The organism is Corynebacterium sp. HMSC065H09 (genome assembly GCF_001812845.1).
GTDB lineage: Bacteria > Actinomycetota > Actinomycetes > Mycobacteriales > Mycobacteriaceae > Corynebacterium > Corynebacterium jeikeium_D.
In genome coordinates, this window is record NZ_KV810585.1 from 253,096 (window position 1) to 310,766 (window position 57,671).

The 57,671-nt window shown below is 57.7% G+C and carries 52 protein-coding genes and 1 pseudogene (1 of these 53 running past the window's edge); 43 read left to right on the top strand and 10 right to left on the bottom strand.

All coding sequences use genetic code 11. From position 1 onward, the window contains the following. The 3 genes and pseudogenes from HMPREF2878_RS05040 to HMPREF2878_RS05050 all read left to right on the top strand — a co-directional run. Positions 1-352, top strand: a pseudogene (locus HMPREF2878_RS05040) (cobyrinate a,c-diamide synthase); the annotation flags it as partial. A gap of 10 nt (positions 353-362) precedes the next feature. Continuing rightward, positions 363-1,454, top strand: a complete 1,092-nt coding sequence (cobA, locus tag HMPREF2878_RS05045; protein ID WP_049170808.1) for a uroporphyrinogen-III C-methyltransferase — start codon at positions 363-365, stop codon at positions 1,452-1,454. Further along, positions 1,447-1,728, top strand: coding sequence for a hypothetical protein (locus HMPREF2878_RS05050; RefSeq protein WP_016422579.1), 282 nt, complete (start codon positions 1,447-1,449; stop codon positions 1,726-1,728). Before cobA ends, HMPREF2878_RS05050 begins: the two co-directional genes overlap by 8 nt. On the opposite strand, the gene HMPREF2878_RS05055 is transcribed toward HMPREF2878_RS05050, so the two are convergent. Next, positions 1,725-2,462: a YaaA family protein gene (locus tag HMPREF2878_RS05055; RefSeq protein ID WP_042389272.1), complete on the bottom strand. Its 738-nt coding sequence runs from the start codon at positions 2,460-2,462 to the stop codon at positions 1,725-1,727. The genes HMPREF2878_RS05050 and HMPREF2878_RS05055 overlap by 4 nt on opposite strands. Before the next feature lie 60 nt (positions 2,463-2,522). Here HMPREF2878_RS05055 and HMPREF2878_RS05060 point away from each other — a divergent pair, with 60 nt between their 5' ends. Beyond that, the gene (locus tag HMPREF2878_RS05060) at positions 2,523-4,295 is read left to right on the top strand and encodes a proline--tRNA ligase (protein WP_016422581.1); all 1,773 of its coding nucleotides are present in this window, start codon (positions 2,523-2,525) and stop codon (positions 4,293-4,295) included. Here the strand turns inward: HMPREF2878_RS05060 and HMPREF2878_RS05065 are convergent. Then, a complete protein-coding gene (locus HMPREF2878_RS05065) occupies positions 4,292-5,257 on the bottom strand; it encodes a DUF4439 domain-containing protein (protein WP_049189652.1) in 966 nt (321 codons plus the stop codon). The two genes, HMPREF2878_RS05060 and HMPREF2878_RS05065, sit on opposite strands and share 4 nt — an antisense overlap. A 101-nt stretch (positions 5,258-5,358) precedes the next feature. On the opposite strand from HMPREF2878_RS05065, the gene rimP reads away from it, so the two are divergent. The 9 genes from rimP to HMPREF2878_RS05110 all read left to right on the top strand — a co-directional run bounded on the left by rimP (position 5,359) and on the right by HMPREF2878_RS05110 (position 15,035). Then, positions 5,359-5,931, top strand: a complete 573-nt coding sequence (gene rimP, locus HMPREF2878_RS05070) for a ribosome maturation factor RimP (protein WP_016422583.1) — start codon at positions 5,359-5,361, stop codon at positions 5,929-5,931. Continuing rightward, a complete protein-coding gene (nusA, locus tag HMPREF2878_RS05075; RefSeq protein ID WP_016422584.1) occupies positions 5,928-6,914 on the top strand; it encodes a transcription termination factor NusA in 987 nt (328 codons plus the stop codon). Before rimP ends, nusA begins: the two co-directional genes overlap by 4 nt. Before the next feature lie 171 nt (positions 6,915-7,085). Further along, entirely contained in the window at positions 7,086-7,478 is a 393-nt protein-coding gene (locus tag HMPREF2878_RS05080) for a YlxR family protein (protein ID WP_016422585.1), read from the top strand. Positions 7,479-7,607: 129 nt separating this feature from the next. Further along, complete coding sequence (gene infB / locus HMPREF2878_RS05085; RefSeq protein WP_070652946.1) at positions 7,608-10,316, top strand: translation initiation factor IF-2; 2,709 nt, start codon at positions 7,608-7,610, stop codon at positions 10,314-10,316. 20 nt (positions 10,317-10,336) lie between these two features. After that, positions 10,337-11,065 (top strand): hypothetical protein, encoded by a 729-nt coding sequence (locus HMPREF2878_RS05090; protein WP_048733528.1) that lies wholly within the window; start codon positions 10,337-10,339, stop codon positions 11,063-11,065. 361 nt (positions 11,066-11,426) lie between these two features. Beyond that, a complete protein-coding gene (gene rbfA, locus HMPREF2878_RS05095) occupies positions 11,427-11,858 on the top strand; it encodes a 30S ribosome-binding factor RbfA (RefSeq protein WP_016422588.1) in 432 nt (143 codons plus the stop codon). 42 nt (positions 11,859-11,900) lie between these two features. Continuing rightward, complete coding sequence (locus HMPREF2878_RS05100; protein ID WP_049170820.1) at positions 11,901-12,962, top strand: DHH family phosphoesterase; 1,062 nt, start codon at positions 11,901-11,903, stop codon at positions 12,960-12,962. 4 nt (positions 12,963-12,966) lie between these two features. After that, on the top strand, positions 12,967-14,343 hold the full coding sequence (locus tag HMPREF2878_RS05105) for an MATE family efflux transporter (RefSeq protein ID WP_080969546.1): 1,377 nt from the start codon (positions 12,967-12,969) through the stop codon (positions 14,341-14,343). Then, positions 14,322-15,035, top strand: a complete 714-nt coding sequence (locus tag HMPREF2878_RS05110; protein ID WP_049170823.1) for a 4'-phosphopantetheinyl transferase family protein — start codon at positions 14,322-14,324, stop codon at positions 15,033-15,035. The genes HMPREF2878_RS05105 and HMPREF2878_RS05110 overlap by 22 nt, the downstream gene beginning before the upstream one ends. A 16-nt stretch (positions 15,036-15,051) precedes the next feature. On the opposite strand, the gene truB is transcribed toward HMPREF2878_RS05110, so the two are convergent. Further along, positions 15,052-16,038 (bottom strand): tRNA pseudouridine(55) synthase TruB, encoded by a 987-nt coding sequence (gene truB / locus HMPREF2878_RS05115; RefSeq protein ID WP_016422592.1) that lies wholly within the window; start codon positions 16,036-16,038, stop codon positions 15,052-15,054. Between the two features lie 64 nt (positions 16,039-16,102). On the opposite strand from truB, the gene HMPREF2878_RS05120 reads away from it, so the two are divergent. From HMPREF2878_RS05120 to galK, 7 genes are all read left to right on the top strand, one after another. After that, positions 16,103-17,098, top strand: a complete 996-nt coding sequence (locus tag HMPREF2878_RS05120; protein ID WP_070652947.1) for a bifunctional riboflavin kinase/FAD synthetase — start codon at positions 16,103-16,105, stop codon at positions 17,096-17,098. A 141-nt stretch (positions 17,099-17,239) separates the two neighbouring features. Further along, positions 17,240-17,509, top strand: coding sequence for a 30S ribosomal protein S15 (gene rpsO, locus HMPREF2878_RS05125; protein ID WP_016422594.1), 270 nt, complete (start codon positions 17,240-17,242; stop codon positions 17,507-17,509). A 507-nt stretch (positions 17,510-18,016) separates the two neighbouring features. Further along, a complete protein-coding gene (locus HMPREF2878_RS05130) occupies positions 18,017-20,284 on the top strand; it encodes a polyribonucleotide nucleotidyltransferase (protein ID WP_070652948.1) in 2,268 nt (755 codons plus the stop codon). 157 nt (positions 20,285-20,441) lie between these two features. Next, positions 20,442-21,398 carry an aldose 1-epimerase family protein gene (locus HMPREF2878_RS05135; protein WP_049170826.1) on the top strand — a complete coding sequence of 319 codons (957 nt, stop codon included), beginning with the start codon at positions 20,442-20,444 and terminating at the stop codon, positions 21,396-21,398. 278 nt (positions 21,399-21,676) lie between these two features. Beyond that, the gene (locus HMPREF2878_RS05140; protein WP_172954607.1) at positions 21,677-23,338 is read left to right on the top strand and encodes a sodium:solute symporter family protein; all 1,662 of its coding nucleotides are present in this window, start codon (positions 21,677-21,679) and stop codon (positions 23,336-23,338) included. A 16-nt stretch (positions 23,339-23,354) separates the two neighbouring features. Continuing rightward, entirely contained in the window at positions 23,355-23,636 is a 282-nt protein-coding gene (locus HMPREF2878_RS05145) for a hypothetical protein (protein ID WP_049170832.1), read from the top strand. A 9-nt stretch (positions 23,637-23,645) separates the two neighbouring features. Then, positions 23,646-26,057, top strand: a complete 2,412-nt coding sequence (gene galK, locus HMPREF2878_RS11620) for a galactokinase (protein ID WP_083280582.1) — start codon at positions 23,646-23,648, stop codon at positions 26,055-26,057. A 28-nt stretch (positions 26,058-26,085) separates the two neighbouring features. Here galK and HMPREF2878_RS05155 read toward each other — a convergent pair whose 3' ends face one another. Further along, positions 26,086-27,474 carry an MDR family MFS transporter gene (locus tag HMPREF2878_RS05155; protein ID WP_224433133.1) on the bottom strand — a complete coding sequence of 463 codons (1,389 nt, stop codon included), beginning with the start codon at positions 27,472-27,474 and terminating at the stop codon, positions 26,086-26,088. A gap of 264 nt (positions 27,475-27,738) precedes the next feature. Here HMPREF2878_RS05155 and dapB point away from each other — a divergent pair, with 264 nt between their 5' ends. From dapB to HMPREF2878_RS05210, 11 genes are all read left to right on the top strand, one after another. Beyond that, a complete protein-coding gene (gene dapB, locus HMPREF2878_RS05160; protein ID WP_049170836.1) occupies positions 27,739-28,491 on the top strand; it encodes a 4-hydroxy-tetrahydrodipicolinate reductase in 753 nt (250 codons plus the stop codon). Between the two features lie 20 nt (positions 28,492-28,511). Next, positions 28,512-29,264, top strand: coding sequence for an FAD-dependent thymidylate synthase (thyX, locus tag HMPREF2878_RS05165; protein WP_049170838.1), 753 nt, complete (start codon positions 28,512-28,514; stop codon positions 29,262-29,264). Between the two features lie 58 nt (positions 29,265-29,322). Continuing rightward, entirely contained in the window at positions 29,323-30,228 is a 906-nt protein-coding gene (dapA, locus tag HMPREF2878_RS05170; RefSeq protein ID WP_049170841.1) for a 4-hydroxy-tetrahydrodipicolinate synthase, read from the top strand. Continuing rightward, positions 30,228-32,309, top strand: a complete 2,082-nt coding sequence (locus HMPREF2878_RS05175) for a ribonuclease J (RefSeq protein WP_049170842.1) — start codon at positions 30,228-30,230, stop codon at positions 32,307-32,309. Before dapA ends, HMPREF2878_RS05175 begins: the two co-directional genes overlap by 1 nt. Positions 32,310-32,398: 89 nt before the next feature. Next, the gene (locus HMPREF2878_RS05180; protein ID WP_049170848.1) at positions 32,399-33,016 is read left to right on the top strand and encodes a TIGR03085 family metal-binding protein; all 618 of its coding nucleotides are present in this window, start codon (positions 32,399-32,401) and stop codon (positions 33,014-33,016) included. A gap of 105 nt (positions 33,017-33,121) precedes the next feature. Next, positions 33,122-36,418 (top strand): DNA translocase FtsK, encoded by a 3,297-nt coding sequence (locus tag HMPREF2878_RS05185; protein WP_049193034.1) that lies wholly within the window; start codon positions 33,122-33,124, stop codon positions 36,416-36,418. 236 nt (positions 36,419-36,654) lie between these two features. After that, the gene (locus HMPREF2878_RS05190) at positions 36,655-37,788 is read left to right on the top strand and encodes a TerC family protein (protein ID WP_016422604.1); all 1,134 of its coding nucleotides are present in this window, start codon (positions 36,655-36,657) and stop codon (positions 37,786-37,788) included. Positions 37,789-37,819: 31 nt separating this feature from the next. Then, a complete protein-coding gene (pgsA, locus tag HMPREF2878_RS05195) occupies positions 37,820-38,386 on the top strand; it encodes a CDP-diacylglycerol--glycerol-3-phosphate 3-phosphatidyltransferase (RefSeq protein WP_016422605.1) in 567 nt (188 codons plus the stop codon). 24 nt (positions 38,387-38,410) lie between these two features. Continuing rightward, positions 38,411-38,953 carry a CinA family protein gene (locus tag HMPREF2878_RS05200; RefSeq protein ID WP_016422606.1) on the top strand — a complete coding sequence of 181 codons (543 nt, stop codon included), beginning with the start codon at positions 38,411-38,413 and terminating at the stop codon, positions 38,951-38,953. Positions 38,954-39,004: 51 nt separating this feature from the next. Next, the gene (locus HMPREF2878_RS05205; RefSeq protein ID WP_016422607.1) at positions 39,005-39,439 is read left to right on the top strand and encodes a helix-turn-helix domain-containing protein; all 435 of its coding nucleotides are present in this window, start codon (positions 39,005-39,007) and stop codon (positions 39,437-39,439) included. A gap of 141 nt (positions 39,440-39,580) precedes the next feature. Then, positions 39,581-40,408, top strand: a complete 828-nt coding sequence (locus HMPREF2878_RS05210) for a PspA/IM30 family protein (RefSeq protein WP_005509356.1) — start codon at positions 39,581-39,583, stop codon at positions 40,406-40,408. A gap of 5 nt (positions 40,409-40,413) precedes the next feature. Here HMPREF2878_RS05210 and HMPREF2878_RS05215 read toward each other — a convergent pair whose 3' ends face one another. The 3 genes from HMPREF2878_RS05215 to HMPREF2878_RS05225 are packed head-to-tail and all read right to left on the bottom strand — an operon-like array spanning position 40,414 to position 42,384. Continuing rightward, a complete protein-coding gene (locus HMPREF2878_RS05215; RefSeq protein WP_049170855.1) occupies positions 40,414-41,034 on the bottom strand; it encodes an energy-coupling factor transporter transmembrane component T family protein in 621 nt (206 codons plus the stop codon). After that, positions 41,031-41,732 (bottom strand): energy-coupling factor ABC transporter ATP-binding protein, encoded by a 702-nt coding sequence (locus tag HMPREF2878_RS05220; protein WP_049170859.1) that lies wholly within the window; start codon positions 41,730-41,732, stop codon positions 41,031-41,033. Before HMPREF2878_RS05220 ends, HMPREF2878_RS05215 begins: the two co-directional genes overlap by 4 nt. 34 nt (positions 41,733-41,766) lie before the next feature. After that, positions 41,767-42,384, bottom strand: a complete 618-nt coding sequence (locus HMPREF2878_RS05225) for a biotin transporter BioY (protein WP_049170862.1) — start codon at positions 42,382-42,384, stop codon at positions 41,767-41,769. An 80-nt stretch (positions 42,385-42,464) separates the two neighbouring features. On the opposite strand from HMPREF2878_RS05225, the gene HMPREF2878_RS05230 reads away from it, so the two are divergent. From HMPREF2878_RS05230 to HMPREF2878_RS05250, 5 genes are all read left to right on the top strand, one after another. Next, on the top strand, positions 42,465-42,698 hold the full coding sequence (locus HMPREF2878_RS05230; RefSeq protein ID WP_005509697.1) for a DUF3046 domain-containing protein: 234 nt from the start codon (positions 42,465-42,467) through the stop codon (positions 42,696-42,698). A 316-nt stretch (positions 42,699-43,014) separates the two neighbouring features. Further along, positions 43,015-44,118 (top strand): recombinase RecA, encoded by a 1,104-nt coding sequence (gene recA, locus HMPREF2878_RS05235; RefSeq protein WP_049170952.1) that lies wholly within the window; start codon positions 43,015-43,017, stop codon positions 44,116-44,118. 43 nt (positions 44,119-44,161) lie between these two features. Further along, a complete protein-coding gene (locus HMPREF2878_RS05240; RefSeq protein WP_049193012.1) occupies positions 44,162-44,770 on the top strand; it encodes a regulatory protein RecX in 609 nt (202 codons plus the stop codon). Positions 44,771-44,876: 106 nt separating this feature from the next. Continuing rightward, positions 44,877-46,424 carry a tRNA (N6-isopentenyl adenosine(37)-C2)-methylthiotransferase MiaB gene (gene miaB / locus HMPREF2878_RS05245; protein ID WP_070652949.1) on the top strand — a complete coding sequence of 516 codons (1,548 nt, stop codon included), beginning with the start codon at positions 44,877-44,879 and terminating at the stop codon, positions 46,422-46,424. Then, positions 46,417-47,166: an Rv2732c family membrane protein gene (locus HMPREF2878_RS05250; RefSeq protein ID WP_224433130.1), complete on the top strand. Its 750-nt coding sequence runs from the start codon at positions 46,417-46,419 to the stop codon at positions 47,164-47,166. Before miaB ends, HMPREF2878_RS05250 begins: the two co-directional genes overlap by 8 nt. Before the next feature lie 164 nt (positions 47,167-47,330). Here the strand turns inward: HMPREF2878_RS05250 and HMPREF2878_RS05255 are convergent, their stop codons facing one another. Beyond that, the gene (locus HMPREF2878_RS05255; RefSeq protein WP_016422615.1) at positions 47,331-48,695 is read right to left on the bottom strand and encodes a DUF349 domain-containing protein; all 1,365 of its coding nucleotides are present in this window, start codon (positions 48,693-48,695) and stop codon (positions 47,331-47,333) included. Positions 48,696-48,856: 161 nt separating this feature from the next. Here HMPREF2878_RS05255 and HMPREF2878_RS05260 point away from each other — a divergent pair, with 161 nt between their 5' ends. From HMPREF2878_RS05260 to dapF, 3 genes are read left to right on the top strand one after another with little or no spacing between them, the layout of a single operon-like run. Continuing rightward, a complete protein-coding gene (locus tag HMPREF2878_RS05260) occupies positions 48,857-49,561 on the top strand; it encodes a class III extradiol ring-cleavage dioxygenase family protein (protein WP_070652950.1) in 705 nt (234 codons plus the stop codon). A gap of 43 nt (positions 49,562-49,604) precedes the next feature. Beyond that, positions 49,605-50,531 (top strand): tRNA (adenosine(37)-N6)-dimethylallyltransferase MiaA, encoded by a 927-nt coding sequence (miaA, locus tag HMPREF2878_RS05265; RefSeq protein WP_370550937.1) that lies wholly within the window; start codon positions 49,605-49,607, stop codon positions 50,529-50,531. A 31-nt stretch (positions 50,532-50,562) separates the two neighbouring features. Further along, positions 50,563-51,486 carry a diaminopimelate epimerase gene (gene dapF, locus HMPREF2878_RS05270; RefSeq protein ID WP_070652951.1) on the top strand — a complete coding sequence of 308 codons (924 nt, stop codon included), beginning with the start codon at positions 50,563-50,565 and terminating at the stop codon, positions 51,484-51,486. A 60-nt stretch (positions 51,487-51,546) separates the two neighbouring features. Here dapF and HMPREF2878_RS05275 read toward each other — a convergent pair whose 3' ends face one another. Continuing rightward, positions 51,547-52,326, bottom strand: a complete 780-nt coding sequence (locus tag HMPREF2878_RS05275) for a hypothetical protein (protein ID WP_049189638.1) — start codon at positions 52,324-52,326, stop codon at positions 51,547-51,549. Positions 52,327-52,606: 280 nt separating this feature from the next. Between HMPREF2878_RS05275 and HMPREF2878_RS05280 the strand changes: the two genes are divergently transcribed. Together HMPREF2878_RS05280 and feoB are read left to right on the top strand one after the other, a co-directional pair. Continuing rightward, positions 52,607-52,864: a FeoA family protein gene (locus HMPREF2878_RS05280; RefSeq protein WP_083310822.1), complete on the top strand. Its 258-nt coding sequence runs from the start codon at positions 52,607-52,609 to the stop codon at positions 52,862-52,864. A 44-nt stretch (positions 52,865-52,908) separates the two neighbouring features. Then, a complete protein-coding gene (gene feoB / locus HMPREF2878_RS05285; RefSeq protein ID WP_070652952.1) occupies positions 52,909-54,894 on the top strand; it encodes a ferrous iron transport protein B in 1,986 nt (661 codons plus the stop codon). A gap of 150 nt (positions 54,895-55,044) precedes the next feature. Here feoB and HMPREF2878_RS11625 read toward each other — a convergent pair whose 3' ends face one another. After that, positions 55,045-55,167 (bottom strand): hypothetical protein, encoded by a 123-nt coding sequence (locus HMPREF2878_RS11625; protein ID WP_308813173.1) that lies wholly within the window; start codon positions 55,165-55,167, stop codon positions 55,045-55,047. A gap of 222 nt (positions 55,168-55,389) precedes the next feature. On the opposite strand from HMPREF2878_RS11625, the gene hflX reads away from it, so the two are divergent. Continuing rightward, positions 55,390-56,997: a GTPase HflX gene (gene hflX / locus HMPREF2878_RS05290; protein ID WP_070652953.1), complete on the top strand. Its 1,608-nt coding sequence runs from the start codon at positions 55,390-55,392 to the stop codon at positions 56,995-56,997. A gap of 116 nt (positions 56,998-57,113) precedes the next feature. Continuing rightward, positions 57,114-57,671, top strand: the start of a protein-coding gene (locus HMPREF2878_RS05295; protein WP_224433128.1) for a uracil-xanthine permease family protein. Its footprint extends 786 nt past the window's final position; 558 of the gene's 1,344 nt are visible here — the first part of the coding sequence; the start codon lies at positions 57,114-57,116; its stop codon lies beyond the right edge, outside the window.

Genomic DNA, 57,671 nt, shown 5'->3' on the forward strand with positions numbered 1-57,671 from the left:
TGAAGATCTCGGTGGGCGCCGTATGTGTGGCATCATCCCGGGGCGAGCGCACATGGCACGGTTGAAGCTGGGGTACCGGGAGGCTGTGGCGCTGACTGATTCTGTGCTGTGCCCGGTAGGAACGCGCGTGCGCGGTCACGAGTTCCACAAGACAGCCCTAACCGATGACACCGCAAGTGTCGCTGCTGCGGCCGGGTGGCAACCAGCCTGGGGTTGGCGTGGATATCAAGGCGAAACAGTTCGCGACGGCTTCGTTTCCGAGTCTGGGCGGATTCATGCCGGTTACCTGCATGTTCATCCGGCGGGTGCGCCGGGGAACGTCAGTCGCTTTGTCGCTTCGTGCGCCGGGTAAAGTGTTAGCTATGAGTTTGCTTCTCAAAGACTACGGTGTGTTGGTGATTGGCGGTTCCACGGCTGCAGAGCGCGTGATTCCTCGGCTGTTGGACTCTGGCGCTGATGTCACTGTGTGTGAAGGTGGGGAAGTAACAACTGCGATTGAGGCCTGGGCTGCAGACGGCCGTATTACTTTGACCCGCACCGGTTTTACCGAGGCGATGAGCTGGGGCAAGGCTCTCATGGTCTGCTGTGACGAGGCGTTGTTGCGTGAGGTGACTCTAGAGGGACACCGCCGAGGTATTCTCGTCGACGATGAAACCGGGGCTTCCAGCCCGCTTACTCCTGTGGCGCTGACCGGCCGTCGCGCGTCGCGCGCTGGGGACCTCGCTGGTCAGGTCGCACTCGTAGGCGGTGGCCCGGGCGACCCCGGTCTGATTACCGTTGAGGGGCGTCGCTTGCTCCGGCTTGCCGACGTTGTCGTTGCAGACCACCTCGGTCCACTGTCGCTGCTCGGTGACTTGGAGCCGGATGTCGAGATTATTGATGCCGGCAAGCTTCCTTACGGCCGCGCCATGGCTCAGGAGCGCATCAATGAACTGCTAGTTCATCGTGCCCGTGAGGGCTACTTTGTGGTCCGGCTCAAGGGTGGCGATCCGTACATCTTCGGCCGCGGTTTTGAAGAGCTTCAGGAGCTGCAGAAGGCTGGGGTACCGGTTCGCGTTGTGCCGGGTATTACTTCAGCACTGGCGGTACCGGGGACGATTGGCATCCCAGTTACTATGCGTGGCGTCAACCATGAATTCACTGTTGTGTCCGGTCACGTCCCACCGGGGCACAGGAAATCGCTGGTCAATTGGGATGCGCTGGGCCGGATGCACGGCACTATTGCCATCATTATGGGAGTTAAGAACGGGCCAAAGATTGCCGAGGCTCTGATGAAGGCCGGCCGCAGCCCGAAGACTCCGGCTGCGGTCATCCAGGACGGCACGCTGCCGAATCAGAGGTCGCTACGCTGCACACTCGGCGAGCTTGGCGAGAAAATGGTCGAAGAGGCAATCAAGCCGCCCGCGGTTATCGTCATCGGTGAAGTCGCCGGTCTGGATGAGGGCGATGAGTAAGAACAACAAGTTGAGCAACAACAAGTCGAGGAAGCGTGAGCCAGAGCAGCAAAAGGCAGGGCTTGTTACCCGACTGCTTGCCGACGATCAGCTGCGTAGCGCCATCTGGATGGGCGCTGCGACCTTCCTGGTGTTCTACCTCGGAACCATGATCATCTTCCGACTCCTTCTCCTCGGCGGAGAAGGATCGCGATACGACAGCATTTTCATCGCTATTATCGCTCTGATTGCCGCCATTGTGGCAGGCCGAAAGCGCTACAACGACGACATTTAGTTTTCCGGGACGCGGAAGATGAGGGTGTCGTCGTCAAGCGAGACGTCGTATCCTGCGGCGCGTGCGATGTCGACGGCCTCTGTGGGGGAGGTCGGTGTCGTGTCGGAAAGGGCGATGGCGCGGGCAAATAGGCCCTTGTAGTGCTTGTTGAAGTGGCTGACGATTTTGCCCTCGGCGGTGAGCACGGTCATCGTTGTCGCGCTCTTGACTTTGCCCAAATTGGCGTAGGTGCCGGAACGAAGGTCGATGAGGAAGTCGACATCATTGAGAGCCTCGGTGATGGCGGTACCCCAACGGCGCTTCATTGTGGGAGCCGCGTCGGCAGGCTGATCCGCGAAGGGGAGCTTGACCGTACCAGAGAGACGGTAGTGGGGGATGAGGTCGTCCCCGCCAATGACACCGAAGAGCGCTGACCCGATGGCGAGTCGAGCACGGCCGGTTTCCGGCAAATCGCTGGGGGAGAGTGCGTCGTAGAGCACCCCGGTATAACGCTCGAGAGCCGGCATGGTCGGCGACTCTAGGAGCGCGGCATTAGCTGTGACTTCGTCAGCAAGCCGTGGCCCCAGCTTCAGTGTTTCCATCGCGGCTTCCCTGTTCGCACTTAGCGCCACGAGATCGGCTGCAATGCGCTCGCGGATGGGGTTGAGGGAGCCGAAGCTCAGCGAGGAAAAGTCTACTGCGGGATGGCTGCCACCAGTGGCTTTGGTTTCAGAGGGGGGTAGGACTACGAGCATGGGCACCATAGTAATGCCCCGCATGTTGCGAAGAATGATCGACGGGTAAAATCAGCATTCATGATTACGCGAATGTCCCAGCTGTTCCTGCGCACACTGCGCGAGGATCCAGCTGACGCCGAGGTCCCTAGCCACAAGCTGCTCGTCCGTGCCGGCTACATCCGGCGAACTGCCCCTGGTGTGTACTCCTGGCTGCCACTGGGCTTGAAGGTTCTGCGCAACGTAGAGAAGGTTGTGCGCGAGGAGATGGAAGGCATTGGCGCACAGGAGCTGGCATTCCCTGCACTGCTCCCGCGTGAACCGTACGAGGCGACGAATCGGTGGACCGAATACGGCCCCGAGCTGTTCCGTCTGAAGGATCGCAAGGGCGCGGACTACCTGCTGGGGCCGACGCACGAAGAGATGTTCGCGCTGGCTGTCAAGGATCTTTTCAGCTCCTACAAGGATTTCCCGACGACGCTGTTTCAGATTCAGACCAAGTACCGCGACGAGGCTCGCCCGCGCGCTGGTATTCTGCGTGGCCGCGAGTTCGTGATGAAGGACTCTTATTCCTTCGACATGGACGACGAGGGGCTGGAGAATTCTTATCAGCAGCACCGCGGTGCCTACCAGCGAATTTTTGACCGGCTGGGCATTAAGTACGAAATCTGCCACGCCACCTCCGGCGCTATGGGCGGTTCGGCCTCCGAGGAGTTCCTGGCTGTTAGCGAAAGTGGCGAAGACTCCTTCGTAGTCTCCACCGACGGTGAGTACGCCGCCAATGTGGAAGCCGTGAAGATTCCGGCAGTTGAACCGCAGCCGATTGAGGGACAACCGGAGGCGAAGGTTTACGAGTCTCCGAACTGCACCACAATCGCAGCACTTGTTGATTGGGCCAATGGTGCGGACCTCGGACGCGAGGTCACTGCTGCCGATACTTTGAAGTGCGTTCTCGTCGCCGTCGACCCGAAGAAGGTCGATAAGGAGGGCAACGCCCTGCCGGAACAGCTCACCGCAATCCTGGTTCCCGGTGACCGTGAGGTCGATGAAAAGCGTCTTGAAGTCGCATTTGAACCGGGTGAGGCGCGCTTGCTGGAGGACAAGGACTTCGCAGCCAATGACTTCCTGATCAAGGGCTACGTCGGCCCGCAGGGGCTCGCCGATCGCGGTGTGAAGGTCCTAGCTGACCCCCGCGTGGCGGAGGGCACAAATTGGATTACAGGAGCCAACGAGGAAGGCAAGCACATCGTCGATGTGGTCGCTGGTCGCGACTTCCAGATTGATGGTATTTGCGATGTCGCAGAGGTGCGTGACGGCGACCCGGCTCCGGAGGGGCATGGCACGCTAAAGATCGAGCGCGGAATCGAGATCGGTCACATTTTCCAGTTGGGCCGCAAGTACACCAACGCCTTTGAAATCGACATCCTCGATGTCAACGGTAAGCGTGCTCGTCCGACGATGGGGTCCTACGGCATTGGCGTGTCCCGCCTGGTCGCTGTCCTCGCGGAACAGCAGTTGGATGAAAAGGGCCTCAAGTGGCCAGTTGCCGCGGCACCGTACAAGGTTCACATCGCTGTGGCCGGCAAGAACGCCGAAGCAGCTGAGGCCGCTGAACAGCTGGCGGAAGACCTCAGCCAGCAGGGCATTGAGGTGCTTTTCGACGACCGTCCGAAGGTCAGCCCCGGTGTGAAGTTCAAGGACGCCGAGCTGCTGGGTATGCCGTTTGTGGTCATCTTTGGCCGTGGCTACGCGGACGGCAAGGTGGAGCTGCGTAACCGCCTGACCAACGAGACCGACGAGGTCGCCGCTGACGGCATTGCAGCTCACGTCGCGGAGCTGGTTCGCAAGGCTTAGAGCCCGGGCAACGGCTCCAAGTTGTTGCCACCTAGCGCTGCCGCTCCGGCGGCAGCCACGCCAGCTGCCTGCAGCGCGAACATACGCATCCGAGGGTTATTAGCAGCGAGCAATACGTCTTCCCACGCCTGGGCACAATAGCGCTCCAATGCAATCATGTAATCGACGGGTGCCGTATCTGGCGAAGGAGCGCCTTCCGGCATATAGCCAGGTGCGCTCTCCGGCACCTCAACGTCGGAATCCTCCAAAATTAGTCGGGCACGATCGCGCAAAATTCGGTGGCGCTCGCCACGGGCCAAAAGTGCAGTAGTGGTATCGCCTCCGACACGTGGTGCGGCTACGCCGACACCGTAAATCATCATGTATTCGGCTTGCAGTGCCTTAGTCATCTGTTCTTCGGCACCCGAGATTTCATCCCTGTCACTGGGAATCAATGGGACAAGCTCCTCCCACTCAGCGCCCGCAACACGCAGAGCGAGGACGATACCGCCATCGACAGCCGTGGCGAGGCGCGCAGTGTGCTCCTCCCGCAATGCAGTGCGTGAATCCAGGGCATTCGTCAGTACGGGATTGTTTCGCGAGTCCGTGAGCAGTAGCTTCGCGTCGGAACCGGTAACCAGGGATCCTGGGACTGCTACGTCCGAGCCACATTCATCGACAGGTTTACCGTCCTTGTGGGTGCCGCAGGCGCGTGTGATTTCCTTATCCAGTTCGGTAACCTGCGCGGAGCGCACCGCTGCGAGGTCAGGATTGGCGTCGCTAAGCGACTGTGCATCGCGCGCCGCCAGCGCATGGAGAACCTCAATGGCGTAATCGGGGCGCGGTGCCACCAGATGCGAGCACGCGGAAAGCGCAGGAAGTGATCCCACGGCGAGGGCAGCAGCGAGGAAGCCACGGCGCGAGAGAGTACGAGTGCGATGCGATGCGGAAGCAAAACTGGGGGAGGGAGGTTCAACAATCACCTCACTATGGTGCCACGGCGGGCGGCACTTTGTGTCAATGCGGTATGTGGAAAGCGCCCAGGTGCGCAATTCCTAGTACTTGACCTGTAGACTCTACGACTATGGCGATACCCGCACCCGAGAAAATTGAACAGTTTGTGAGCCCGGCGCTCGCACAAATCGGCCTGGATGTGGAAGATGTCAAGGTCGTTCGCGCCGGCGCAAAGTCACAGGTCATTGTGTTAGTTGACGCAGATGAGCGTCCTGACCTCGATGTTCTGGAACAGGCCACGTATGAAGTATCTTCGGCTCTGGATGCCGCGGAGGCACGTGGTGAAGCGGACTTCGGCGCTCAGGGCTACACCTTGGAAGTTTCCACTCCTGGTATTGACGCACCGCTGACCCAGCCTCGGCACTGGCGTCGTAACCGTGGTCGTATTGCGGAGATTTCGCTTGCCGACGGTTCCGCGATTGCAGCCCGCATTGGTGCGCTGTCGCCGGATGAAGAATCCATCATTCTCGTTACCTCTAAGGGGCCAAAGGGACGTTTGAAGGCTGTTGGCCAGCGTGTCCAATTAACCAATGTGGCCCGTGCAGTGGTACAAGTTGAATTCTCTAATCCGCCCGCAGCCGAGAAGGATTTTGCGGGACTAGACTATGACGATGCCTTGACCAGGCTGGAGGATAACAAGTGAAGATTGAACTAGCTGCCCTGCGAACCTTGGAAAAGGAAAAGGGTATTCCTGTCGACGAAATGCTGGGACTGGTCGCCCGAGCATTGCGTGAAAGCTACCGTAACACCACCGCACCGGCACAGTATGCGCGCGTCGAAATCGACCGTGAGACCGGTGACGTCATAGTCTTTGCCCAGGAGCGAGACGACGAGGGCAATCTCATCTCCGAATGGGACGACACTCCGGAGGACTTCGAGCGTACCGCTGCATTCGCTGTTCGTCAGACCATCCTTTCGCGTCTGCGGGATGCGGAGAGCGATAAGGTTCTCGACGAATACGCAGACCTGTCTAATCAGGTCATTTCCGGCGTGGTCCAGCGCGATGTCTATGCCAATGAAAAGGGCATTGTCGTCGTCCACATCGGTTCGGAGGCCAACGGCCGAGACGGTATTCTGATGCCGGCTGAGCAGCTGCCAGGTGAGGAACTCAAGCACGGTGACCGCATCAAGTGCTACGTCGTCGGTGTGAACAAGACACCGCGCGGTGTTGCGATTCACCTGTCACGCACGCATCCGGAGCTCATTCGTAAGCTCTTCGAACTTGAAGTTCCGGAAGTTGCCGATGGGGCAGTGGAATTGATTTCCATTGCGCGCGAGGCCGGTCACCGCACCAAGGTTGCTGTACGCCCCACGGTCAAGGGCCTCAACGCTAAGGGCGCCTGCATTGGGCCCCGCGGTCAGCGTGTGAACTCGATTATGAATGAGCTCAAGGGCGAGAAGATTGACATCATCGACTACGACGAGGATCCGGCGAAGTTCGTTGGTAACTCGCTGGCGCCCGCCAAGGTAGTTAGTGTCAAGATTCTGGACATGGACGAGCGCCGTGCACACGTTGTGGTGCCCGACTACCAGCTCTCTCTTGCTATCGGCAAGGAGGGACAGAATGCCCGTCTGGCGGCTCGTCTGACCGGCTGGCGAATCGATATCCACTCCGACGCGGAGTAGACACAACGTCAGCGTCCCAGCGGTTGCGAAAGTGGCGGGAAAGTGCCTAGGGGGTTGGCACTTTTCCGCCTTTTCGGGTTATGCTGGGAGGTGGCCAAACGACAAGGCGTGATTTTCCTATGCGAATTTTCGCGCTGAATTTCTTAGCAGGAAGGTGGGTGCGTCAGGAGTATGACGACTTCGCGGGTGCTAAACCCGAATTCGACAACTCATACGCCTGCACCCACACGTACCTGTATTGCAACTAAGCAGCGCCACAATTGCTCGGAGCTGCTACGCATTGTCGCCACCACCCGTTCAGATGGCTCAGTAGCCGTCGTTGCTGATCCGCATCGTCGGATGCAGGGGCGAGGTGCCTGGATCACCCCAACACTAAAGGCTTGGGAGATCGCCGACAAGCGCCGTGCATTTGGCCGCGCACTGAAGGTATCTACGCAGGTAGATGCGTTTCCGGTTAAACAGTTTATCGCCACGCACTACGAAGCGGCGGAGGGTTTCGCCCCCGCTGACGATGTGCGTGTCGCTAAGCAGGGAGGCAGGAAAAATGACAACAGAAAGACCTGAACACTGATGAGCACACGATGAAGCATCAGCGATGAACGGCAATAGATAAGAGGGAGCCCTGCAGGCGCTCTCGGTGCGCGGACAAATCCGCCATCGGGCGCTGCTCGGCCCCCACTAGTGAGGAGAGCAGTGTCCGGAAAGCTACGTGTCCATGAGCTCGCTAAGCAGCTCGGGGTCACCAGCAAAGAACTACTCGCCGAGCTGAAGGCTCAGGGCGAGTTTGTTAAGACCGCTTCTTCGACGGTGGAACCACCCGTCGTCAGGAAGATGAAGAAGGTCTACGAAGAGAAGAATGCTGGCGCAGGTGCTGACGCGTCTGCCCAGGCCCCAACTACCAAGGCTGCTGCTAAGTCGGGTGCCAAGCCAGCTGCAAAACCAGGCGCTAAGCCTGCTGCACCAGCGGCGGCAAAGCCGGGTGCCAAGCCAGCTGCACCGTCCCGTTCGCCGAAGCCGGGACAAGAAATGCCACGCCCGCCGAAGCCTGCTGGCCCGAAGCCAGGGCCGAAGCCAGGCGCACGCGCACCGCGTGTGGCGAACAACCCATTCTCGACCGGCGGATCCTCCCGTCCGGCACCGCGGCCGTCCAACATGCCGCGTCCGCAGGGTGGAAACGGCCGTCCGGGCCCGAAGCCGGGAGCACGCCAGGGTGGCCCTCGCCCGCAGGGTGGAAACGGCCGTCCGGGCCCGAAACCGGGAGCACGCCAGGGTGGCCCTCGCCCGCAGGGTGGACAGGGCCGCGGTAATAAGCCGAGCGGCAATCGTCCGACTCCGGCAATGATGCCTTCGCACCCGAACCCGGGGCAGATGCCTGCAAAGGCAAGCCGCGGTGGCGGTGGCGGTGGCTTCGGCGGCCGTGGTCGCGGCCCGGGTGGCCCGGGTGGCGGACCGCGCGGTGGTCGCGGCGGACGTCGCGGTGGAACTGCAGGTGCATTCGGGCGACCAGGAGGCGCCCCGCGTCGCGGACGTAAGTCGAAGCGTCAGAAGCGCAACGAGTACGAGGCAATGCAGGCACCATCCGTGGTAGGCGGCGTTAAGCTGCCCAACGGTAAGGGCACGACCATTCGCCTCGCACGTGGTGCATCCCTGTCTGACTTCGCTGAGAAGATTAACGCCGATGCAGCATCGCTGGTCCAGGCGTTGTTCAACCTCGGCGAAATGGTGACGGCAACTGCATCGGTCTCCGACGAGACCCTGCAGCTGCTCGGCGACGAGATGGATTACAAGGTCCAGGTCGTCTCGCCTGAGGATGAGGACCGCGAGCTCCTCGAGTCCTTCGACCTCCAGTTCGGTGAGGACGAGGGCGACGATGAGGACCTGGAGCAGCGCCCGCCAGTGGTAACTGTGATGGGTCACGTCGACCACGGTAAGACGCGCCTGTTGGACACGATTCGTAAGGCCAACGTCGGTGGCCACGAGTCCGGTGGTATTACCCAGCACATCGGTGCCTACCAGGTGCCGGTGGAGCTCGACGGTGAGAAGCGCAAGGTTACCTTCTTGGATACCCCGGGTCACGAGGCGTTTACCGCCATGCGTGCTCGTGGTGCCAAGTCGACCGATATCGCGATTCTGGTTGTTGCAGCTGATGACGGCGTCATGCCGCAGACGGTTGAGGCTATTAACCACGCCAAGGCCGCTGATGTGCCGATTGTCGTTGCAGTCAACAAGATTGATAAAGAAACTGCAGATCCGCAGAAAATTCGTGGTCAGCTGACTGAATACGGTCTCACTGACGAAGAGTGGGGCGGCGACACTATGTTCGTCGATATCTCCGCTAAGCAAGGTCTCAACATCGATCAGCTTCTCGAAGCAGTGCTGTTGACTGCCGATGCTTCGCTGGATCTGCGCGCCAATCCGGATATGGACGCTCAGGGTGTCGCCATTGAGGCTCACCTTGACCGTGGCCGTGGTCCGGTGGCAACCGTTATCGTTCAGCGCGGTACGTTGCGCGTCGGTGATTCCATCGTTGTCGGTGACGCATATGGTCGTGTTCGCCGCATGGTCGATGAGTACGGCAACGACGTCGATGAGGCCGGTCCTTCCTGTCCGGTTCAGGTGCTCGGCCTGACCTCCGTACCGGGTGCTGGTGACAACCTCCTGGTTGTTGACGAGGATCGTACGGCCCGCCAGATTGCAGACCGCCGCGACGCACGTCGTCGTAATGCGCTGCAAGCACGTCGTCGCAAGCGCGTCTCCCTGGAGAACCTGGACGAGATCCTGAAGGAGACCAACACCCTCAACCTGATCCTGAAGGGCGACAACGCCGGTACCGTCGAGGCACTGGAAGAAGCCCTGCTCAAGATCGAGGTCGACGACGAGGTCGCACTGAACATCATCGACCGTGGTGTCGGTGCTGTTACTCAGACCAACGTCACGCTGGCTGCTGCGTCTGACGCCGTCATCATCGGCTTCAACGTTCGCTCCGAGGGTAAGGCCACAGAGGTTGCCAACGCTGAGGGCGTTGACATCCGCTACTACACGGTGATTTACCGTGCTATCGAGGATGTTGAGGCTGCTCTGAAGGGCATGCTCAAGCCGGTCTACGAGGAGAAGGAGATTGGTCGTGCAGAGATTCGCGCCATCTTCAAGTCCTCCGCAGTTGGCCTCATCGCCGGCTGTATGGTCGAGTCCGGCAAGGTCCGCCGCAACGCGAAGGCTCGCCTGGTTCGTGACGGCAACGTCATTACGGATTCGGCGACTATCGAGTCGCTGAAGCGAGAGAAGGACGATGCTACCGAGGTCGCAGCCGGTTACGAGTGCGGTATGGTGCTGTCTTACCCGGACATCCAGGTGGACGACGTTATCGAGGTCTACGAGATGGTCGAGGTTCCGCGCACGTAGCAACGTAAGCTAAACACTGCGTGAACTTTGATAAGGCGCTCCCTTCGGGGAGCGCCTTTTTGCGTATCGTGTTCGTTATGGGCTTCAAAACTAATCTCTTTGCACTCTCAGATGAACTGCCGCGAACGAATATTTTGAATTATCCTCCTGCGAGCGCAGAGGAGACTCTTGCGCAATTGGACAAGATTTGGCCAGGGAAATTCGCCTTTGATTCCGAAGAAACCATTGAGGATGGTCATAATTGGTACTTCCACGCGGTAGCGTTTGGGCCAACGCTGCTTTTCGGGACCGACGACGTATACGACCTTATTGAGGACCCAGCGTTGGCGAACGATCCTCGCGAAAGTTGGTCACTGTGCATCAATAGTGTTGTCGATTTCTGCCACTATAAGACTCCTACCAGGGAATTAGAAGCAAGCTGCGAAGACTATGATTTTGACATGCAGCGGTTTTTCAGCTCTGGACGACTGTTGGATTTTGAGGTACCGTTCGCTAACGGTGAACACGTCGAGGTACTACATCCGACGGATGTGGCTGAATGGGAACAAACCCATGGCAGTGTGGCGCCCAAGGATAAAAATGGTGAGGTAAGTTACCTTTTCCATCCGCTGGAGCTAGGTAATGCTGCGGTTAAATGGATTTTCGGCATCGAGGGAGAAACACCATTGCAGGATAGTGTGATGGATTCACTGCCTGACTGCTCCCATGTTAATGGGTTACCGATGTACAACTTCGTGGAGCGCCGTTAAGAGCGTACGGGTAGGCTGCGTTTCAGCTGCGCAATTCCGTAGTAGCGACTCCCCATGCCGTCGATGACATCGATGGTGGTGGCAGTGTTGTCGTGATGATTAATGGGTTAATAACAAAGGGCGAGCGTGCGGCGAAGCAATTGACTGCACTCGGTAAACGGGTGCGGGCGAAGTCGCGAAACATGCGGTTCGAAGTTGAGTAGTGTTTTGCGTGTTAGTATTAGCAGTCCTTTGTATTGAACCGTTTTGCCGGATCCCAAATGGGTCTTTGTCAGCGAAGGGGCACTTCAGGCCCCACGCTAAATGGGGTCTAGCTACGAATCGTTACGCACAGGTAGAGATAGATAGGGAGTAGCCAAAAATGGCAGATCCAGCACGCGCGCGCAGGCTGTCCAAGCGTATTCAGGAGATTGTCGCCAGCGCAATTGAGCGTGAGATTAAGGACCGGCGGCTGGAGTTTGTGACTATCACCGACTGCCGCGTCACCGGCGATTTGCACGACGCCACAGTTTTCTACACTGTGCGCGGACGTACGCTCGACGAGGAACCGGACTACGAGTCGGCAGCAGCAGCGCTGGAAAAGGCGAAGGGGCAGCTACGTTCCCTGGTCGGTCGTGGCACCGGTGTGCGCTACACACCGACGCTGGCTTTTGAGGTTGACACGGTGCCGGAGATTTCCGCGCACCTTGAGGAGCTGCTCGATAAGACTCGCGCGCGCGACGCGGAATTGGCTGAGCAGGCTAGAAACGCAAAGCCCGCAGGCGATGCCAACCCATACCGCGACGAGGAGTAAAACTCTCCACCGGCCACATCTATCGATGAAAGGGGCACCCACGTGACCACTTCTCCGCAGGCTCAGGAGCAGGCAGCTCACCAGCTTTCCCAGGCGATTAATCGCCGCATGTCCAAGCCGATTCAGCAGATGCAGGATATGCTTGCCGACGCCAAGAAGGTCGGCGTCATTGCCCATGTTCACCCCGATGCGGATGCGATTGGTGCTGCATCTGCGATGGTCATGGCACTTGTACAGCGTGGCATTTCGGCTGTAGCCAGCTACGGTGAGAGCGATTTGCCAGCCAAGTCGCTGTTGACCATCCCCGGATGGGAGCGATTTGTCGAGTACACGGACTTGGATGAAGACATTGACACGTGGGTGACTGTCGACTGCGCAAGCCCGGGGCGCCTCGGTGCGCTGGAAGATCGCGTGATGGCCTCCGACCGCGTTATCAATGTTGACCATCACGCGACCAACACTCGCTTTGGGTCCGTCAACATGGTTGACGAACGCGCAGAGTCCTCGACCATGGTGCTCCTGGACTTCTTTGGTGTCTGGGGTATCAAGCTGACCACGCCGATGGCTCATGCTCTCTATGCAGGGCTGTTGACGGACACCGCATCGTTCCAGTTCGGCCATTCCCGCATGCACACTGCAGCGGCGCGCCTGCTGGATAAGGGGCTCAATCCGCGCACGATTGGTGCACAGCTGCTGGAAGAACATCCGTTTGCCTACCTTCCATTCCTGGGCAAGGTGCTTTCCACCGCGACATTGGTGCCCGAGTGGGGCGACGGCGCTGGCCTAATCCACGTCGTCATTGAGCACGACCAGACCGCCGAAGTTGGCCACGATGAGATTGAATCGGTCGTGGACATTGTGCGTACGACTAATGCGGCCGACGTCTGTGCCGTGCTTAAGGAGTATGAGCCAAACCAGTGGGCCGTCTCGCTGCGTTCTCGCGAGCTTGTCGATGTCTCCCAGGTCGCCCTGGAAATTGGCGGCGGTGGCCACGAGCGTGCCGCCGGTCTGACTCGGGAGTGCAGCAAGGATGAGCTGCTGCAGGCCATCCTGGACACCAGCGATGTCGCAGCCCAGGCACGCCGAGGCACGAGCGAGGCCTAGGGGATTGTCGGACTCGCGAGAAACTCAGGAGCGCACTGAGATTGAGCAAACTGGCATAGAGCGAACCGGGCACAGTGCGAAGTCAGATGTCAGCCTTCGCGCAATCGTTTCGCTGGCGCTGCCAGCGTTGGGTGTTCTTGCCGCGCCCGCACTCTATGTGCTGCTGGATACGGCTGTCATTGGTCGGCTTGGAGCTGTCCAGCTTGCGGCGCTTGCCGCTGGTTCGACGGTATTTTCCGTGGTAACTACGCAGCTCACTTTCTTGGCTTACGGCACGACCGCCCGATCAGCGCGAGCCTTTGGCAGGGGCAACGTGGACGAGGCGGTTGAAGAGGGATTGCAAGCGACGTGGGTCGCCATCTTTGTGGGCCTTAGCCTCTTTGCCATCATCGTGGGGTTGGCACCAGTATTTACCGGTTGGTTAGCTCCTCATCCGGAGGTCGCTCATGATGCCGGGCAGTGGTTGCGAGTTGCTGCCTTCGCCATTCCGCTGACGTTGATTGCGCAGGCTGGAAATGGTTGGTTGCGCGGTATCCAAAACACCCGCGCGCCGCTGCTATTTGTGCTCTCAGGCCTTGTTCCGGCCGCCATTGTGATTGTGCCGCTGGTCCGCGCCTTCGGCCTCGAGGGCTCTGCGCTGGCCGTTCTCTTCGGCGAATTGATTACCGGCGGACTGTTCCTCCGCAGTCTTTTCAAAGAGTGCTCTAGCCGCAAGCTTTCCATGCGCCCGAATGGCGCCATTATCAAAAGCCAGCTGGTCCTCGGCCGCGATCTCATCGTTCGCTCCTTGTCCTTCCAGGTAGCGTTCCTCTCCGCCGCAGCGGTTGCTGGCCGCGTTGGGCCGACCACGCTCGGTGGGCACCAGGTCATGCTGCAACTGTGGAACCTGATTTCGTTGGTGCTCGACTCGCTAGCGATTGCTGCACAGACGCTCGTCGGTGCAGCGTTGGGCGGTAGCTCCACGGCCGTTGCCCGCTGGACTGGCAAGCGCGTGACGGTCTGGTCAAGCGTCATTGCCCTCGGCCTAGCGGCTGTTTTCGCAGTAGGTAATGCCAGCATCGTCCGCATTTTTACCGACGCAACAGGCGTGATTGACGCAGTCACCGCCGGACCATGGTGGATTCTTGTCGCAATGATTCCTATCGGCGGTGTCGTCTTCGCGCTCGATGGCGTGTTGCTCGGCGCCGGCGACGCAGCCTTCCTCCGTAACGCCACCGTTAGCGCGGTCCTGTGCGGATTCCTCCCACCGGTCTGGCTGGCGCAGGCATTTGGCTGGGGGCTGACCGGCGTGTGGTGCGGTCTCTTGGCCTTCATGATTCTGCGACTAATCTTTGTCGCTACCCGTTTCCGTGGAGAGAAATGGTACGGCATCAGCGCATGAGTGTGCTTGCCGACGTCCAGGAGTATCTGGCCAGGCATTTGCCCGCCGGTAGCCGGCTAGTTATTGACTCCAATGCCGAGCGTCCGTTTAGTGATGCGGAATTGCAGCAGCTCCGTAGCGCTGAGTTGAGGCTGTCTGATAGTGCAGCACCTGTTCGAATCCGTGATTTCACCCGAGGGCGCCTCGCTGCGCATGAGGCGGTGCAACGGCTAGGAGAGCCTGCCCCACATGGGATTGGCATGTCGACCACCGGAGCGCCGCTGTGGCCGCGAGGAGTCGTGGGGTCAATTAGCCATTGCGACGGGGCCGTGGCAGCCGTGTCCGCGAGCGCTGAACAGCTGCAGGGGATTGGCATCGATGTCGAGGTCGAGCAGACTCTAGAGTTAGGAATCATCGAGGCAGTCTTGCGCACTGACGAAGCACGCCTTGACCCGCTGGTGCAATTTAGCGCCAAGGAATCAATGTACAAACTCTGGGAGCCGATAGTCGGGCAGTGGCTAGACTTCGACGAAGTCTCCGTCCAACTGCGAAAGAAACGGATAGCAGCGCGAGGTTTTTCCCGAGGACTCACAGGCGGACCTTTACAGCTAACGTTTCACCGTGAGATTCCCGACGCCTTCTGCGGAGTAAAAGGCTTCTGGGCTCGCGGTGCAGGCATCGTTGCAACCGCGGTGTGGCTCGAGCAGTCTTAAAATCCTTGAGAGGTAGTCACAGCGTGGCCGGGCGCACCACGAAGACCGTCTTAGCCCGTTTGCCAGATTCTGTGAGCAGCGCCGGAACCTTTCCCGTTGGTGACACCGCCGCATAGACTCCAGGTTTTCCGATCGGCTCCAGCCACTTGCCCTGAGCCAAATCAGCCGCCTGCTGTTCAGTAATTTCGCGGGTATCAAAGCAACGCAGGCAGGCCTCGTCCAGACTCATCGGCAGCAAGGAAGCGGCGCGCTCCGGGACTGGGCGTCGCATCTCCGCAATTTCTGGATGGGCGGTGTCGAACTGCTCGGCCTTCGCCGTGAGCTCGTCGATAGTCAACGCCTCATCAATAGTGAAAACGCCGGCGGCAGTACGCCGCAGAGCAGTGAGATGACCACCGACTCTCAGTGCATCCCCCAAGTCACGAGCTAGGGCGCGGATGAAAGTGCCGGCAGAGCAGTCGACCTCCACGTCGATATCGATGCACTCCCCGGGGCGCGAAGGATCGGAGTCGTGGCGGATGTCCAGAACCTCATAGCGGGTGATCGTCACTGGGCGCGCAGGGATATCGACCTTCTCACCACGGCGGATGCGCTCGTAGGCGCGGACACCGTCAATCTTCACCGCTGATACCGCCGCGGGTTTTTGCATGATTGTGCCGGTGAACTTCGCAATTTCCGCTCGAACCATTTCATCAGTCACCGATGCCGCCGAGGATTCGGAGAGCAACTCGCCTTCGGCGTCGTCGGTAAGCGTGGCAGCGCCGAGTCGAATGGTGGCTTGGTAGGACTTCGTGTCGGCGTGGACATGTGGCAGGAAACGGGTGCCGCGGCCGATGCCGAGGACGAGCACACCGGTGGCCATTGGGTCGAGGGTACCGGAGTGGCCGACCTTCTTGGTGCGGAAGATGCGACGGAGTTTGCCCACTACATCGTGGCTTGTCCAGCCTTGGGGCTTGTCGACGATGACAATGCCGGAGTCTGCAATCGGATCGAAGTCGGTCATAGACGCAATCCTATGTTGCGCTATATGCGGTGTGTTAAACGGTGACCAGTTACACTGGCTCTCTGTGGAGATTTGGTATGGCTTGGACAATGCACCCGAAGACCTGGGGGACACGGTCGTAACCATCGGAGTGTTCGATGGTATTCATCTTGGGCATAAGCGCCTGATAGCTGCTGCGGTCAGTGACGCTCGCGCTCGTGGCGTGAAGTCGCTGTTGATGACTTTCGATCCCAATCCCGTAGCGCTGTTTGCCCCGGATAAGGTGCCGCCGGCGCTGTCCACCGTTTCCCGTCGTGCCGAGCTGGCAGAGGCGGAGGGAATCGATGCCATGCTTGTCGTGCCTTTCGACAAGAACTTCTCCAGCATCCCCGCAGAAGACTTTGTACGCACCGTTGTCCGCGACAAGCTGAATGCACAGGCCGTCTTCGTTGGCCAGAACTTCACCTATGGGCAGAAGGCCGCAGGTACCGCCGAGACTATGCCGGAGCACGGCTGTAAGTGTGGGGTCGACGTCACCATCGTCGACCTTCTCGACGTCACTGCCGCGGACTCGACCGAACGTGTTTCGTCGACACGTATTCGCGGTTTGCTTGCCGACGGTGCGGTGTCCGCAGCCGCCTCGTGTCTCGGGTACTTCTACCGTGTCGATGGTGATGTTCTTCCAGGTCAGGGGCGTGGGGGAGTGCAGCTGGGCTTTCCGACCGCCAATATTGACTTCGCTGAGGGCCTAGCAATCCCGGCTGATGGTGTCTACGCGGCATGGTTCACGGTTCAGCCGACGGCAGCCCGCCCGGAGCCGGACCCGAAGGGCGATATCGAGTTTGGGGTGCGCTACCCAGCGGCCGTGTCGGTGGGCACTAATGTGACCTTTGGAGACACTGATCGAACGGTCGAGGCCTACGTGATTGACCGTCATGCGGACCTCTACGGCACCGCCGGGCAGGTTGAGTTTGTCGACCGGATTCGCGGAATGGAGAAGTTCGACTCGGTCGAGGAGCTCATTGACCGGATGAGCCAGGACGTGGCAGACACCGAGGCCATTTTGGCTAAGACCGATTAGCTGTTAGAGTAAAACGTCGGCTGTGACTGCGGTCCACAAGCAGTTGCGAGGAACCAGCTGCCAGACGCTGTTTGGTTCCGGAAAAGCCGAGAATGTGGACTGAAAAAACGACCATAATTTGATTCAAGGAGTTAGATTTACATGGCTTTGAACACTGCAGAAAAGGCTGAGATTCTCAAGGAGTTCGGCCTGCACGAGACCGACACCGGTTCCCCGGAGGCTCAGGTTGCACTGCTGACCGCACGTATTCGTCAGCTGACCGAGCACCTGAAGTTCCACAAGCACGATCACCACTCCCGTCGTGGTCTGCTGCTGCTGGTCGGTCGCCGCAAGGGCCTGCTGCAGTACCTGCAGGACAACGATGTTGAGCGCTACCGTAAGCTGATCGAGCGCCTGGGTCTGCGTCGCTAAGGTTCTCCTTAAGGTCCTGTTTGTCAGAGCTTCATTGGTGTAAGTTGCTCTGTTAATTCAAGGCTTTTAAGCTTTTTAGACTCGCCGTTTGGGTTTCCATTGGATGGAAGCTCACGGCGGGTCTTTTTTTTGATCACTTGTCGTTGTGGTATTCACTCATCGATGCGCTGTAGCGTGGCCACAAGTGAATCCCTCATCGACATGTGGAGGGGCTGATCGAAAGCGTGCGCACAAGTGCCGGGCACCATCGATAAGACACGGTAATTCGTCGATAAGACACGGTAAACCATCGATGAGTCAAGAAAAGTCATCGATAAGTGCCCCCCGCCCCGCAAACTCCTAGAACCCCGCGTAGGTGCAAGAACCCAGATGCAGTGAGAGATCTCCGATCCGTCCAATACAAGAACTTTCCGCGTTAGCTGGTAGAATGCGTGACGCAAACGAAGTTCATTCGATCTTTTACAGGCGACATCGATGATCGCCGCTATTTCTAGGAGTAAGAAACCTATGGCCAACAGCAAGGCTGTTGAATTTTTCTTTGATGAGGATTTCGGTATTACCGAGGCCGTTGCCACCATCGACAATGGTGATTTCGGCACCCGCACCATTCGCTTTGAAACGGGCCAACTGGCTCGTCAGGCCGATGGTTCGGTGACCACCTACTTGGACGAGGAGACCATGCTCCTGTCCACCGTCACCGCTTCCAACCAGCCCCGCGAGGGCTTTGATTTCTTTCCGCTGACCGTCGACGTTGAAGAGCGTATGTACGCCGCGGGCAAGATTCCGGGTTCGTTCTTCCGCCGTGAGGGCCGCCCGTCCACCGACGCCATCCTGGCATGTCGTCTGATTGACCGTCCGCTGCGTCCGACCTTCGTCAAGGGCCTTCGCAACGAGGTACAGGTTGTCGTCACCGTCATGTCCTGGGATCCGAAGGACCGTTATGACGTTGTCGCAATCAACGGCGCGTCAGCTGCAACTCAGCTTTCCGGGCTGCCGGTTTCCGGCGCTGTCGGTGGCGTCCGCATCGCGCTCGTTGCTGATGACAAGCACCCAGAGGGTGCATGGGTCGCTTTCCCGACCGAGGAGCAGCACGAGCAGGCTCTGTTCGAGATGGTCGTCGCTGGCCGTATCGTCACCCGCAAGCGTCGCGGCAAGAACGTCGAAGATGTCGCCATCATGATGGTGGAGGCCGGAGCAGGGGAGACCGTCGTCAAGCGTATTGCTGACGGTGCACCGGCGCCGACCGAGGACATCGTCGCCGCTGGCCTCGAGGCAGCAAAGCCGCACATCAAGGTTCTGTGTGAGGCACAGAAGGGTCTGGCTGAGCGCGCAGCGAAGGAAACGCAGGAGTTCCCGCTGTTCCCGGCATACGGCGATGAGATTTTTAACGCAGTCGAGAAGAAGTCCGCTAAGAAGCTGGCCAAGCTGCTCACCATTCCGGGTAAGCAGGAACGAGATGACGCCACCAATGAGTACATGGAGGACGTCGAGGGGCAGCTGCTGGAGCGCTTCGTATCCGATGATGTCGACGAGCAAGCTGCATCTAAGCAGATTCGCGCTGCATACAACGCAGTGATGAAGCAGATTGTCCGTGAGAAGATTCTCGCTGAGGGCTTCCGCATCGATGGTCGCGGTGTCACCGACATTCGTGACTTGGGCGTTGAGGTCGGCTTGATTCCGCGTGCCCACGGCTCTTCGCTGTTTGAGCGCGGCGAGACCCAGATTCTGGGTGTCACCACTTTGGACATGCTGAAGATGGAGCAGCAGATTGACTCGCTGACTCCTGTTACCTCCAAGCGCTACATCCACCACTACAACTTCCCGCCGTACTCCACCGGCGAGACCGGTCGTGTTGGCTCTCCGAAGCGCCGCGAGATTGGTCACGGGGCACTGGCTGAGCGCGCTCTGCTGCCGGTCGTGCCGTCCCGCGAGGAATTCCCGTACACCATTCGCCAGGTCTCCGAGGCTCTTGGATCCAATGGTTCGACCTCCATGGGCTCGGTCTGTGCTTCGACTCTGTCGCTGTACAACGCCGGTGTGCCGCTGAAGGCTCCGGTTGCCGGTATCGCCATGGGCCTGGTTTCCGGCGAGGTTGACGGTGAAAACCGCTTCGTCGCACTGACCGATATTCTCGGTGCCGAAGACGCATTCGGTGACATGGACTTCAAGGTCGCTGGTACTGCGGACTTCATTACCGCACTGCAGCTGGACACCAAGCTCGACGGTATTCCGTCGAAGGTTCTGGCCGATGCTCTGTCCCAGGCTCGTGATGCACGTCTGGCCATCCTGTCCACCATGGCTGAGGTCATCGAGTCTCCGGACGAGATGAGTGGTCTCGCTCCGAAGATCACCACCGTTAAGGTTCCGGCTTCGAAGATCGGTGAGCTCATCGGTCCGAAGGGCAAGACCATCAACGGCATCACCGAGGAAACCGGTGCTGATATCTCTATCGAGGACGACGGCACCGTATTTGTCTCGGCAACTTCCGGTAAGGCCGCGGACGCTGCAATCGAGCAGATTAATGCCATTGCTAACCCGCAGCTGCCGAAGGTCGGCGAACGCTACCTGGGCACTGTCGTGAAGACTGTCGCTTTCGGTGCTTTTGTCTCCCTGACTCCGGGCCGTGACGGTCTGATCCACATCTCCAAGCTCGGTGGCGACAAGCGCATCGAGAAGGTCGAGGATGTCATCAATGTCGGCGACAAGATTCAGGTCGAAATCGCTGATATCGACAACCGCGGCAAGATCTCGCTGGTTCCGGTCGAAGACGATTAATGCTTGGCGACGGAGGATGTGCTTTAGGTAGCCTCCAACAACGCGTGTAGCGATGGCGCGGTTAGGTCACAAATTGACCTAACCGCGCTTTTGTTTTGGGTTAATCTCGGGTTTCGAAGGGATTAATTTTCGAACCCACGTGGAAGGTAATTTGCGCATGCAACTTGTCGCGCACGATCATGAATTCATCGACATTGCGGCCGGTGGCTATGTCGCAAGTATTTCCCAGTTCGGTGGTGGACCGAGATCACTGGAGTACTGTGGCCTGCCACTGCTGACTGACTATCCCAAAGGGTTCAATCCACCGTTGTCCGCAGGTACGCTCCTGGCTCCGTGGCCGAACAGGGTCGCTGACGGAGTATTCATCTTTGATGGGGAAGTCCATCGACTAGATATTTCGGAGCCGTCCCGGGCGAATGCTATTCACGGATTTGTTGCAGATCGCGTTTGGTCTGTGGTCGATTCTGATGACAGCAGCGTCACCTTGGGCGTGGAAGTTGAGCCGCAACCGGGCTGGCCTTGGGAACTCGGTATGACCGTGCGCTGGCAAGTCACGTCTGCAGATGGCCTATCGGCGGAGTTCACAGTGCATAATCGCAGCGATAGGGAGTGCCCGTTTGGTCTGGGCTGGCATCCCTATTTAAGCGCGTTGGGCGCTGACTTCGGCAGTTGCACACTACGGTTGCCCGTTGATAACAACCTGCCACTGGAGCCAATTCGAAACTTGCCCGCCGGCCCAGCGGTGCCAGCGGAGACAGTGGTTCCCAGCCTTCGAGAGGGGGTATCCCTGGATGGACTGTGGCTGGATCACTGCTTCTTTGCTGCCGCGGAGGCAGCGGGGAGTCACTCACCGTGCCGTCGTGAAGCACATTTGGTTGGACCAAATGGCAAGGGTGCTGTGCTCTGGGCCGATGATGAATTCCGCTTCTTCCAGGTCTATGTTGCCGACGCTGGACGACGAGAAGGATTTCCTGGGCACGGGAATGCGATTGCGGTGGAGCCAATGACATGTCCGCCGGATGCGCTACGCTCCGGTACCGGTTTGCTGCGAGTTCAGGCTGGAGAGACAACAACTCTTGCCATGGGACTGCGCGCGGAAACGGGCGGAAAATAGTTTTCCCAGCGCAGAAGAGTGCAGCCCCCTCAATCGGGTTAAAACCTTCTTAATTAATTCACCTGGAATTAAGAATGGAAAATACACTTGGGGACGAATGTAAAAGAATAGGTCTTCCTTTTGTTCCGGATAGTGGCTATCTGGCCCCACACTTCGGGGTAGGTCGAGCCACTTTCACGGCCTTGATGGGCGTGCACCAGCCAGGTGCCGAGAAAAAGAAATCCCGATTCGTGCATTTCCTGAATACGTTTTGACTCCCTAATTGTGAGGAGGCCGTCGTGATAGTGGCGCAATCAGCCCTACGGCTCGAGGCATCATGGGTGGATTACTCCATTGTTGCCCTATACTTCCTATTCGTCCTAGGCATTGGCTGGGCTGCACGAGCCAAAGTGTCCAGCTCCATTGACTTCTTCCTCTCTGGGCGCTCACTGCCGGCTTGGGTGACAGGGTTGGCGTTCGTCTCAGCCAACCTAGGCGCAGTGGAAATCGTCGGTATGTCCGCAAATGGTGTGGAATACGGTTTCCAGACCATGCACTACTTCTGGATTGGTGCGGTTCCCGCCATGGTGTTCCTGGGCATTGTCATGATGCCCTTTTACTATGGCTCCAAGGTTCGCTCAGTACCAGAATTCATGCTGCGTCGTTTTGGTCCCGGAGCGCACCTTGTCAACGCGATTTCATTCGCCGTCGCGCAGCTGCTCATCGCGGGTATCAACCTTTTGCTGCTGGCCAAAGTGGTCAATGCGCTACTCGGCTGGCCACTGTGGCTGACATTGGTCGTCGCTGCAGTCATTGTGCTGTCCTACATCACGTTGGGCGGACTGTCCGCAGCGATTTACAACGAGGTACTTCAGTTCTTCGTGATTGTCGCAGCTCTAATGCCACTGACTCTAATCGGTCTGCACAGCGTCGGCGGCTGGTCGGGGCTTAAGGAAAAAGTTGCCACTGAATCGCACTTCCACACCTGGCCGGGCACGGATATTTCTGGTTTTGACAACCCGGTAGTTTCAGTCATCGGATTGGTATTCGGTTTGGGATTCGTGCTGTCCTTTGGCTATTGGACAACGAACTTCGTGGAGGTTCAGCGATCCATGGCAGCCGATTCGCTGTCGGCCGCACGCAAGACTCCAATTATCGGCGCGTTTCCAAAGATGTTCATTCCGTTCATCGTGGTGCTGCCGGGCATGATCGCCGGCGCGACTGTCGCACCCATCATGGATCAGACTGCCAAGCCTAACGACGCAATTCTGTACCTAATGAGAGATTTGCTTCCCAACGGCCTGCTGGGCATCGCTATTGCAGGGCTACTAGCAGCCTTTATGGCAGGTATGGCGGCGAATATCTCCGCGTTCAACACAGTCTTTAGCTACGACATTTGGCAGACCTACGTCGTCAAAAATCGAGCAGATGATTACTACCTCAAGGTTGGTCGTATCGCTACCATTGGCGCGACCGGCATCGCAGTGTTCACCGCATTGATTGCCGATAATTTCGGCAACGTCATGGACTACCTGCAGACGCTATTCGGCTTCTTCAACGCACCGTTGTTCGCTACCTTCCTTATCGGTATGTTCTGGAAGCGCATGACGCCGACAGCAGGTTGGACGTCTCTGCTCGCAGGAACGGGTGCTGCGATTTTGTACTGGTACATCTCCGAGTTCACGTCGGCAAGCGCAACCATCTTTGAGCTGCCGGGGCAAGGCACTGCGTTCGCTGCCGCCTCCGTGGCATTCGTCGTCGATATTGTGGTGGCTGTGGTCGTTTCGCTCATGACAACGCCGAAACCCGATGAGGAGCTGGTGGGCTTCGTCAAGTCCGTCACGCCGAAGGCTCACTTCACAGACGCTGCTGAGGCAGAGCTGCCATTGTTACAGCGAACTGTTCCGCTGGGTATTTTGTGCCTGGTGATGGCCGTAGTTCTTAACATCGTTTTCGCATAGGAGCTAGTGAGAAATCATGTCACGGACACACAACAATTCAACTGTAGAAGCGACTATCAGCACCGGTAATAAGAAAGCAGGTGCCTTTGACATTCGCAATGTCATTGGGGCGCTGCTTGGTCTTTACGGCATCATTTTGCTGCTGTCGTGGCTGTTCCTCGATCCTGGAGTTAACCCGGAGACCAGTGTTGCCAAAGAGCCGATGTATAACCTGTACAGCGGCATAGCCCTGCTTCTCTTTGCAATCGTTTTCTATGCCTGGGCAAAACTGCGCCCAACGGTTGTCGAAGAATCATAAGGAGTAAAAATGACAACCGATGACCAGCCTTCTCACGCTTTTTCGGTAACGCGCACTACGCTTGCCGACGGTCGCGAGCTAATCTACTTCGACGATGAACCGGACTATGTCTCGGGCAAAAAGACTCGAAAGTTAACCGACGAACGTGATTTGCCACAGGCGATTACGGAGTCGGAGCTGCGCCAAGATCCGCTGACAGGTGATTGGTACTGCTACGCGGCGCACCGCATGAACCGCACCTTTATGCCTCCTGCTGGTGAGAACCCACTAGCTCCGACGCTGCCGGAACAACTTCCCACAGAGGTGCCTGCCAGTGACTACGACGTGGTGGTTTTTGAAAACCGCTTCCCTTCGCTTTCCATGCACATGGAAGTTCCGGATGACTTTGCCCAAACTGTCGACGGCGCCGAGATTTTCCCGCGGAAGCCGGCCTTGGCTCGGTGCGAGGTTGTCTGCTTTACCCCGAATGTTTCGGACTCCTTCCGGGATCTGACCTTTACTCGTGCTCGCACCGTTATTGAAGCGTGGGCGCACCGCACTGCGGAACTCAGCAAGCTCGAAGGTGTGAGGTTGGTGTTCCCCTTTGAAAACAGGGGCAAGGAAATTGGGGTAACGCTGCAGCATCCTCATGGGCAGATTTACTCGTACCCGTATCTGCCCCCACGTGCGGCAGCCATTGTTTCACGCGCGAAAGCCCACTTCGAAACCACCGGTCGTGACCTCTTTGAGGATGTCCTGGAGGCCGAAAAGGCTTCAGGTCGACGGATCATCGCAGAAGGGGAGTACTTCACCGCATTCGTCCCAGCTGCAGCTAAGTGGCCAGTCGAAGTCATGATTATGGCTAACCGCGCTGTCGGTAGTTTTCAGGAGCTGACCGATGCGGAGAAGGACGAACTGACAGCAATGTACCTTGACCTGCTGCGACGTATTGACCGATTCTTCCCCGGCATCGACAAAACGCCGTACATCGCAGCATGGAACCAAGCTCCGGTAGGCGAGGATCACCAGTTTGGCCGCCTCCACCTGCAGCTCTATTCCATGATGCGCTCTGCAGGACGCATGAAGTTCCTCGCGGGTTCAGAGTCCGGGCAAGGAGCCTGGATTTCGGACACGACCCCGGAGGCAATCGCTGACCGCTTCCGGGAAGTTGGCCAGACTCGCTGGCTTCCCACTCGCTCCCATAAACAGGCGGTATCTGACGTAACTGAGCAATTCCGCCGCAGTTTCGGTTCGGAACCACAGGGCGTCTTCCGCGCCCCAGGCAGAGTCAACCTGATTGGCGAGCATGTCGATTATGCCGGTGGTATCTGTCTGCCATTCGCGTTGGCACAGAGTACTTTCGCAGCGGTGGGTGCCCAGGCTGCTGGTGACTCGTGGACAGTGCGAGTTGTTTCGGACTTGATGGACAAGGACGACGCCGCAGACGGTGACAAGCCGGTTGCTATCGCAATGTCCGATGTCGGTCCGAACTCTCCTGCAAATTGGACGGGATACGCAGTTGGCACTATCTGGGCTATGCGTGAGGCAGGGCTGTTGCCCGCGGATTGTCCAAGCCTTGACATTGCGATTTCCTCCGATGTTCCGATCGGTTCCGGGCTCTCCAGCTCCGCCGCTCTGGAGTGTTCTGTCGGCGTTGCAGCCTTTGAGCTCGTCCACGGGCGCGCACCAAACGATGAAGAGCAGCAGGGAATTGTTGAGGCGGCTATCCGCGCAGAAAATGAGGTCATTGGTGCCTCTACCGGCGGTCTGGATCAGCGTATTTCCATCAAGGGCAAGGAAAACCACGCACTGGTCATTGATTTTGCGAAGAGTTCTGACCAGCTTGTAAAGGCTGCTTTCGCAGACGAGGACCTAGAGGTTTTGGTAATCAACACCAACGTTCGGCATAGTCTCTCGGATGGTCAGTATGCGACGCGTCGCGGAATCATCGATGCCGTGACAAATGGTCTTGGGGTATCTGATTTCCGCGGTCTGGATGATGCAGTTGGTGCTGCTATCAATTGGGCGAAGGAGAACGTCCCAGCTGAGGCAGATAGGGATCAATGGGTTGATACCGTGGCGCGCCGAGTACGTCACGTTGTTACCGAAATTGACCGGACGGCACAGGCGATTGAAAAGCTTTCCGAGGGGGACTTCGAGGCCTTTGGCACGTTGATGGTGGCAAGCCATCTTTCGCTGAGGAATGACTACGAAGTTTCCTGTCCAGAGCTGGATCTTGCTGTGGACGTAGCGCTTGAGCAGGGGGCGCTTGGTGCCCGAATGACTGGCGGTGGCTTTGGCGGCAGTGCCATTGCGCTGCTGCCACACGACCGTGTCAGTGCTGCAGCGAATGCAGTTGCGTCGGCCTTCCGTGACAGAGGAATGCCGGAACCGGAGTTTTTCGTTGGAAATCCCGGGCCGGGAGCAAGCCGCCTAGTTTAGGCGGTATTCCCCCCGGTCTTGGGGGGGGCTACTGTAATGCAATCTTCTTCCGCTGCGGCTTGAGCAGCGTGGTGAGGAAGATTAGCACCACGGCAAATCCCGCGGCGGTAAACATCGCAATGCTATAGCCACGAATCAAGTCGTCGGCGGCAGGAGCTGCTGCACCAGTGCCGGACAGGCCAGTGGCAATAACAGCTGACAGCGCCACAAACAGTGCGGTACCGACAGCGCCGGCAACCTGCTGTAGCGTGTTCATGATTGCTGAGCCATCCGGGTAGAGGCGCTTCGGAAGATCACCAAGACCGAATGTGAACAGCGGAGTAAACAGCAGCCCCAGGCCAATCTCAAGGACGATGTGGCAGGCGACAATCCACCATAGCGGAGTCGATGCTGAGATGAAGCCGAGCCCGAAAAGACCGAGGGCAAGGACAATGGAGCCGGGAATTGCCAGTGGGCGCGGACCATAGCTGTCAAAGAGCCGGCCGACAGCCGGTCCCATCAGACCCATAACCAGTGGACCAGGCATCACAATCAAACCAATAGTCTTGACGTCGACACCTCGCAGATTGAGGTAGAGCGGCAAAATGATGATCACACCGAACATCAGCATGAAACCAATGGTCAGAATGATTGTGGACAGCCTAAAGCTCTTTGTGCGGAAGGTTCGAAGATCCAGCAGAGCTCGGTTGTGCGGTGCCAAACGGCGCTGGCGCATGATGAAGAACACCAACAGCACGATGCCGACTGCGCACAGGATTCCGTCGATAAGCGAAAACTCTGCGCCTACGCGGCTCAGCGCGTACACCAGCGGGCCGAATGCGCCGGCACTGAGGAACACCGAGAGGATATCGATGGGCTTCGCGGAGTTTTCCTCAATATTGGGAACGAGGATGACGCCCACTACCAGCACAATTAGGCCGAGCGGCAACATCGTGTCGAAAAGCGCATGCCAATTGTTATTGGCAATCTCCAGAATGAGACCGGAGATGGTCGGTCCGATAGCAGGCGCGACAGCGATGACCACGCTCATTCGTCCCATCATGCGCCCGCGCTCATGCTCCGGTACTACGTTGAGCACCGTGGTCATCAGCAGCGGCAGCAGCACTGCGGTACCGGACGCTTGGACAATGCGTGCGAGCAGAACGATCGCGAAGTTTGGCGCGAAAGCACCGATGAGAGTGCCCACGACGAATAGTCCTTGACTGACCGCGAAAAGAATGCGGAACGGCACTGCCGAAATGAGAAATCCAGTGACCGGAATGACAACTGCCATGGTCAGTAGGAACGATGTTGTCAGCCAGCCTGCGGTAGCTGCGCTGATTCCGAGGTCCGCCTTGACGACGGGAATTGCGACGCTCATGACCGTCTCGTTCAAGATAGCCATGAATGCCGCAGCTAGTAGCACGTAAATGGCCATATAAGCACTTTTGGGCGCATCGGCCTGTGGTGCCTCCGAACTTGGGCTGAGTTCGGAATCTTCAGATTCAGAAACCAATTGAAGTCTCTTTCTATATATCGGTACAGAAATAGGTAATTGTCGAAGATATGGAATCTTAGCGCAACAAAAACCCCGTCGTAAGTCGACAAAAAGGCAAAGCGGACGGGGGCATTGGCACACAAGTTGGCCAACACATTCTAAGGTAAGGGAGAAAGATAAACCCGTTGGGAAAGGACAATAGCTGTGAGCAATATCAAGGTCGGCGTACTTGGCGCCAAGGGCAAGGTAGGGTCCACCATCTGCGAGGCAGTCGAAGCCGCCGACGATTTGGAGCTGGCAGCGGGTCTCGACTCTGGCGATGACCTGAATGAACTTGTCACCGCTGGTGTGCAGACCATTGTTGACTTTACTCAGCCCGACGCTGTGATGGGCAATCTTGAGTTCTGCATTAAGAATGGCATCAACGCCGTCGTGGGTACTACGGGTTTTACCAAGGAGCGCCTCGATCAGGTGCAGCGCTGGCTTGACGACGCCGCCGGTGAGGCCAATGTTCTTATTGCACCGAACTTCGCAATCTCCGCGGTACTGACGATGAAGATGGCGGAGCTAGCCGCTCCGTACTTCGATTCCGCTGAAGTTATCGAAATGCACCACCCTTTTAAGAAGGATGCCCCCTCGGGCACCGCTATCCACACTGCTGAGGCTATTGCTCGTGCTCGCAAGGAAGCCGGCATGGGGGAGCAGCCGGACGCCACTGAGCAAACTCTCGATGGTGCTCGCGGTGCTGAGGTCGAGGGCATTCCGGTGCACGCAGTCCGTATGACCGGTTCGGTGGCTCACGAGACCGTTATCTTTGGTGCAGAAGGGCAGTCGCTCACCATCAAGCAGGACTCCTACTCGCGCACCAGCTTCGTACCAGGCGTTCTGCTGGGTGTGCGCAAGATTGAGGATTTTCCGGGCCTGACTGTGGGACTGGAGCCGTTCCTGGGACTTTAATGGCCGGGAGTTAACTGAAAATGTCTGAAAATGTCACTCTCAAGGCGCAGCTAATCGCCGCGACCAACTTCTTCCCGCCGGAGGACATCGACTTTGATACCGATGCCGATGGTGGGGAAGCATTGATTGAGTTCTCCGGCAGGGCTTGTTATGAAACGTGGGACAAGCCCAATCCACGAACGGCGACGAATAGGGGATATCTGCGACATGTGCTTGAGGTAGGCCACACCTCACTTTTTGAACACGCAAGTGCAAGCATCTATGTTCGTGGGCTGTCGCGCTCGTGTGCACATGAACTCACACGGCACCGCCACTTTTCCTTTTCGCAGTTGTCGCAGCGGTTTGTGCCGGCCAGTTCCAACAATGTTGTGGTTCCTCCCGCAATTGCGGAGGACCCGGATCTGTTGCGAGTTTTCGAAAGCGCGGTTGATCAGTCCCGTTTCGCCTATGGTGAGTTATTAGACGCACTGGAAGAGAAGTGGGCCGACGAGCCCAACGCTATCTTGCGGCGAAAGCAGGCACGCCAGGCAGCCCGGGCGGTTTTGCCCAATGCCACCGAAACTCGAATCGTGGTTACTGGTAATTTCCGGTCTTGGCGCCACTTCATTTCGATGCGTGCGACTGAGCATGCCGATGCTGAAATTCGGGAGTTGGCAGTGGCTTGCCTGCGGGAGCTGCAGCGCTGTGCTCCTGTTGCTTTTGGGGATTTTGAGATTAACACTCTGAAGGATGGGTCGGTCGTCGCGTCGAGTCCTTACGCCTTCGAGGGGTAATCGCACGTACAGTGTGAAGATATAGTCGATTGAGATTTTTAAGAAAAGGTAGTCAACAATGAGCACAGGAATTGCGTCAACTCGCGGTGCTGACATTTTCGGCACCGTCGCCGTAGCTATGGTGACCCCTTTTGATAAGGACGGAAACCTCGATGTCAAGGCGGGTGTGCAGCTCGCTGGTCATCTTGTAGACGGTGGCTGCGATGCACTCATTCTGGCCGGTACTACCGGCGAGTCGCCTACTACGACGGTTGAGGAAAAGCTTGAGCTTCTCCGAGCTGTCCGTGCAGAGATGGGTGACGAGGTTAAGCTCGTGGCCGGTGCCGGCACCAATGACACGGCCGGGTCCATCGAGCTGGCAAAGGCTTCTGTGGAGGCGGGCGCGGATGCGCTGCTCGTCGTCACGCCGTATTACTCCAAGCCGTCCCAGGAGGGGCTGTACCGTCACTTTACGGCAGTGGCTGACGCAACCGAGGCGCCGGTGTGTCTGTATGACATTCCACCGCGTTCGGTTATTCCGATTGAAGTTGATACCATTTACCGGTTGGCGGAGCACCCGAGAATCCAGGCTGTTAAGGACGCCAAGGGGGATTTGGGAGCTGCCGCCGGCATTATCGCTAATACTGATTTGGCGTGGTACTCCGGTGACGATGTGCTGAACCTTCCGTGGCTGTCTATTGGCGCCACCGGGTTTATTTCCGTTATTGGACATGCAGCCCCGCAGCTGCTGGCTGAGGTGCGCTCTTGCTTTGACAAGGGAGACCTTGCTGGTGCGCAGGCTGCCCACGCGAAGATGACTCCGCTGTTTGCCGCTCAGGCTGCACTTGGCGGTGTAAGTTTTGCTAAATCCGCTCTGCGTCTGCAGGGCATTGAGATAGGAGATCCACGCTTGCCGCAAATTGCAGCAAATGACCAGCAGCTTGAGGTGCTTGAAGAAGCTATGCGGAAGGCAGGTGTTCTGTAGTGGCTGAAGGACGCAATCGCGCCCGCAAGGTAACTCGTAAGGCTGGTCCGCCTTCCGAGTCCGACGTGGCTGCAGCAGAGCAGTCCAATAACTCTGCATCCAAGGGTTCCGACAAGGGTGGAGCTAAATCCAACGGCTCGAAGTCCTCGCAGCGTTCCGGTGAGCGTAAGAACTCCGGTAACGCTAAGAAGTCCCAAGGTTCCTCGAATTCTTCCAACCGCGGTTCCCGCGGTGGTCGCGGTGGCCGTGGAGGTAATCGCGGAAATAGTTCGAGGGGTGGCCGTGGCGGACGCGGTGGCAACCGTCGTAACGTAGTCCAGTCGATGCAGGGTGCGGACTTGACCCAGCGTCTTCCTGCACCGCCGAAGGCCCCCAAGGACGGCCTGCGCGTGGTTGCACTGGGCGGTATTTCCGAAATCGGTCGCAATATGACCGTGTTGGAGTACAAGAACCGCCTGATCATCGTCGACTGCGGCGTGCTGTTCCCGAGCTCGGATGAGCCGGGTGTTGACCTGATCCTGCCTGACTTCTCCTACATGGAAGACAAGTGGGATCGCGTGGAAGCTCTCGTGGTCACCCACGGTCACGAGGACCACATCGGTGCTATCCCTTGGTTGCTCAAGCAGCGCGCGGACATCCCGATTATTGCTTCTCGCTTTACCCTGGCACTGATTCAGGCCAAGACACAGGAACACCGTCAGCGCCCGAAGGTCATCGAGGTCAACGACACCAGCCACATTCAGCGTGGCCCGTTCGATCTGCGTTTCTTCAATGTCAACCACTCGATTCCGGAGTGCCTTGGCATCGTCATTAAGACCGGAGCCGGCATGGTCGTCCACACCGGTGACGTGAAGATGGATCAGACCCCGCCGGACGGAAAGCCGACTGACCTGCCGGCGCTGAGCCGCTACGGTGATGAGGGAATCGACCTCTTCTTGTGTGAGTCCACCAACGCTACGATTCCGGGCTTCTCGGGATCCGAGGCGGAGCTGGCTCCAACTCTGCGCCGTCTGATTATGGATGCCAAGCAGCGCGTTATCGTCGCGGCCTTCGCATCGAATGTTTACCGCGTGCAGGCGGTCATCGACGCAGCTGTTAAGGCTGGCCGCAAGGTTGCCTTCAACGGTCGCTCTATGATTCGCAACATGCGCATCGCGCAGGAATTGGGGCTGCTGACCGCTCCGGAAAATACCATTGTGGAAATGAACGAGGCCGCTCGCATGGCGCCCCACAAGGTCGTGCTGGTGACTACCGGTACGCAGGGTGAGCCAATGGCTGCGCTGTCTCGCATGGCCCGCCGTGAGCACCGTCAGATCACCGTCCGTGATGGCGACCTGATTATCCTCAGTTCTTCGCTGGTACCCGGTAACGAAGAGGCAGTCTTCGGCGTTATCAACATGCTGGCCCAAATTGGTGCCACGGTTATCACCGGTAAGGATGCGAAGGTTCACACCTCCGGTCACGGCTTTGCCGGCGAGCTGCTGTTCCTCTACAACGCAGCTCGTCCGTCGAACGTCATGCCGATTCACGGTGAGTGGCGCCACCTCCGTGCCAACAAGGAGCTGGCTGTGTCCACTGGCGTGAAGCCAGAGAACGTTGTCCTGGCTCAGAACGGTGTGGTAGTCGACCTCGTTGATGGCCGCGCTCGTGTAGTTGGCCAGGTTCCGGTCGGTAACCTCTACGTCGATGGCGTCACCATGGGTGACGTCGACGCTGACGTGCTGGCAGACCGTGCTGAAATGCGTGAAGGTGGTCTTATCACCGTCACAGCCGTCATTGATAACCGCACTGGCCGCCCGTTGGAGAAGCCACGGGCTCAGGCTCGCGGTTACTCGGACGACGCCAAGGAAGTGCTCGAAACCGTCGAGCAGGTCGTTGACGATACTCTCTTTGACCTGGCTGGCAGTGGCGAGAACAACCCGTACCGTATGGCTCAGGAAGTTCGTCGCCGCACCGAGCGTGTCATTAACCAGAAGTGGCGTCGCAGCCCGATGGTTGTTCCGACAATCGTGCCGATGTCCTCTGAGGCAGCCGAAGAGGTTACCGATGAGGAAATCCAGGAGTCGCGCGAAAGTATCTAAATTTCTAGAGCGTCTTTTAGCGTAAGAGCCCGCATCCACCTACAACCGTGTGGATGCGGGCTTCTCCGTGCCTGGTCTAGGCTGGAGCTATGACTTTTGCTGAACGGGAACGTGAAGACCTAGCTAATCTACTGCTCAGCGTCGGCCCCGACGCCCCGACCTTGTGCGAGGGGTGGACGACCCGGGATCTTGCCAACCACCTGTACATTCGTGAAAACCGTCTGGATGCCGCGGGCGGGATGTTCGTCAAGGCGCTTTCGGACCGCCTCGATGCTGTTACCGCTGAGGTCAATCGAATGCCCTACGTCGAAGTGGTGGGGAAGTGGGGTAGTGGTGCTCCGCGATGGAATCCAATGAACTGGGCAGACCGCTACGTCAACGCTGCGGAGAACTTCGTCCATCACGAGGATGTCCGTCGTGCCCAGGAAGGCTGGACCGTTCGTCAGCTGCCGCCCTCCGGAGTGTCGGACCTGTGGCGTCTGGTCACTACTGCCGGCCGTATGATGTTGCGCGGTTCGACCTCGACCGTGGTGCTAATGCGTGACGACGGAGTTGCGGTGACCCTAATCGACAACAGTGCTAAAGGTGCTCCAGTTGTGACTGTCCGCGGAAGCGTCGGGGAACTGGTGCTGTGGCTCTATGGCCGTGACGAGGTACGCGTCACCATCGACGGTGACGAATCGGGCATCAAGCGCAACAGTCTTTAAAATCACGTTCTCAGTTCTGGACGGTCGCGACAGCACGCCTGTTAAACAATGACATGCGTGTGACTAATGTGAAAACGATCCGGTGTTAGCTGTAAGGTAATGGTCATGTCTGCGACCAGCCGAACCAGAACTGACAATCGTCGTGGATCTTCCCGCTCTGCGGAGACAGATGCCACGCGGCGATACCCCGTGCACAGCGCCACGGAGGAATTCGAGCGCACTCCTAGCGCCATGTCGTTCGTGGCCAATAGCTTGGCCAGCGCCTGGACTGAAACTGCCCGCGGCGTGGCCGGTCTTGCCCGGCGGGTCAGCGGTCGCAAAAATAAGCGAAACGAAGAGGAGAATATGTCGCGGCGCGAAAGAGACGCCGATTTTTCGACGAAGCCCCGTAGGAAGCGTCGTAAAGCAGCTAGCGGCTATGACGATGTAATTGAACCGCCGGCACCGGCCTCCGTGCCAGCTGACGAGTTCGACGCAGACTTCGATGAGGGTGGCGAACCGGGATCGAAGGATGGCCTCGCACTACTCGTGCTGGCGTTGGCGATTGTGCTCGCTGGCTCGACATGGTTCCACCTGGCAGGGCCAGTGGGGGAGTTCATTGAAACGGCAGTGCGCACGCTCATTGGTATCGGCGCTTTTGTACTTCCGGTGCTGCTCGGTGTTGTTTCCGTATTAATGATGCTGGATGCTATGCCGCGCCGTGAACGTCTGACACCTACCATCACTGGAGCTTCGCTGATCGTGGTGGGGCTGCTCGCAATTGTGCATATCGGCTCGGGTCGTCCTGCGGACTGGCAGGGGCGACGTGCAGCTGGTGGCGCAATTGGTGGTTATATCGGTTCGCCGCTAGCAGCCGGGTTTACCTCGTGGGTCGCCGTGGTTTTGTTGCTGGGTATCGTTTTTTACGGCGCTCTGGTGCTCTCTGGCGCGACGGTGCGCCAGCTTATCGATGCCACTAAGGAATACTTCAACTTTTCCGAGTGGTCTTCGCGTCGTGCCGGCGACGAGCCGGAATCGGACGATCCCTACGGCAATGTCGATGACATGCTGGAACGTCGTGCGAGCTGGGATTCCGATACCGCATATGCCGATGAGGACTTTGACCAGCCGACGCAGCTAATTGAGCGTCGCCCAAGCCACAGCAGCCGCACGCAACATTCCTCGTCTCGTTCGACCGGTCGCCCTGCTTACCGAGCGTCCCGCCGTGGCGCGGATAGCCGTATATCCGCACCCGAACCCGCGCCTTACGACGAACCGGATACTGACGGTAACCTCTACGATCTTTTGGACGAAGAGCCGCAGAGGAACCGACAGGCTCCGCGACGTGCCCGTCAGGTTGAGGATGTCGACTACGATTCGGCAAAGACCACAGTGTTCGATGTCCGGAATGGGGCACCGCACTCCAATCGAGTTTCCCCAGTGGAGCCGGCGTTTCCGGCAGCTGAGTACGTGGAGGAAGCTCAGTCGGATGCAGTACATCGCGACACCGCTGAGACAGAATCGACTATTCCAGCTGTCGGGGGCACGAACTACCACGCTGTCGACGAGGATTATGACGAGTACTCCGAGTACCCGACGCAGGAGGCTGCTGCAGCTAATAACAGCGAACGGAATTGTGTTTCCGATTCCCGAGCTCCGAAACAGCCCGCTGTTCAACCTGAGGCCGTAGAGCCGGCGAGCGCGCCGCAGGGCGAGTCGTCTGTCGATGATTCGCGGGATGCAGTGTCTGAGGCTACCCGCCGCACAATGGATGCCATTGCCGCTCGTTCTGGTATCGATGCCTCTAAGATTCCGGCCACAACTCCGAAGTCTGAATTGGAAAAGGATGCCGAGGGTACTTCCGGTTCGTCGGCACGCACGCCGGAATCTGACTACCACCTGCCATCGACTAATTTGTTGATTCCAGGTGAGCGTCCCAAGACACGTACGGCGACGAACGACCGCATGATTGAGGCGATTACTGAAGTATTCGCAGAATTCAAGGTCGATGCTGCGGTGACTGGTTTCTCTCGCGGTCCGACGGTGACTCGCTACGAGGTCGAGCTTGGCCCGGGCGTGAAGGTCTCGAAGATCACGAACCTGCAGTCCAACATTGCCTACGCGGTAGCGACCGACAATGTCCGCTTACTGACTCCGATTCCGGGAAAGTCGGCCGTTGGTATCGAGGTGCCGAACAACGACCGTGAGATGGTTCGGCTTGCCGACGTACTCAACGCGCCCAAGACCGTTGCGAACGATGACCCGATGCTGATCGGTCTCGGTAAGGATATTGAGGGCGAGTTTATCTCGCACTCCATCCAGAAAATGCCGCACCTTCTCGTTGCCGGTTCGACCGGTTCGGGTAAGTCCGCGTTCGTAAATTCGATGTTGGTTTCGCTGCTGACTCGTGCGACCCCGGAGGATGTCCGCCTGATTCTGGTGGACCCGAAGATGGTCGAGCTGACTCCATATGAGGGGATTCCTCACCTGATTACGCCAATCATCACTCAGCCGAAGAAGGCCGCGGCGGCTCTGCAGTGGCTGGTTGAAGAGATGGAACAGCGCTACATGGACATGAAGGCCGCCCGCGTCCGTCACATCAAGGACTTCAACCGTAAGGTCAAGTCCGGTGAGATTACGACCCCACTTGGCTCGGAGCGCGAGTACCGTCCGTACCCGTACATTGTCTGTGTCGTTGACGAGTTGGCAGACCTGATGATGACCGCACCCCGCGATATCGAAGATGCGATTGTGCGCATCACGCAAAAGGCCCGTGCTGCCGGTATCCACTTGGTGCTGGCTACGCAGCGTCCGTCTGTGGATGTGGTCACCGGCTTGATTAAGACGAACGTGCCATCGAGACTGGCATTCGCTACCTCGTCGCTCACGGACTCCCGCGTCATTCTTGACCAGGGCGGTGCTGAAAAGCTCATTGGTATGGGCGATGGCCTGTTCATCCCACAGGGTGCAGGCAAGCCGCGACGTCTTCAGGGGGCCTTCGTCACAGACGAAGAGATTCAGGCAGTAGTCGATGCAGCTAAGGCGCAGGCCGAGCCGGATTACACCGAGGGTGTCACGGAGGATAAGAGTGCTGAGGCTGAGCGCAACATTGACCCCGATATCGGAGATGACCTGGAAGATTTGCTTCAGGCAGTCGAGCTGGTGGTCACCGCACAGCACGGATCGACCTCGATGTTGCAGCGCAAGATGCGAGTCGGTTTCGCCAAGGCCGGTCGACTGATGGATCTGATGGAAACTCGCGGAGTGGTTGGACCGTCAGAGGGATCTAAGGCACGTGAGGTGCTGGTCAAACCAGAGGAGCTCGAAACCATTAAGTGGATGATCAAGGGCGCAAACCCGGAGGATGCTCCTAAGGAAGAAGTAAACGTAGTCGACGCTGATCCGAATCAGTCTATGGCGTAGGACGACCCAGCCTTACCGCCGTTTCTGATTGCGTGTATAGTCGGCACACGTGGAGGGGAGTATCCCCGGTAAAAGTGGATGTTTTCCGCTAGCCCGTGACGGTTATCGTCAGCACGGATTGGACGCACAGACTCGTCTTGCGCACATCGAATCCCGGTGCCGTCACTTTTGCCACTATGGCAGAAGCAGGAGAGACCTCCGGTTCATGTTCGCACGACCGGAGGTCTTTTTTTAATATGCATGTCCCCGCATTGGTATGGATTATCACCATTGTGGTCGTCATGGGTTTTATCGCCTTTGACTTCTATGCACACGTTCGCACGCCGCATAACCCAACTATGAAGGAAGCCGGCATCTGGACCGCTTTCTACGTAGTCTTGGCATTAATTTTCGGCGGAATGGTGTGGTTGTTATGGGATCACCACCGAGGCATTGAGTTTCTATCGGGCTATATCACCGAAAAGGCGCTCAGCGTAGACAATCTATTTGTCTTTGCACTCATCATCGGCGCATTCAAGATTCCGCGCCAGTACCAACAAAAGGTTTTGCTGTTCGGTATTGCGATGGCGCTGGTATTCAGAGGCCTGTTCATTTGGGCTGGTGCGGCAGTTATTGCCAAGTGGTCTGACGTTTTCTACCTGTTTGCAATCTTCCTGATTTACACGGCTATCAAGACGGTGTACGACGAAGCCGTCGATAAGCCGGAACCCGATCCGTCGGATATGAAGCTGATTCAATGGCTGCGTCGAATCGTCCCAATTTCGGACCATTACAACAAGGACAAGCTGACCGTTAAGGAAAACGGCAAGCGTTACTTGACTCCACTTGCCATCGCGCTGGTGTCCATCGGTTTTATCGATGTGATGTTTGCGTTTGACTCTATCCCGGCTATCTACGGCCTGACGGATGAGGCATATATCGTCTTTACTGCAAATGCCCTTGCTCTCATGGGGTTGCGACAGATGTACTTCCTGCTCGACGGTCTGCTGGATCGCTTGGTGTACCTGGCTTATGGCCTGGGTGTCATCCTGGCCTTTATTGGTGTGAAGTTGCTGTTGCACGCACTGCATGAAAACAACCTGCCGTTTATCAACAGCGGTGAGAACGTGTCGGTGCCTGAAGTATCGACCTGGGCGTCGCTGGCGGTCATCGTCATCGTTCTGGTGGTGACTGTCCTGGCATCGTGGCTCAAGAGCAAGCGTGATGAAAACATGGGTGCGATTGCCCTTCCGCGTGTTCACCACGATGATGATGGAAGCCGCGATGGCCTCGGCTCTCACGCCTCCTCTACTTCTGTCAGTGAGGGGTCAACGTCGGCCGGAAGCGAAACTAACGGTTCACACACCGGTAAGAACGAGCCTGGGCGTTAATCGAACACGATTGTGAGATAAGGTAACAACTGTGACTGCTCCAAGTGCTGATACAAGCCGTGTTTCCAACTGGAACTTGCCCAATTTCCTGACCGTGCTTCGCATCCTCGGAGTACCGGTGTTCCTGTGGGTACTTCTTCAGGAGGGCGGCGAAGCCACCAATTGGCGCTGGTGGTCGTTTGTCGTATTCGCGCTTCTGATGGCGACTGACAAGTTGGACGGGCACCTCGCACGTAGCCGTAACCTCATTACCGACTTTGGCAAGATTGCCGATCCGATTGCCGATAAGGCTCTAATGCTGGCTGCGCTGATTGGTATGAACATCATCGACATTCTGCCGTGGTGGGTGACTGTCATCATCGTGATTCGCGAAGGTGGCATCACCATCTGGCGTATGTTCGCCCTGCGTCAGGGGCGTGTTGTTCCGGCTTCTCGGGGCGGCAAGATAAAGACGGTCCTGCAGTCTGTAGCAGTGGGGCTCTTCCTGATGCCAGTGGACTGGTTGTTCTGGCCGTCCTGGATTGTGATGGTTGCCGCCATTGTCGTCACCGTCGGTACTGGTATCCAGTACATTGTGGATGCGCGAAAGGTCTCGTAGAGAAATTAAGTGGAGGGTAAAGCTGTGAACACAGTCGAACGCCTCGCCCAGAGCGACGAAAACGCTGACGGTGTCGATGGCGTTTCGCTTCAACTCGTCCAAACGCTTACGGCTCGTGGCGAGACTTTTGCAGCCGCAGAATCACTTACCGCAGGTCTTCTCTGCGCTACAGTTGCCTCCGTACCGGGAGCCTCCGCCGTTCTCCGCGGTGGCGTGGTCACTTACGCCACTGACACGAAGGCGTTGCTTGCCGACGTGCCAAAGGATGCTTTGGCCGCATATGGCCCCGTGTCCGAGTTGACGGCCCGGTATATGGCACTTGGAGTGGCAAATAAAGCAGTGGCGGACTGGGGGATTTCGCTAACTGGCGTTGCTGGTCCAGCGATGCAGGATGGGCACCCAGTAGGTGAAGTCTGGTGTGGTCTGAAACCGCCGGGAGTTTCGTACCTTGATGGGGTAACTGCTGTTAGGTTGCCGGTGAATAAAGAGGGGTCTCGCGCGGAGATTCGTCGTCAAGCAGTGGTATTGGCGTTAGAACTGTTGTTGCAGAATCTCGACGGTGAGTAGAATTTTTGAAAATTGGGAACAGGTCGGCCTTCTAAAGCGTTAGAGAAAGTGATGACCAACAATACTGCACTTATGACCATTCGCTACCCAGAGGTAGATAGCGCTGCCGCTTTCGAAGCTTCCATGGATGCCACAGCACCGTCGGCGCGGGTGGCTGTAGGGGAGCAGCCTGGATCGGTTGCAAAGTTAACGGCACAGGATTTGGCGGAACGGGGAGAATCCCGTGAGCCACTCCTGCGAGAGGCACTGGGGGAGACGCTGCGTGATATCCGTTCGCGCAGTGGACAGACGCTGCGTGAGCTTTCTGAAAATGCGGCTATTAGCCCTGGTTATTTGTCTGAGCTTGAGCGTGGACGGAAAGAAGTCTCATCTGAGCTGCTGGCGTCGGTATGCGCGGCGCTTGGTGTGACGGTGTCGGATTTGATGATGGAAGCAGCCACAGCGATGGCCCTGCATTCGGCGAGCCCAGAATTGGCAGCGATGTAGAAATTGGTTGCGGCGGTGGAATTTCATTCCATTGCTCCGGTACTTAGCACCCGAAGACGCTCGGCTTTAGTTAAGATTGGGTGCGCGATAAGCACAGACCTGCTTTGAGGTAGTTGCAATAAGAAAGGTGTATGGGACGCTATGGCTAATCCATTTGTAAAGCTGTGGAATTACTTGATGGCCGCTTTTGATTCCAAGATTGAGGAAAACGCTGATCCGAAGGTGCAGATTCAGCAGGCTATCGAGGATGCCCAGCGGCAGCACCAGGAACTATCGCAGCAGGCAGCGGCGGTGATTGGTAATCAGCGCCAGCTGGAAATGCGCCTTAACCGTCAGCTCGCTGAGATTGAGAAGCTGCAGGGGAACACTCGTCAGGCATTGCAGCTCGCTGACAAGGCTCGTGCTGAGGGGGATACTGCCAAGGCTACGGAGTATGAGAACGCAGCTGAGGCTTTCGCAGCTCAGTTGGTTACTGCTGAGCAGTCGGTAGAAGATTTGAAGGCTCTGCACGATCAGTCGCTGCAGCAGGCGGCTCAGGCTAAGAAGGCCGTCGAGCGTAATTCCATGCAGCTGCAGCAGAAGGTCGCGGAGCGCGCAAAGCTCCTCAGCCAGCTGGAGCAAGCAAAGATGCAGGAGAAAGTCTCTGAGTCCCTGCAGTCGATGAATCAGATTTCTTCGGGGGCTACACCTAATCTGGATCAGGTTCGTGACAAGATTGAGCGTCGTTACGCTAACGCTCTTGGTCAGGCCGAGCTAGCTCAGAACTCGGTTCAGGGGCGTATGGCTGAGGTAGAGGCCGCAGGCGTTCAGCTTGCTGGGCACTCTCGCCTGGAGCAAATCCGCGCAGAAATGAACGGTGGCAACGAGCTCTCTGGTGGCGAGGCTCAGAAGTCCATCGAGGGAAGCGCTGCCTCCAACGTTGACCCTGCTGTTGCTGAGCGCATGCGCCAGCTGCGTGAGGGCAATTAATTCTCCTACTCACCTTCACCACGTGCGATTAGCGAATCACCCATTGCCTTCGAGCGATTAATGGTTCGGATGACCACAGGTACGCCGAAGGCAATGATTGAGCCGGCAGCCCCTCGTGCTTTTCGAGCCTCCAGTACCTCGGCAGCGGCCATAACCTGAAGCGGAATCATACGCAGCGTCAGCGATAGTGCGAGCGCGATGGTGTCGACTGGTAGGCCGAAACGGGCGAACGGCTGCATCGCAGTGGTCAAAGTATCCATGATGTCGCTGACGCGGGTCGTCAGCGTTAGCAATATTGCCGCTGCGATTGCGGCGAGAAGCGCGAGGAAGGTCGTCAGCGCTTGCTCACCCCCGGCGCGCCACCACAGGAGAAGCGAAAGCAGCGCCAAAATGACTACGGCTCCACGGAGCTGTCGGAAAGCAACCATTGGTGGCACCTTGGCCACCGCATAAGCGAGGGTGACAATTGCCAGGGCAATCGCCCCGCCTAGCCAGGTATCCACGAGAATCCCGGTGAGCAATAAAAATGCGATGACAATGATGAGTTTGGGGGCCGTCGGGAGCCTGTGCACAGGCGACTTATGGTTTAGGTAAAGCCCTAACGGGACATCGGCTGGATGAATCATGAGCGGCCTTCTTCCGCACGAGTCATATCGCTGACGTATCGGTCAATAACTTCCTTCGGCGCACCGTCGTCGACGATTTCTCCTGCGCTTACACGGATAACTCGGTCGAAGTCCATAAGAAAATCCAGATCATGAGTGACCACGATAATTTGCTGCTCAAGCTGGGCGAAAATACTCCGAATGTGGAGACGATTGCGCAAGTCGAGGAGCGTAGTGGGCTCATCGGCAATAATGGTCGTGGGATTAAGAATTAACACTGCCGCCAGCGCCAGTAGCTGTTTTTGTCCACCCGAGAGCAAGTGTGGCGAGGCGTCAGCATGATCGGCAAGCCCAAACCGCTCGAGGGCTTCCTGCACCAGCTGGTTGCGCTCATCCTTTGGTAGTTTTCGCTTGCGTAGTGAAAAGGCAATGTCCTCTGCGACTGTAGGCATCACAATTTGATTATCCGCATCAGAAAAGATGAAGCCGACATTCTTGCGAATTGCCTTTGCCTGCTTTGCGACATTCATGCCCTCATACGTGACCGTGCCACCAGTGACCGGGCCCAGGCCGTTAATGAGTCGCACCAGCGTGGACTTACCGCCACCGTTTTCGCCGATAATGCCAATGCGCTTCTCTGTGAGAGTTAGCGTGGTCGGCTTCAGTATCTGGCGTCCCGAATAGGTTGCGGAAGCGCGGTCAAAAGCGATGGTGGGCATAGTGCGACTCGAGACCCTTTCTAATTCTGTGGGGTTAATTGCCCGAGGTGGCTGCTTCCTTAACCAAACGACTTTGCTTACGGTTGGCAGCGTCGGGAAGCAAATCAGGGAAAGCCTGCAGTACTGCAGTAGCAATAAGCGCGGCTACGACAACCTTTGCCACGTCGCCTGGGATAAACGGGACGTTGGTAATCAGTGCGTCGGTGAAGCTAAGTCCCATACGCCAAGCCAATCCGACAGATCCGAAGAAGTACTGTAGTAGAACTCCAACGAGGCCCGCGCCGATGAAGACGCTGATTCGTGAAACTTTCGCCCGTGGTGCTTGCTGGGCAATCGCGCCGATTGCGAAACCTGCAATTAAGTAGCCGACAATGTAGCCCACGGTAGGGCCGGGAAGTGCGGCGAGAAGTGGTTTCCAGCCCGCCATGTTTGGGACGCCCACGAGACCAACAGCCAGGAACAGGGTAGTGGCGAGGCCACCGCGTTTGAATCCGAGAATCATCCCGGCCAGTGCGATGCCCATGTTCTGTAGCACGATTGGCACGCCGAGGCCGCCAACGGGAATGGCAATGCCGCCGAGCACGATGATCAGTGCTGCGAAAGCAGCGATAAGAGTGAGGTCATACACCTTGGAATTATTCACAGCTCTCATCTTAAACCCATGGGTTGAGCACTGTTCAGGCAGGGGAGCGGGGATTAGGTTATGAAAAGAGGGTGGCCAGGTAGGTATCAGTGACAGGTATCTTGTACGTTGGTCTCATGCGATTGGCCGATTTTCACAACTTCGTCAACCACGAATTTGGGCCTCAGCACGGCCCGTGGCTGTTGCATTCCCACGTACTGATGGAATATGGAAAAACTCCCGCGGAATTGCTCGAGGACGGGGTCGAACCTCGGGATATCTGGTGGGCGCTGTGTAGGGAACACGATATTCCCGAAGACCGCTGGTACGGTCCTGACGAATAGGTTCCGGCGTAGACGACGGTGAATGCTTGCCGACGGCTCTTGCGTGTCGTTGCCATTCGAACAGGGTTTCGCATATTATCGAAAGTGCTGATGAAGTCAATCCGTCTGATTCGGTATAACTTCCGGGTGTAACCGGCAGTAGAGGTGTCGCGGACCAATTTGGAACCGGAACGGCTAGTTTCGCGCCTAATTAAGTGTGAGCGAAGTTTCTGTTTTGGATGAAAATCGGGAGACACATTCTCTGAGTACGGCTCCAGAACCCGATACCGTACGCGACAATGACCGCGACAATGACAATGAGGAAGAACAACGAACTATGGCTCGTAAGAAGGCTACGGCTTCGAACCAGGGCAATGATCGCCTGAAGGCGCTCGATGTAGCTCTGGCGAATATTGAGAAGGACTTTGGTAAGGGTGCAGTTATGCGCCTGGGGGACGACAATCGTCCTCCAATTCAGGTTATTCCCTCCGGCAATATCGCTATCGACGTGGCCTTGGGCCTGGGCGGGTTCCCGCGTGGTCGTATCGTAGAAATCTATGGTCCAGAATCCTCGGGTAAGACCACAGTCGCACTGCATGCTATTGCAGAGGCGCAGCGGCAGGGCGGTATTGCCGCATTTATTGATGCGGAGCATGCGCTGGATCCGGTTTATGCGCGCAAGCTTGGAGTAGATACGGACAACCTTCTGGTATCCCAACCAGATACCGGTGAGCAGGCACTTGAGATCACAGATATGTTGGTGCGTTCCGGTGCTATTGACATCATTGTGGTTGACTCGGTGGCCGCGTTGACTCCGAAGGCTGAAATCGACGGTGAAATGGGCGATTCCCACGTTGGTCTGCAGGCGCGGTTGATGAGTCAGGCGCTGCGCAAGATGACGGGTGCGCTGTCCCACACCGGTACCACTGCCATCTTCATTAACCAGCTGCGTGAAAAGATTGGCGTCATGTTCGGCTCTCCTGAGACCACCACGGGTGGTAAAGCACTGAAGTTCTACGCTTCCGTTCGCTGTGACGTACGCCGAATTCAGACGTTGAAGGATGGCCAGGATGCGGTGGGTAACCGCACGCGCTTGAAGGTAGTCAAGAACAAGGTGTCGCCGCCGTTCAAGCAGGCAGAGTTTGACATCATCTACGGCGAGGGCATTTCGCGTGAGGGCTCGTTGATTGACATGGGCGTTGATAACGGCATTGTCAAGAAGTCCGGTTCGTGGTTTACCTACGAGGGCGATCAGTTGGGGCAGGGCAAGGAAAAGGCTCGTATGCACCTGCGCGAGAATCCAGAAATTGCCCAGGAAATCGAAGTCAAGATCAAGAAGAAGCTCGGCGTCGGGGAATTCGCGGAGGTCGAGGACGAGACCGATATCGATGCCCCTGTCGATGTCGTGCCGGACATCGACTTCGATGATTTGGAAGACTAGCTAGCTCGAGGCGTAGTGCCGCGACACACGAAAAGTGAGGACCGTGGAGGATCGTAACGGCCGCGATGTGCGGGAGACTATCGAAAAGCTTGCTCAGCAAATTGCGGAAGCTGACGGTAGTTCGCTCTACGATGCGGGTCGTGAGGAATCCAAGGCCCCGATTCGTGCTAAGGCACTGCGCTTGCTCGATCAGCGAATGCGTTCCCGCAAGGAACTCGTAGAAAGGCTCGAGGCAGTCGAGGAGTTTCCAACCTCGATGATTGAAGAAGTCGTTGATGACCTGACCCGAAGTGGATTGGTCAACGACGAGCTTTTCGCATCCGAATGGGTGCGGCAGCGCTTTGCCAGTCGCGGCAAGTCGAAGATGGTTTTGAACCGGGAGCTGCAGGAAAAGGGCATTGATGTTTCACTTCGTGCAGATGCGTTGGAGCAGATTACGCACAACGCGGAAGAAGAAGTCGCCCGGAAGCTAGCGGCGAAGAAAGCGGCCACTATTAAAACAGTGGCACCTGACTTCAACTCCAAGCAAAAGGATTTACGCAAAGTCGTCGGTGTGCTGGCGCGGCGTGGTTTCCCCTCTGAATTGTCCATGAGCATTGCTCGGGATCAGTTAGAAGAGCGATACCGGGAACTCGAAGAGGACACAGATTAGCGCCGGTGCCACCGCACGCCGGATTAGCACGCCGGCTGCGGACCCGTCAGGTTTAAAGGGGTCGCTGATTGGGGAAATGGGCCATAAACAGCTAACCTAAACTGCCGTGACTACCCCTTCTTTGAACTCTCAGCAGCAGTCTTCGCCTCGCACATATGAGGTACGTACGTTCGGTTGTCAGATGAACGTCCATGACTCGGAACGACTGTCTGGCTTGCTGGAAGAAAACGGTTATGTAGCGGCTGCAGAAGGCGATAATCCTGATCTGGTCGTTTTCAACACCTGTGCCGTTCGAGAGAATGCGGACAATCGCCTTTATGGCACGTTGGGACAGCTCAAACCAGTCAAGGATGCTCACCCAGGCATGCAGATTGCCGTCGGTGGCTGCTTGGCCCAGAAGGATAAGGACGTCGTCGTAAAGAAGGCCCCATGGGTGGACGTTGTCTTCGGTACGCATAACTTGGGTTCGTTGCCAGCACTGTTGGAACGCGCCGCTCATAATGACCGGGCTGAAGTCGAGATTAAGGACGCACTGGAAGAATTTCCCTCGGTGCTGCCGGCCAAGCGTGAATCCACTTACGCAGGTTGGGTGAGTATTTCCGTAGGCTGCAATAACACGTGCACCTTCTGCATCGTCCCCAGTTTGCGTGGTAAGGAACGCGATCGTCGTCCGGGCGAGATTCTCGCTGAGGTACAGGCACTCGTGGAGCAGGGCGTTACTGACGTCACCCTCCTCGGACAGAATGTCAACGCCTATGGTGTTAACTTCGCCGACCCTGACATGGAACGCGACCGCTCGGCTTTTTCCAAGTTGTTGCGCGCCTGCGGCCAGATTGAGGGGTTGGAGCGCGTGCGCTTTACGTCTCCGCACCCAGCTGAGTTCACCGATGATGTCATCGACGCTATGGCGGAGACACCGAATGTGGTTCATCAGCTACACATGCCACTACAGTCCGGTTCCGACCGAGTGCTGAAAGACATGCGCCGTTCCTACCGCACCAAGAAATTCCTGGGAATTCTGGAGAAGGTTAGGGAAAAAATGCCGGACGCGGCCATTACCACTGACATCATTGTCGGTTTCCCAGGCGAGACCGAAGAGGACTTCCAGCAAACTCTCGACGTGGTGGAAAAGGCTCGTTTTAGCTCGGCGTTCACCTTCCAATACTCGCCTCGCCCGGGAACTCCGGCGGCGACCATGACTGATCAGGTTCCACCAGAGGTTGTGAAAGAACGCTATGGTCGTCTGTTAGCGCTTCAAGAGCGTATTTCCGAGGAAGAAAACGCCAAGCTCGTCGGTCGGGAAGTTGAGCTGCTGGTCAGCCAGTCCGATGGGCGTAAAAATGCGGAGACTCATCGCATGTCAGGTCGGAGTCGGGATGGCCGCCTGGTGCACTTCAGCCCGTCGGAAAGCGAACCAGGCGTCGTCGACCGCAAGATTCGCCCAGGTGATTACGTGACAGTGCGTGTGACCGACTCCGCACCGCACTTCCTCATTGCTGACTCCGGTGTGCTCACACACCGCCGCACTAAGGCGGGGGATAATATAGAGGTCGGTCAGACTCCGACGACCGCTCCGATTGGAGTTGGTCTGGGCTTGCCAAAGATTGGACGCCCGGAGAAAACGAGTGTAAGTGAGGGATGCGGCTGTGAGTAGTGACAAGGCTTCGCCGGAAAGTGATATGGAATCCACTAGCGAGCAGTCGGTGGAATCCGCGCAGGCGTTGCGGGTTCAGGAGCGCAAGGCCGCTGGCGAGCTGGACCTCGGCCGTGCGGTGATTCCGATGATGGTTGCCGTCATCGGCCTCATTACGAGTTTCTTCCTTCCGCACTCGGGCGTTGTTTTGGGCTTTGATGTGTTGCTGGATACGGATGTTGCGCATCAGTACTTCACGACTCGACCGGAGCGAATTTACTCCATTCTCGTGGTGGTAGGTGTCTTGCTAGCTATTGCCACGCTGATTACGCGGACGACGATTCTCGCATTCGTCACCTGGTTTTTTGCCTGTATTCAGATGGTCTACTCAGTCTTCGCTGGTTGGATGCGTCAGTCTCGTCCACAGGAACTGGCCGGCGAGGGTATTTCCTTCGGCCTGATGCTCGGTATTTTCTGCAGTTTTCTACTGGCCATCTCCGTGACTTTCATCGCTTTCCGACGTAGTAAGGAGCAGCTCGCAATCGCGACGAAACGTCGCAAGCACGCTGACACCGATCCGGTACTGCGCGCGCAGCAGGTTTACCTGCGGGCGGGCCTGACACCGAATACGACAACGGATGTTGAGGTCGTCGACGACCGCCGTGAACGTGCTCGCCGACGCAATCGCGGCCAGCAGGGCAGTAGTGCGGACAATGTCTCTCAGCAGACCGGCGAACAGGACGAACAGGTCAGCGACGAGTAGTGAGGCTTTTTAACTAGCGCAGTAAGTAAGGGGCTCTCTTCCACTCCGGAAGAGAGCCCCTTACTTTTAACCATCGACGCGTTGCCAGCGCGTAGCTGAGCCAGGATTCTGTTGCGGACGCCGGAGAGCGAGAACATGCTTCCCCGACACACAACTAGCTTCTGTTAGAGCTCCTTGAGAGTCTCCGCGGCCTGCTCTGCCCACTGTCGCCACTGTTCGGCCTGCTCCCGAGCCTTGGCTGCCTGAGAAGCCTTGCCCTTCGCCTCAAGTTCGGCGGCCTTCTGCTCAAACTCCGCTGCGCGGTCGGCGAACTGCTGGACGCGAGCCTGTGCTTCGGGGTCGGTACGGCGCCACTGCGAGTCGGCAGCATCGGAGACGCGCTTTTCCAGTGCGCCAATGCGGTTTTCATACTCACGCACACGACCACGCGGCACAAAGCCGATGGCCTCCCATTTCTCCTGCAACTGACGCAGTTCGTTGCGAGCGTGATCGAGGCCCTTGGACGGATCAATGCGGTCTTCGTATTCAGCCAGCAGTGCGTCCTTGGCCGCAGCGTTTTCCTCGAACTCCCTGTCTCGAGCTTCATTGACCGCGTTGCGAGCACCAAAGAACTCATCCTGGGCGGCCTTGAACTGCGCCCACAGCTTGTCATCGACCTCGCGCGGGGCTCGACCAGCGGCCTTCCACTCAGCCATCAGGTCACGGAAGGCAGCAGCGGTGCCACCCCAATCAGTGGAGGTCTTCAGGGCCTCAGCTCGCTCAATGATGTCCTCCTTAACGCGGCGAGCAGCCGCACGGTTGCGGTCCAGTTCCGCAAAATGGGCACCGCGGCGGCGGTTGAAAGAATCACGCGCGCGAGAGTAACGGCGCCAGAGTTGATCATCAGTTTTGCGGTCGATGCCGCGAATCTGCTTCCACTCCGTGAGAATCTCGCGGATACGGTCGCCGGCGACCTTCCACTCGGTGGAGTTCTCTGCGAGCTCCTCGGCCTCTGCGGCGAGCTCTTCCTTACGTGCGATGGCGTTCTTACGGCGCTCTGCCTTGTCGTGAGCGACTTTCTCCTCTGCGACGTGGGAGGTGGCAATGACCTCTGCAAGGCGCTTATCCAGCGCATCGATATCGCCGAGAACCGTGGCGGTGGCAAGGCTCTCACGCAGTTCAACTGCGTTGTGAGAAATGGTCTTTGCCTCCTGCGGGTGGGAGACTACACGAGATTCCAGTAGCTCGACCTCGGTGGCCAGATCCTCGTAGCGCTTGCCGTAGTGGGCATAACCCTCTTCTACGGTGCCAGCCTGCCAGGAGCCAATATTGCGTTCGCCGGCGCTGGTGACCAGCCAAACAGTGCCGTCTTCGTCGATGCGGCCAAACTTCTTTGGATCATTGTGGACGGCATGTGCCACAGCGGCCGACCCCGCAGGCGCTGGAGTAGCTCCAGGGGCCTTACGATGAGCCGGCATTGAGCCTGGTCGAGGTCCCGGGCGTGGACCCGGGCGTGGACCTGGCTTAGGGGAATTGCTGGTACCGGTCATAGTGGGTAAACCTCTTCCAATCTTCATGCAGAACTGCCGCGCGACACGGCTGCCATCAAACACTTACGGTATGTGCTCGAGTATCCCAAAAATTTTGGCACAGCGCGCGTAACACCGCCGGATTAAGGCATCGACTAGCCCCTCACGGTAGCGTTGAGGACGTGAATTCGCGTTTGCCTCGGCTTGTTATCGTTCCGCGTGCGCTCCTCATCGTCGAGGAGCTAGGTGGTTTTGCGCCCACCGCCACGGAATTGCGCCGTCATGCCCGTGAAACCGTCGCGACGCTGTGGACAGATGACGAACCCGGGGAGCCCGGCGCGGTCGCTATTATCACTGGCAGGATGCAGGCGAAGTCCCCGCACCAGACCAGCGCACCCGGCAGTTTTTCTCCGTATGGGGTTGATGTCACGGTGTCAGGCGGAACCGAATTACCTGAGCTGCTGGGACGCTGGCTTATCGAAGACTACGCGCGACGGAATTCTGAAGGACCCACTGGCCGCGTCATTCAGGCAACGTGCTTCGACTCTATCGCTGAGGCACTCGCTGCCGGTCACACGCGTCTGCTTGTGCTTGTCGACGGCGCATTCGGCCTTGCGGACGATTCCCCGGTCGGCGTAATTGAAGGTGCAGCGGAGGTTGATGCGCTGTGCAGTCTGATTGCTGGTCAGGACTGCTCAAGCATTAACGTGGAAAATATTGTGTTTCCAGCTCCCGGCGCGTACGCGGCCGAGTTATGGCAGCAGCTGAGTAAAGCTGCTGAAAGCTGGACGGGGTCTGGAATGACCGTCGTAAAGCGTTCTTACTATGACGGGGCGCCTTATGGAATCGGCTACCACGTGGCCAGCTGGCGGTGTGTTGCGAAGTAAGAGCGCGCGTTTTTAGTTTTTGTGCAGGAGTGTGAACTGGGTAGTGACGGCTTTCGAGAGTGAGAGCTTGCCGGTGCCGATTGCGGTGGTAGGGCCGACGGCGTCGGGAAAGTCGGATTTGGGGCTGGTACTTGCGGAGCAGCTTGGCGGTGAGGTCGTCAATGTTGATTCGATGCAGCTCTATCAAGGAATGGATATCGGAACAGCGAAGCTGTCGGTGGACCAGCGGCGGGGGATTCCGCACCACCAACTCGATGTGCTGAACGTGACGCAGCCGGCGAGTGTGGCGACGTATCAGCGTGAGGCGGTCGCGGATGTTGAGGCCATTCGCGCGCGGGGGAAAGTCCCCATCCTTGTCGGCGGGTCGATGATGTATGTGCAGGCGTTGGTGGACGACTGGCAGTTCCCACCTACGGACCCTGAAGTACGTGCGAAGTGGGAGACAGTGCAGGACGAGATCGGTCCGGCGGCGTTGCATGATCGGCTGGCAGAGATTGATCCGGATGCGGCGGCAATTATTGAGACCAATGACCCGCGGCGCACCGTCCGCGCCCTGGAGGTCATCGAGCTCACGGGCAAACCTTTTGCAGCGTCGAAGCCGTCGATTGATAAGCCACCGCGGTGGAACACTCGCATATTGGGGTTGCGCACGCAGGCGGAATGGCTAAATCCGCGGATTGAACAGCGTACGCGGGGCATGTTTGCCGCTGGCCTGGTGGAAGAAACTGAGAGTTTGATTGCGCAAGGGTTGCGCGAAGGTGTGACCGCTAGTCGCGCGATCGGCTATGCGCAGGTGCTGGACTACTTCGATGGGGTTTACGACCTGGATACGGCTTGTGAACGCACGATTACTGGTACGCGCAGGTATGTGCGACGTCAGCGCTCCTGGTTCAACCGTGATCATCGGATCATGTGGCTAGACGCTGCCGGTGACGTGCCGGGACAGGCGTTTTCCGCACTTGGTCTGTAAGAGATTCGGACCTCCCGCTAGCATCAAGGGCATGGTTTCATTTGCCAAAGGCCACGGTACGCAAAACGATTTCTTGATTTTTCCAGATGATTTGGTGTCGATTGATTTGACCGAATCACTGGTCGCAGCAGTGTGCGATCGACAGCGAGGTCTTGGCGCTGACGGCGTCCTGCGGGTTGCCCGAGCGGGGAAACTCGTCGATGCCGGTGTTTTGGCGACATTGCCGGAGGGCGTTAAAGCCGACGATTGGTTTATGGACTACCGCAATAGTGACGGTTCTATTGCCGAGATGTGCGGGAATGGTGTCCGCGTCTTTGCACACTATATTGCCGCGATTCACAGCCCGGACAGTGTCGTCGACGGAACTTTGCGGGTGGGCACTCGAGCAGGGCTGCGCGCTGTTTCGATTGATGAGCTCAGCCGCAGGCACGCGGTCGTTGGGGTGGATATGGGCCAGCCGGAAGTCCTCGGCCTCGCTACTGCGTTCATCGGTTCGGGCAACAACGCCCAGAAATTCGCCGGGATTGGTGTCGACGTGGGAAATCCGCATTTGGCCTGCGTCATGCCTGGCCTAAATGCCGCCGCTCTGGCGGAGCTGGAATTGGAAGCGGCGGGTAGTGTCGCGAAGCCAGTGCGTGCCGACGAAGCCATGTTCCCGAACGGCCTCAATGTGGAAATTGTCACCCCGCTGGATGCCTCTGATTCGGTGTCCATGCGAGTAATTGAACGTGGAGTTGGTGAGACCCGCTCGTGTGGCACCGGTACGGTTGCGGCAGCTATTGCCGCGCTGGCCGATGCCGGCCGGACTGAGGGGGCTGTGACAGTCAAGGTGCCCGGCGGTGTGGTGACTGTGGATGTCCACAAGGCCAGCAATGCGGATGGGGACTTCTCGGCGACCTTGACCGGGCCGAGCGTGATTCACACGCTCGGCGATATTGAGCTGGAAGCCCTGTGACTGGTAGCTAGTGCTGCAGGAGCACTAGCGGGGTAGCGGAAGCGGTGGGAAATCAGCGGACTAGTGTCCGCCGCAGCCACCGTCGCCACAACCACAGCCGCCATCGCCACAGCCGCCTCCGCAACCTTGAGGCGGAATGATCTCACCGGTCAGTGAGAAAGTACCGGAAACGACCATGCCTGGCTGGGGAGCTTCGTCGCCGCCGGGGACAAGTACGTCCATAGGAGTCGGCAGAGCAAGGTTGAGCACCCAGAACTTCTTGCCGGTTAGCTCATTGACATGCTTGCGGGAGTTATTGATAACACCAGCCAGTTTCACGGTTGCGCTAGGCGATGCCTTCCCGACCTGATCTCCGACAATTGCCTTAGCACCTTCGAAGTCCAATGTTGTCGGGGTTGCCCCGGTGCGCTTCTCATACTCTTCGATGGATGCGTCGAGGGTGAAATCAGTTGCTAGAGCTGATAGCGCGACATGCTCAAAAGTCTGAGTTCCGGCATCAACAATCATTGGCCCCTGTGACAGCAGGCAGGTAGCGACCTCGATGACCTTGTCAAAGTTATCCGAGGAGGGATCATCCTCGACGATTTCCACGAGCGCCAAGACATCGTCCACGCTGGATACATGGGCAGTGACGGTCGGGCTGCCCGCGAAGCCGGCGTAGGTAGAAAATGGTTCAACACCCAGGATGTGCAGACGCGCACCAGAGGAATCTTCGAAACGGACCAGCTGGCCACCGCGGACCTCGCCGATGACCGACAGATTGTCACTGGCAATCGCGGCTTCCATCGCGTCTCGCCAGCTGGGGTAGTCCATGCCAATGCTTCGCAAGTCAGTAGTCATACTTTTCGATGATACTTCCCATATCTTCATCTGCGAACTAACGAATCGCACGTGAGCACATTGTGCTCTGGGGTACCTAGAACCATTCCTGCACGCCGCGGCAACTATTCGGATGGGACTAACAATTCTGCCACGCTAAATAGGTAAAGGTTAAGTGTGGCATAAATAACTTTCCTTAGGTGTGCCGGGTTTATTCCATTTAGGCATGCCTAAGAGTAAGCTCATCTCTGTAAACACGATTTGCTTAGCTTAATTCTTATCTATATAAGCGAGGTTTCTCATGCTCGGATTGCGGTCTCGAAAACAGTCGGATGACATTCAGTCGCTTGCCGACGTCCCGGTGGGGGTAACCGTCACTCTGGGAGCGTCGCATGTGGATGAGCGCCTGTGCCGCAGGCTTTCGCAACTGGGGCTTCGCCCTGGAATGAGTGTCACTGTGGGACGGAGCACCAGCGGCGGTGGGCGAATCGTCCATGCTGGCGCAACGCGCTACGCCATCGATGCCAGCACGCTGCACAAGATGTCCGTCGCGGGTTAGGTTCCCTACATCTCTTTTTCTCACCTCCCTCCTGAAAGTTAACAATGACAACACCTACGGATTCCTCAACGCGAAAATTCGCATCCACGCCCAGCTGTCATGCTTGCAGTGGCGGAGCGCCAGCAAAGGATGGTGCACCTGTTGTCGCAGTGGTCGGCGCACCGAACTCCGGTAAGTCAACACTGTTCAATAGTTTGACTGGTGCGAAAGCGCAGATGGGCAATTGGCCTGGTACGACCGTAGAGGTCAGCCGCGGCGCGTGGAAGACCGATGCCGCTGAGTACGATGTCATCGATTTCCCGGGTGCCTACTCGCTGGATGCCATGAGTCCGGACGAAGAGCTCACTCGCGAGATGCTCATCGAGAAACCGGAAGAAGAACGCCCGGATCTCGTCGTTGTCGTTGTCGACGCCACGGCACTGGGCCGTGGCCTCTACATGGCCGCGGAATTGGCGGAACAGCCCCAGCGCATCGTTCTGGCTCTGACCAAACTAGATGTTGCCAAGGCCAAGGGCATCGATGTGAATCCGGACGCATTGCAGTCAGCTATGGGGATGCCGGTGGTGGCGCTGGATCCCCGTCGTAAAGCGGGAATGGCGCGGTTGGCCGACGCGGTAGCAGCGGCTCTGGACGGATGTAGTTCGGTGTCGTCACCGATTCGCCAGGTCGATGGTGAATCGATTGAACGCCTGGACGACGCACGCTTTGCCGCGATTGATGCGGCGGTTGCGGCATCTACGGGCGGGGTGGAAGATCGCCAGACTTTCTCCGACCGCATTGATAACGTGGTTCTTCACCCGGTGCTCGGACCGATTGTGTTCCTGGCAGTTATGTGGGCAGTCTTCCAAATCACGACGACGGTAGCAGCACCGTTGCAGGACGGTTTGGAAACCCTTATTACCGGTAATTTCGCAGATTTGGTTACCCGTGGATTAGAAGCGGTGGGATGGGACCATCCGATTGTCACCGGACTGCTTGTAAACGGCATCATCGGTGGTGTCGGCATGGTGCTGACCTTCGTTCCGCTGATGGCACTCATGTTCCTGTGTCTCGCAGTACTCGAGGATTCAGGGTATATGGCGCGTGCAGCCGTGGTGGCTGACCGTGTCATGCGAGCAATTGGTCTTCCGGGTAAGGCATTTATTCCGCTCATCGTCGGCTTCGGGTGTAATGTGCCAGCGATTTCGGCGACACGTGTGCTGAGTAATCCGCGCCACCGCATTTTGACGGCATTACTGGTTCCGTTTACCTCCTGCTCGGCGCGCCTAACCGTGTATGTCATGTTGGGTGCGGTGTTCTTCCCGGAACACGCGGGCACAGTCGTTTTCGCTATGTACGTGATCTCGATTCTGCTGATCGTTCTGACCGGCCTTGCACTGCGTAAGACCCTGTGGCGCACCATGCCGTCGGAACCGCTGGTCATTGACCTGCCAACCTACCAGCTACCGACCGCACGGCTGGCACTATCGGTGATGTGGATGCGTCTGAAGGGCTTCCTGCAGACCGCTAGTGGAATCATCGTCAGCACCGTCATCGTCGTATGGCTTTTGATGTCTATCCCGGTTGTCTCCGGGCACTCCTTTGCCGATGAAAACCTGGCACCGCAGGACTCCGCATACGGTGCAGTCAGCGAAACTATTGCTCCTGTGTTTAACCCGGCAGGTTTCGGTACATGGTCTCTGACAGGTCCGTTGGTGACGGGCTTTGTGGCCAAGGAAGCCGTCATTTCTACCTGGGCACAGACCTATGCAGTGGAGGACGTCACCGATTCCGATTCGAGCGAACAGGCCTCCAGCCCGCTCGCGGAGAATATTCGACGTGACTTTGACAATGCATCCGATGGACATGGATTGGCAGCAGTCTGGGCCTACATGATCTTCCTGCTGGCTTACACACCGTGCGTGGCTACGCTCGCGGCACAACGCCGCGAGATCGGCTTGAAGTGGACGGGCTTCGGTTTGCTAGCGCAGCTGGTCGTTGCATGGGCACTGGCCGTGATTGTTTTCCAAGGGTTAAAGCTGTTCCTGTAAAGCCTCGTTGATTCCTAGTAGCTTCGGCAAAGCTACTAGGGCACACTTGCGAACTAGAAATCAGATCCAACAAGAATCGCGATACGGAAAGGAGCTATCGCCGTGGGACTCTTTAGAGCCAGGAAGAATACGACGGTTACTCGTCGGCCTTCAGAAGCCGTTCAGGATGCAATCGCGCAGGGCATTAGCTCCCGACGCAAAATCTGCGAAATCACCGGCCTCCAGCGAGCAACGGTAGACCTCATCCTTGACCGCATGGAACACACCGGCCAATTGCGACGGGAATCCCTCGGTGGCATGTGCCCAGGCGGAGGTTGTTCCAACTGCGGGATGTCCGACAGCGGTACGTGTACTGGTGGTAGTTCTAACAGTGGTCCGGTCGCGCTGGTTCTGACACGCAGGCCACCTTCTGCAGCCTAAGTCTTGAGCTTCGGCTCGGTATTCTCCGTGCACAATGCGGAGAATTTGGCTTGTCATGCGACAATAGCAGCTAGTATGACGAATTTTTCCAACAACTTTGATGAGGTCAGCGACGAAACGTCGCAGCAAGCTCGCACCTCGCACGAGATGGACGATTTTTTCATCGACGCTAATGATGCTGGCGAGAACGCCGATAGTGCCTCCGGGGATGCGTTCGCAACGAACGTCGGCACGCAAAGGGAACCTACCGTCGGTGATTTGGATTTGGAGGCGCGTTCCTCACTGCGCCGGCTGACCAGGTCAGTAGCACATACTGAATCCGAAGAGGTGATGGTCGAGTACCGTCAGCTCCGACTGGAGCGCGTTGTGTTGCTCGGTGTCTGGACATCCGGGACCCTTCAGGAAGCCGAAGTGGCGATGGAGGAGCTCGCCGCACTGGCAGAGACTGCAGGTTCGGAAGTTTTAGAGATGGTGCTGCAGCGTCGTGATAAGCCGGACCCTGGTACTTACGTGGGATCCGGCAAGCTCAACGAGCTTCGCGATATTGTCGCCTCCACCGGCGCAGATACAGTTATTTGCGACGGTGAGCTGTCTCCCGGCCAGTTGGTGGCGCTGGAGGATCGCCTTGACGCCAAGGTTATTGACCGCACCATGCTGATTCTGGATATCTTTGCTCAGCACGCGAAGTCCAAGGAGGGCAAGGCGCAGGTCTCGCTGGCACAAATGCAGTACCTGTACACGCGTCTGCGCGGCTGGGGCGGCAACCTATCGCGTCAGGCTGGTGGTCGCGCGGGCTCCAACGGCGGCGTGGGTCTGCGTGGTCCGGGTGAAACTAAGATCGAAACCGATCGTCAGCGCCTACGCCAAGATATGGCGCGAATCCGCAAGGAATTAGCTGGCATGAAGACTGCGCGTGAGATCAAGCGCGCACGTCGTAAGGCTGGACACCTGCCGCGCGTGGCAATTGTCGGCTACACCAACGCGGGTAAATCTTCGTTGCTCAACGCACTGACAGGCGCTGGTGTGCTGGTGGAAGACGCGCTGTTTGCGACGCTGGATCCGACGACTCGTCGCACCAAGCTTCGCGACGGTCGCACGGTGATTATGACCGATACGGTCGGATTTGTTCGCCACTTGCCGACGCAGCTCATTGAAGCTTTTCGCTCGACCTTGGAAGAGGTGCTCGAAGCCGACGTCATCATGCACGTCGTAGACTCCTCTGACCCATTCCCGCTGGAGCAGATTAAGGCTGTCAACAAAGTCATCAACGAAATCGCGGAGGAAGAAAAGGCCGAGATTCCGCCCGAGCTGTTGGTAGTCAACAAGGTGGACAAGGCCGATGGCATCACTCTGGCGCAACTGCGTCACCAGCTCGATGATGCGGTCTTTGTCTCTGCGCGAACGGGTGAGGGGATCGGTGAACTGGAGACCCGACTCGAGCTTGCACTCAATGAGCTGGAGTCTCACGTCCACATGTTGATCCCCTATGACAAGGGCAATATTGTCTCCATGCTCCACGAAGATGCGACCGTGCTGTCGGAGACATGGACAGAGCAAGGCACCCAGATGGATGTGCGTTTGCCCACTAGCCTCGCGGATGAACTGTCGGCATACCGCATCGAACCTGCAGCGGATCCTCACTTCACGGCGGATGCGAATGAGGATAGTAGCAACGACGCCTAGTCGGAATAGGGAGAGCGGAGTTGGAATAGGGAGAGCGACAAAGAGCTCCGGCAGTCCTGGGTTTAATGCGGTATCCGTGGCGTGATCTGCGGTGGGCATCCACTAGCATTACAACCATGAATTCTACTTCTGACGCGGAGACCCAACAGGGAACCTCCGCAAATCCGCCTGCTGAAAACGCCGAACGTGGCCGTCTTTTCGGTTGGGATATTCACGGTGACGGTCGAAAGATTGCACCGGGAGCCGTGGTGGCTCCCAACGAACGCCTCGATTGGCCTCGTACAATTGGCATTGGCGCACAGCACGTCATTGCCATGTTTGGTGCAACTCTTCTGGTGCCGCTGTTGACTGGTTTCCCAGTCAATACCACACTGCTGTTCTCGGGTATCGGCACGATTGTCTTCCTGCTAATCACCCGAAACCGCTTGCCCTCTTACCTGGGCTCGTCGTTTGCCTTCATCGCACCACTGACCGCGACACAGGCGCAGGGTATTGGTGTTCAGCTCGGTGTCGTGCTCTGCGCCGGCATCGCGCTCATGCTCGTTGGCTGCGTTGTAAAGTTCGCCGGCAAGCGTGTCCTCGATGCAGTGATGCCACCTGCAGTAACCGGTGCCATCGTCGCTCTCATCGGACTTAACCTGGCGCCTGCCGCCACGGAGAACTTCGCCACTCAG

Bases quoted from the DNA above. Each gene is read 5' to 3' on its own strand.
- HMPREF2878_RS05080 (WP_016422585.1), top strand. From the start codon at position 7,086: ATGACGACTTCGCGGGTGCTAAACCCGAATTCGACAACTCATACGCCT.
- galK (WP_083280582.1), top strand. From the start codon at position 23,646: ATGACAACCGATGACCAGCCTTCTCACGCTTTTTCGGTAACGCGCACT.
- truB (WP_016422592.1), bottom strand. From the start codon at position 16,038: ATGACCGACTTCGATCCGATTGCAGACTCCGGCATTGTCATCGTCGAC.
- HMPREF2878_RS05135 (WP_049170826.1), top strand. From the start codon at position 20,442: ATGCAACTTGTCGCGCACGATCATGAATTCATCGACATTGCGGCCGGT.
- HMPREF2878_RS05050 (WP_016422579.1), top strand. From the start codon at position 1,447: ATGAGTAAGAACAACAAGTTGAGCAACAACAAGTCGAGGAAGCGTGAG.
- HMPREF2878_RS05255 (WP_016422615.1), bottom strand. From the start codon at position 48,695: ATGACCGGTACCAGCAATTCCCCTAAGCCAGGTCCACGCCCGGGTCCA.
- HMPREF2878_RS05220 (WP_049170859.1), bottom strand. From the start codon at position 41,732: ATGCCCACCATCGCTTTTGACCGCGCTTCCGCAACCTATTCGGGACGC.
- rpsO (WP_016422594.1), top strand. From the start codon at position 17,240: ATGGCTTTGAACACTGCAGAAAAGGCTGAGATTCTCAAGGAGTTCGGC.
- HMPREF2878_RS05280 (WP_083310822.1), top strand. From the start codon at position 52,607: ATGCTCGGATTGCGGTCTCGAAAACAGTCGGATGACATTCAGTCGCTT.
- HMPREF2878_RS05275 (WP_049189638.1), bottom strand. From the start codon at position 52,326: ATGACTACTGACTTGCGAAGCATTGGCATGGACTACCCCAGCTGGCGA.
- dapA (WP_049170841.1), top strand. From the start codon at position 29,323: ATGAGCACAGGAATTGCGTCAACTCGCGGTGCTGACATTTTCGGCACC.
- HMPREF2878_RS05155 (WP_224433133.1), bottom strand. From the start codon at position 27,474: ATGGCCATTTACGTGCTACTAGCTGCGGCATTCATGGCTATCTTGAAC.
- HMPREF2878_RS05180 (WP_049170848.1), top strand. From the start codon at position 32,399: ATGACTTTTGCTGAACGGGAACGTGAAGACCTAGCTAATCTACTGCTC.
- dapF (WP_070652951.1), top strand. From the start codon at position 50,563: ATGGTTTCATTTGCCAAAGGCCACGGTACGCAAAACGATTTCTTGATT.
- HMPREF2878_RS05215 (WP_049170855.1), bottom strand. From the start codon at position 41,034: ATGATTCATCCAGCCGATGTCCCGTTAGGGCTTTACCTAAACCATAAG.
- HMPREF2878_RS05210 (WP_005509356.1), top strand. From the start codon at position 39,581: ATGGCTAATCCATTTGTAAAGCTGTGGAATTACTTGATGGCCGCTTTT.
- HMPREF2878_RS05205 (WP_016422607.1), top strand. From the start codon at position 39,005: ATGACCAACAATACTGCACTTATGACCATTCGCTACCCAGAGGTAGAT.
- rimP (WP_016422583.1), top strand. From the start codon at position 5,359: ATGGCGATACCCGCACCCGAGAAAATTGAACAGTTTGTGAGCCCGGCG.
- HMPREF2878_RS05110 (WP_049170823.1), top strand. From the start codon at position 14,322: ATGGTACGGCATCAGCGCATGAGTGTGCTTGCCGACGTCCAGGAGTAT.
- HMPREF2878_RS05055 (WP_042389272.1), bottom strand. From the start codon at position 2,462: ATGCTCGTAGTCCTACCCCCCTCTGAAACCAAAGCCACTGGTGGCAGC.
- HMPREF2878_RS05225 (WP_049170862.1), bottom strand. From the start codon at position 42,384: ATGAGAGCTGTGAATAATTCCAAGGTGTATGACCTCACTCTTATCGCT.
- thyX (WP_049170838.1), top strand. From the start codon at position 28,512: ATGTCTGAAAATGTCACTCTCAAGGCGCAGCTAATCGCCGCGACCAAC.
- HMPREF2878_RS05145 (WP_049170832.1), top strand. From the start codon at position 23,355: ATGTCACGGACACACAACAATTCAACTGTAGAAGCGACTATCAGCACC.
- cobA (WP_049170808.1), top strand. From the start codon at position 363: ATGAGTTTGCTTCTCAAAGACTACGGTGTGTTGGTGATTGGCGGTTCC.
- recA (WP_049170952.1), top strand. From the start codon at position 43,015: ATGGCTCGTAAGAAGGCTACGGCTTCGAACCAGGGCAATGATCGCCTG.
- rbfA (WP_016422588.1), top strand. From the start codon at position 11,427: ATGGCAGATCCAGCACGCGCGCGCAGGCTGTCCAAGCGTATTCAGGAG.
- HMPREF2878_RS05060 (WP_016422581.1), top strand. From the start codon at position 2,523: ATGATTACGCGAATGTCCCAGCTGTTCCTGCGCACACTGCGCGAGGAT.
- feoB (WP_070652952.1), top strand. From the start codon at position 52,909: ATGACAACACCTACGGATTCCTCAACGCGAAAATTCGCATCCACGCCC.
- HMPREF2878_RS05190 (WP_016422604.1), top strand. From the start codon at position 36,655: ATGCATGTCCCCGCATTGGTATGGATTATCACCATTGTGGTCGTCATG.
- HMPREF2878_RS05185 (WP_049193034.1), top strand. From the start codon at position 33,122: ATGTCTGCGACCAGCCGAACCAGAACTGACAATCGTCGTGGATCTTCC.
- HMPREF2878_RS05130 (WP_070652948.1), top strand. From the start codon at position 18,017: ATGGCCAACAGCAAGGCTGTTGAATTTTTCTTTGATGAGGATTTCGGT.
- hflX (WP_070652953.1), top strand. From the start codon at position 55,390: ATGACGAATTTTTCCAACAACTTTGATGAGGTCAGCGACGAAACGTCG.